The 57,671-nt window shown below is 44.7% G+C and carries 48 protein-coding genes (2 of these 48 only partly in view); 18 read left to right on the plus strand and 30 right to left on the minus strand.

The genetic code is table 11. The annotated features are described in order from the left end of the window. The 4 genes from H1230_RS19175 to H1230_RS19190 all read right to left on the minus strand — a co-directional run. Positions 1–2,181, minus strand: partial view of an S-layer homology domain-containing protein gene (locus H1230_RS19175; RefSeq protein WP_239711517.1) — the 5' portion only. The gene continues 1,863 nt to the left of window position 1, outside the view; the window shows 2,181 of its 4,044 coding nt (coding positions 1–2,181); the start codon lies at positions 2,179–2,181; the stop codon falls past the left edge of the window. A 212-nt stretch (positions 2,182–2,393) separates the two neighbouring features. Further along, positions 2,394–5,816 carry a GH36-type glycosyl hydrolase domain-containing protein gene (locus H1230_RS19180; protein ID WP_239711518.1) on the minus strand — a complete coding sequence of 1,141 codons (3,423 nt, stop codon included), beginning with the start codon at positions 5,814–5,816 and terminating at the stop codon, positions 2,394–2,396. 70 nt (positions 5,817–5,886) lie between these two features. Then, a complete protein-coding gene (locus H1230_RS19185) occupies positions 5,887–6,645 on the minus strand; it encodes an alpha/beta hydrolase (RefSeq protein WP_239717409.1) in 759 nt (252 codons plus the stop codon). Positions 6,646–6,661: 16 nt separating this feature from the next. Beyond that, positions 6,662–7,654: a LacI family DNA-binding transcriptional regulator gene (locus tag H1230_RS19190; RefSeq protein ID WP_239711519.1), complete on the minus strand. Its 993-nt coding sequence runs from the start codon at positions 7,652–7,654 to the stop codon at positions 6,662–6,664. A gap of 607 nt (positions 7,655–8,261) precedes the next feature. Between H1230_RS19190 and H1230_RS19195 the strand changes: the two genes are divergently transcribed. Then, positions 8,262–9,158, plus strand: coding sequence for an alpha/beta hydrolase (locus H1230_RS19195; RefSeq protein WP_239711520.1), 897 nt, complete (start codon positions 8,262–8,264; stop codon positions 9,156–9,158). A 93-nt stretch (positions 9,159–9,251) separates the two neighbouring features. On the opposite strand, the gene H1230_RS19200 is transcribed toward H1230_RS19195, so the two are convergent. Continuing rightward, positions 9,252–11,192, minus strand: coding sequence for a stalk domain-containing protein (locus tag H1230_RS19200; protein WP_239711521.1), 1,941 nt, complete (start codon positions 11,190–11,192; stop codon positions 9,252–9,254). 227 nt (positions 11,193–11,419) lie between these two features. Between H1230_RS19200 and H1230_RS19205 the strand changes: the two genes are divergently transcribed. Further along, positions 11,420–12,727, plus strand: coding sequence for a DUF5050 domain-containing protein (locus H1230_RS19205; RefSeq protein WP_239711522.1), 1,308 nt, complete (start codon positions 11,420–11,422; stop codon positions 12,725–12,727). A 53-nt stretch (positions 12,728–12,780) separates the two neighbouring features. Here H1230_RS19205 and H1230_RS19210 read toward each other — a convergent pair whose 3' ends face one another. The 6 genes from H1230_RS19210 to H1230_RS19235 are packed head-to-tail and all read right to left on the minus strand — an operon-like array spanning position 12,781 to position 17,735. Next, positions 12,781–14,352, minus strand: a complete 1,572-nt coding sequence (locus H1230_RS19210; RefSeq protein ID WP_239711523.1) for an ABC-F family ATP-binding cassette domain-containing protein — start codon at positions 14,350–14,352, stop codon at positions 12,781–12,783. A 42-nt stretch (positions 14,353–14,394) separates the two neighbouring features. Beyond that, on the minus strand, positions 14,395–14,838 hold the full coding sequence (locus H1230_RS19215; protein ID WP_239711524.1) for an OsmC family protein: 444 nt from the start codon (positions 14,836–14,838) through the stop codon (positions 14,395–14,397). Positions 14,839–14,855: 17 nt separating this feature from the next. Continuing rightward, a complete protein-coding gene (locus tag H1230_RS19220) occupies positions 14,856–15,602 on the minus strand; it encodes an amino acid ABC transporter ATP-binding protein (protein ID WP_239711525.1) in 747 nt (248 codons plus the stop codon). 19 nt (positions 15,603–15,621) lie between these two features. Beyond that, positions 15,622–16,266, minus strand: coding sequence for an amino acid ABC transporter permease (locus H1230_RS19225; protein ID WP_239711526.1), 645 nt, complete (start codon positions 16,264–16,266; stop codon positions 15,622–15,624). 43 nt (positions 16,267–16,309) lie between these two features. Then, positions 16,310–17,131 (minus strand): substrate-binding periplasmic protein, encoded by an 822-nt coding sequence (locus tag H1230_RS19230; protein ID WP_239711527.1) that lies wholly within the window; start codon positions 17,129–17,131, stop codon positions 16,310–16,312. A gap of 19 nt (positions 17,132–17,150) precedes the next feature. Further along, a complete protein-coding gene (locus H1230_RS19235; RefSeq protein WP_239717410.1) occupies positions 17,151–17,735 on the minus strand; it encodes a TetR/AcrR family transcriptional regulator in 585 nt (194 codons plus the stop codon). Positions 17,736–17,996: 261 nt separating this feature from the next. Between H1230_RS19235 and H1230_RS19240 the strand changes: the two genes are divergently transcribed. From H1230_RS19240 to H1230_RS19260, 5 genes are read left to right on the plus strand one after another with little or no spacing between them, the layout of a single operon-like run. Beyond that, positions 17,997–18,662 carry a Crp/Fnr family transcriptional regulator gene (locus H1230_RS19240; protein WP_195724243.1) on the plus strand — a complete coding sequence of 222 codons (666 nt, stop codon included), beginning with the start codon at positions 17,997–17,999 and terminating at the stop codon, positions 18,660–18,662. 30 nt (positions 18,663–18,692) lie between these two features. Next, positions 18,693–19,481 (plus strand): ABC transporter ATP-binding protein, encoded by a 789-nt coding sequence (locus H1230_RS19245; protein WP_239711528.1) that lies wholly within the window; start codon positions 18,693–18,695, stop codon positions 19,479–19,481. Continuing rightward, positions 19,465–20,226, plus strand: a complete 762-nt coding sequence (locus tag H1230_RS19250; protein WP_239711529.1) for an ABC transporter permease — start codon at positions 19,465–19,467, stop codon at positions 20,224–20,226. Before H1230_RS19245 ends, H1230_RS19250 begins: the two co-directional genes overlap by 17 nt. A gap of 35 nt (positions 20,227–20,261) precedes the next feature. Continuing rightward, a complete protein-coding gene (locus tag H1230_RS19255; protein WP_239711530.1) occupies positions 20,262–21,287 on the plus strand; it encodes an ABC transporter substrate-binding protein in 1,026 nt (341 codons plus the stop codon). Positions 21,288–21,301: 14 nt separating this feature from the next. Beyond that, positions 21,302–22,219, plus strand: coding sequence for an MBL fold metallo-hydrolase (locus tag H1230_RS19260; RefSeq protein ID WP_239711531.1), 918 nt, complete (start codon positions 21,302–21,304; stop codon positions 22,217–22,219). Between the two features lie 177 nt (positions 22,220–22,396). Here the strand turns inward: H1230_RS19260 and H1230_RS19265 are convergent, their stop codons facing one another. From H1230_RS19265 to H1230_RS19285, 5 genes are all read right to left on the minus strand, one after another. Then, positions 22,397–22,819: a hypothetical protein gene (locus tag H1230_RS19265; RefSeq protein WP_239711532.1), complete on the minus strand. Its 423-nt coding sequence runs from the start codon at positions 22,817–22,819 to the stop codon at positions 22,397–22,399. 428 nt (positions 22,820–23,247) lie between these two features. Next, a complete protein-coding gene (locus H1230_RS19270) occupies positions 23,248–23,730 on the minus strand; it encodes a hypothetical protein (RefSeq protein ID WP_239711533.1) in 483 nt (160 codons plus the stop codon). A gap of 457 nt (positions 23,731–24,187) precedes the next feature. Next, positions 24,188–24,664 carry a WapI family immunity protein gene (locus H1230_RS19275; RefSeq protein ID WP_239711534.1) on the minus strand — a complete coding sequence of 159 codons (477 nt, stop codon included), beginning with the start codon at positions 24,662–24,664 and terminating at the stop codon, positions 24,188–24,190. Between the two features lie 1,214 nt (positions 24,665–25,878). After that, complete coding sequence (locus H1230_RS19280) at positions 25,879–26,307, minus strand: hypothetical protein (RefSeq protein ID WP_239711535.1); 429 nt, start codon at positions 26,305–26,307, stop codon at positions 25,879–25,881. Positions 26,308–26,318: 11 nt separating this feature from the next. Continuing rightward, positions 26,319–27,233, minus strand: coding sequence for an RHS repeat-associated core domain-containing protein (locus H1230_RS19285; protein WP_239711536.1), 915 nt, complete (start codon positions 27,231–27,233; stop codon positions 26,319–26,321). A gap of 192 nt (positions 27,234–27,425) precedes the next feature. On the opposite strand from H1230_RS19285, the gene H1230_RS19290 reads away from it, so the two are divergent. Next, positions 27,426–28,793 carry a cryptochrome/photolyase family protein gene (locus H1230_RS19290; protein WP_239711537.1) on the plus strand — a complete coding sequence of 456 codons (1,368 nt, stop codon included), beginning with the start codon at positions 27,426–27,428 and terminating at the stop codon, positions 28,791–28,793. Between the two features lie 93 nt (positions 28,794–28,886). On the opposite strand, the gene H1230_RS19295 is transcribed toward H1230_RS19290, so the two are convergent. From H1230_RS19295 to H1230_RS19340, 10 genes are all read right to left on the minus strand, one after another. Beyond that, positions 28,887–29,051 carry a hypothetical protein gene (locus H1230_RS19295; protein WP_239711538.1) on the minus strand — a complete coding sequence of 55 codons (165 nt, stop codon included), beginning with the start codon at positions 29,049–29,051 and terminating at the stop codon, positions 28,887–28,889. A gap of 166 nt (positions 29,052–29,217) precedes the next feature. After that, positions 29,218–30,450 carry an aminopeptidase gene (locus H1230_RS19300; protein WP_239711539.1) on the minus strand — a complete coding sequence of 411 codons (1,233 nt, stop codon included), beginning with the start codon at positions 30,448–30,450 and terminating at the stop codon, positions 29,218–29,220. Between the two features lie 433 nt (positions 30,451–30,883). Beyond that, positions 30,884–31,696 (minus strand): carbohydrate ABC transporter permease, encoded by an 813-nt coding sequence (locus tag H1230_RS19305; protein ID WP_239711540.1) that lies wholly within the window; start codon positions 31,694–31,696, stop codon positions 30,884–30,886. Further along, entirely contained in the window at positions 31,693–32,622 is a 930-nt protein-coding gene (locus H1230_RS19310; protein WP_239711541.1) for a carbohydrate ABC transporter permease, read from the minus strand. Before H1230_RS19310 ends, H1230_RS19305 begins: the two co-directional genes overlap by 4 nt. 75 nt (positions 32,623–32,697) lie before the next feature. Then, positions 32,698–33,765 carry an extracellular solute-binding protein gene (locus tag H1230_RS19315; protein ID WP_239711542.1) on the minus strand — a complete coding sequence of 356 codons (1,068 nt, stop codon included), beginning with the start codon at positions 33,763–33,765 and terminating at the stop codon, positions 32,698–32,700. Beyond that, complete coding sequence (locus H1230_RS19320) at positions 33,762–34,043, minus strand: hypothetical protein (RefSeq protein ID WP_239711543.1); 282 nt, start codon at positions 34,041–34,043, stop codon at positions 33,762–33,764. Before H1230_RS19320 ends, H1230_RS19315 begins: the two co-directional genes overlap by 4 nt. A 144-nt stretch (positions 34,044–34,187) precedes the next feature. After that, positions 34,188–35,921, minus strand: coding sequence for a cache domain-containing sensor histidine kinase (locus H1230_RS19325; protein WP_239711544.1), 1,734 nt, complete (start codon positions 35,919–35,921; stop codon positions 34,188–34,190). 2 nt (positions 35,922–35,923) lie between these two features. Further along, positions 35,924–37,468, minus strand: coding sequence for a response regulator transcription factor (locus tag H1230_RS19330; protein ID WP_239711545.1), 1,545 nt, complete (start codon positions 37,466–37,468; stop codon positions 35,924–35,926). Positions 37,469–37,699: 231 nt separating this feature from the next. Then, positions 37,700–39,139 (minus strand): alpha-L-fucosidase, encoded by a 1,440-nt coding sequence (locus tag H1230_RS19335; protein WP_239711546.1) that lies wholly within the window; start codon positions 39,137–39,139, stop codon positions 37,700–37,702. 25 nt (positions 39,140–39,164) lie between these two features. Next, positions 39,165–41,177 (minus strand): beta-galactosidase, encoded by a 2,013-nt coding sequence (locus H1230_RS19340; protein ID WP_239711547.1) that lies wholly within the window; start codon positions 41,175–41,177, stop codon positions 39,165–39,167. 216 nt (positions 41,178–41,393) lie between these two features. On the opposite strand from H1230_RS19340, the gene H1230_RS19345 reads away from it, so the two are divergent. The 6 genes from H1230_RS19345 to H1230_RS19370 all read left to right on the plus strand — a co-directional run bounded on the left by H1230_RS19345 (position 41,394) and on the right by H1230_RS19370 (position 48,286). Continuing rightward, positions 41,394–43,040, plus strand: coding sequence for an extracellular solute-binding protein (locus H1230_RS19345; protein ID WP_239711548.1), 1,647 nt, complete (start codon positions 41,394–41,396; stop codon positions 43,038–43,040). An 88-nt stretch (positions 43,041–43,128) separates the two neighbouring features. Continuing rightward, positions 43,129–44,040: an ABC transporter permease gene (locus H1230_RS19350; protein ID WP_239711549.1), complete on the plus strand. Its 912-nt coding sequence runs from the start codon at positions 43,129–43,131 to the stop codon at positions 44,038–44,040. Between the two features lie 19 nt (positions 44,041–44,059). After that, positions 44,060–44,929 carry a carbohydrate ABC transporter permease gene (locus H1230_RS19355; RefSeq protein ID WP_239711550.1) on the plus strand — a complete coding sequence of 290 codons (870 nt, stop codon included), beginning with the start codon at positions 44,060–44,062 and terminating at the stop codon, positions 44,927–44,929. 29 nt (positions 44,930–44,958) lie between these two features. Further along, positions 44,959–45,597 carry a hypothetical protein gene (locus H1230_RS19360; RefSeq protein WP_239711551.1) on the plus strand — a complete coding sequence of 213 codons (639 nt, stop codon included), beginning with the start codon at positions 44,959–44,961 and terminating at the stop codon, positions 45,595–45,597. A gap of 105 nt (positions 45,598–45,702) precedes the next feature. Beyond that, on the plus strand, positions 45,703–46,719 hold the full coding sequence (locus H1230_RS19365; RefSeq protein WP_239711552.1) for a sensor histidine kinase: 1,017 nt from the start codon (positions 45,703–45,705) through the stop codon (positions 46,717–46,719). Beyond that, positions 46,694–48,286 (plus strand): response regulator, encoded by a 1,593-nt coding sequence (locus H1230_RS19370; RefSeq protein ID WP_239711553.1) that lies wholly within the window; start codon positions 46,694–46,696, stop codon positions 48,284–48,286. Before H1230_RS19365 ends, H1230_RS19370 begins: the two co-directional genes overlap by 26 nt. On the opposite strand, the gene H1230_RS19375 is transcribed toward H1230_RS19370, so the two are convergent. After that, complete coding sequence (locus H1230_RS19375) at positions 48,283–49,098, minus strand: AraC family transcriptional regulator (protein WP_239711554.1); 816 nt, start codon at positions 49,096–49,098, stop codon at positions 48,283–48,285. The genes H1230_RS19370 and H1230_RS19375 overlap by 4 nt on opposite strands. Positions 49,099–49,401: 303 nt before the next feature. Between H1230_RS19375 and H1230_RS19380 the strand changes: the two genes are divergently transcribed. Then, a complete protein-coding gene (locus H1230_RS19380; RefSeq protein ID WP_239711555.1) occupies positions 49,402–50,247 on the plus strand; it encodes a helix-turn-helix transcriptional regulator in 846 nt (281 codons plus the stop codon). A 305-nt stretch (positions 50,248–50,552) separates the two neighbouring features. On the opposite strand, the gene H1230_RS19385 is transcribed toward H1230_RS19380, so the two are convergent. Further along, positions 50,553–51,713 (minus strand): glycoside hydrolase family 27 protein, encoded by a 1,161-nt coding sequence (locus tag H1230_RS19385; protein ID WP_239711556.1) that lies wholly within the window; start codon positions 51,711–51,713, stop codon positions 50,553–50,555. Positions 51,714–52,234: 521 nt separating this feature from the next. On the opposite strand from H1230_RS19385, the gene H1230_RS19390 reads away from it, so the two are divergent. Genes H1230_RS19390 through H1230_RS19400 form a run of 3 tightly spaced genes read left to right on the plus strand, consistent with a single transcriptional unit; the run spans position 52,235 to position 55,946 of the window. Beyond that, the gene (locus H1230_RS19390; protein ID WP_239711557.1) at positions 52,235–53,149 is read left to right on the plus strand and encodes an ABC transporter permease subunit; all 915 of its coding nucleotides are present in this window, start codon (positions 52,235–52,237) and stop codon (positions 53,147–53,149) included. Next, the gene (locus H1230_RS19395) at positions 53,146–54,114 is read left to right on the plus strand and encodes a carbohydrate ABC transporter permease (protein ID WP_239711558.1); all 969 of its coding nucleotides are present in this window, start codon (positions 53,146–53,148) and stop codon (positions 54,112–54,114) included. Before H1230_RS19390 ends, H1230_RS19395 begins: the two co-directional genes overlap by 4 nt. Before the next feature lie 41 nt (positions 54,115–54,155). After that, complete coding sequence (locus tag H1230_RS19400; RefSeq protein ID WP_239711559.1) at positions 54,156–55,946, plus strand: type 2 periplasmic-binding domain-containing protein; 1,791 nt, start codon at positions 54,156–54,158, stop codon at positions 55,944–55,946. A gap of 507 nt (positions 55,947–56,453) precedes the next feature. On the opposite strand, the gene H1230_RS19405 is transcribed toward H1230_RS19400, so the two are convergent. Both H1230_RS19405 and H1230_RS19410 read right to left on the minus strand, forming a co-directional pair. Continuing rightward, positions 56,454–57,239, minus strand: a complete 786-nt coding sequence (locus tag H1230_RS19405; protein WP_239711560.1) for an alpha/beta hydrolase — start codon at positions 57,237–57,239, stop codon at positions 56,454–56,456. After that, positions 57,239–57,671 carry the end of a carboxylesterase/lipase family protein gene (locus H1230_RS19410; RefSeq protein WP_239711561.1) on the minus strand. Its footprint extends 1,118 nt past the window's final position, so only the last 433 of its 1,551 coding nucleotides appear in the window; its start codon lies beyond the right edge, outside the window — the gene reads right to left on this strand; its stop codon occupies positions 57,239–57,241. The genes H1230_RS19405 and H1230_RS19410 overlap by 1 nt, the downstream gene beginning before the upstream one ends.

Below are 57,671 nucleotides of genomic sequence, written 5' to 3' on the forward strand. Positions count from 1 at the left end.
ATCAAGCAGCTGAGGATTTTCAACATAATACGTATCGTAGTCCCAAAGTCGAATAATACGTTGTGAGTCTAGTTGCAGTACACTATTTTCAAAATCCTTTGATATAACTGGAATGATTCCAATCCTTTTGACCGATTTAGGTAGGGATTTACTCAATTTATGCACAAATGAACCGTCTGATTGTTTTTCGTAACTATGAATATAATCATCAAAGACACCAGTTACTGGATTATTGGAAGCATCATAATAACGAATACAGTAGCTGTTAACGGTCACGGCTGCTGGACCCGGAATTATCGTCAAATCCCCGTCGATCATAAGCGGGTCCCAGTCCTCATCTATAAAGAAGGCGTCAACAGGACGCATTCCGTCTACCAATTCACCCTTCAAGCTATCAAAACTGTCGAACCTGCTAAGCACAAACTGAGAACCATTTCCTGTAAACAGAATAAGCTTGCCATCTTTCTTAATATACCCATAGCCTGCCGTGAAGGGAAGTTTAAAGATAGGATTAAAAGTGTCCCTATCATAGATGGCATCCGTGCCCAGCACTAAATTTCCTTTAGCGAATAACAAGTGTGCGGAATAATAACCGTACTTATATTGTCCGTAGACCGTGCTCAGATCATTTGCGGCTAATCTTCGCGCACCATAATAAACGTATCCACTATCTTCAATGATTTCCTTAGTACCACTATTGTCCCCATCTGTAGTCTGCTGTAGAATCGCTCCAGTAGTAGTATCCATCTTATAAAGCTGACTTCTTGATGTGCCTGACTCACCAATATATAGAATGGACGAATCCGCATTCATCGTTAGATGTGGCGTACTATAGCTCACTGGATAATTCTTATAAACCGAATCAAATACGCCGATATTACCCCAAGAGCTAGAATTGACATAATAGACTTTGCCTATCCCTGCTGCAACATCCTTGGTTGGTTCCCCGACTTCAAGTTCTGTGATAGGAGCCATAAAGTTGCTTTCGTTCACTGTATCTATCTTGGCAATATGTGAACTGCCACTTAGCGCAACGTATATTATCCCATTTCGAATGTCAACGTCAACTGGATAGGAGCCGATGTAACGATCAGCAATGACCTTGAATGACTCACTGTCAATTTGCAGCAGTCGATTCGTATCCTTCGACACAGCGTATAGGTACTTTTCATTTTGTCCCATAACCAATGCATTTAGGCCGTGGTCTAATGAAATCACATCTTGACCATTCTGATATTCTATCGCCTTAGGAGTAACCGTAGGCAAATTTAAAGATCGCTTGCGTATGACCGTGGTCCCACTATCATTATTGAAAACGTTGCGGCTGTGGTCGACCACCATTAATAAGGTATAATCATTGCTGTTATCGCTGTAGGTGACCACGTTTATGCCTTCATCTTTGGTGTACACACCTAGCCTTGTATAGACATAAAGATCATCGATGGCCAAGATTCCTTCCATATTGCTGGAAATCATCCGTCCAGTCCGCTGATCGCGCTTCGAACCGGCATAAATATTCCCATCGTTTACTAGCAGAGGCGTACCACCTTGTTTAGACCAAATCTTTTCTCCATATGTCGCAAGATATGCACTAACTCTTGGATTGGTAATCCCCTCTTCCCCAGCAAACAGAAGATGTGTTTCCCGGTCAACAACCAGCTTCGGCTCATAAATTAAGTTCTCAATAATCGTATCTTTTCCAGTAAGTAAATCAATACGATGAATGTTGCACCACTGGTCACCAGTGGCATAATACAAGCTGTTGCCATCCACGGCAACCTGGTAAGGTTTCTCTTTCGTAGGAATAGGTGCCTCCAGAGTCTGGGTATCCAAATTAACAACAGCGATAAAAGTTGCACCGCTTAACGCTACATACAGCTTGTTATTCATCATATCCATGCCTCTAGGCTGACTTCCGACAGCAAGTCTTTTCTCGATTTGGAGGTTATCTTTGTTAATTAACAGCAATTGACTGGTTTCATAGGCCGTCGCATACAAATAACCTCTCTGATCATCCATTTTTATAGCTTCTAACTTCGAACCGGTATCGATAGATGTTTCCAACACAACTGAACCTAAGGCAGCAGCATTGGAAACGGCGGACCTGCCCGAATAAATACTGGAAAAACATAACGCAATAATACCTAACACGGCAATTTTTCTTTTGAAATTACGAATCATGCAAATGCTCCTCTTCCCATATCTTCTCACTCATTTCCCAGTATATTGTAAATCACAACTCTATGTATACATAAAAATATTCTATGATTTAGAGAATCGTTACCCAAGAAAAATAGCCCGTAATCTCCTTCTTTCCGATTAACGGAAAGAAGCGATCACAAGCCATTGTCCCCCATGTCAACCTGTCTGTTCCTACTACAGTTGAACTTTGCTTACATATAAATCTCCACAACCGTACCTTCTGCGGTACGAAGACTTTCAAAGTCGGCCCGTTTGATCCGCAAACCGCCTAAACGGTAAGGATTATCCAAGCGCTCAGCCTGCACCTCTCGGCCATTTACCGTTACTGAACGGAGGTGTCCCTCCGAGCAATGATAGATGAAGGCAGTCGGAGCACCCGCAAATTCAAAGTCAAAACGAGTTCCGTTCAGCTCATCCGGCAGGATAGGATCGATGATCAGGTCACCGCCGTCCTCACGTATGCCCAGCACATTGGAGATCAGCTGGTTCATGTAGATTCCGGGACCACTGGAATAAATTCTCCAGCCGCCCTTCACTGCAACCTTGCCACTGCGCAGTTCCTCAAAACGCTGCTGCGCTTCGTAACGGGTAGCGAATTTGCCATCCGAGCTGCTGAAATAGGCATTGCTCTGGCGCAGCTCTGCATTAGGCACAGCATCCCGGATACCAATCGGGTTAATGACAGCCAACCCTTTCCATACCTGATCGCGTTTGCCGATCTTAGCCATGGCCTCCACGAAGCGGATATGGGCATGTACATATTGCAATCCAATCTCACGGCCGAAATTGGCCGCTTGCTCTGCACGTTTGAAGTGCAGGCTGACACCGCCGGCATATTGCGCCGGACGATTCATTAGACGCACGCCATCAGGACACAGGAACTGCTCCTGGATCAGCTGGTAATGCGACTCCATCTGTTCAGGTGTAAGCAGCTCGCCAATCATACTGCGGGTCATTGGCAGCAAGCGGTACTGAATACCGGTCTCCTTGTCATCAGGATGAACCATCAGTTTGGCATCCTGCGGATCTTCAAAGAACAGAAAACCTGGAATCACATCCGTTCCCAGCATGTACTGGTTGAAATCGCTTTTGATCCCTTCTGCTAGCTGTTTCAGTTCATCCGACCAGCCAGTATCTACACCTTGCAGCACTCCAGACAACCCCAGTACCGTTTGATAAGTCAAAGCGACCGTCCAACTACTGACCATATACTGCTTCAATTGGGCGTTTGCAGGCTGGAGCGTATCGTCCCAATCCCCATCGCCGTAAGAGGACAGGTACGTGTCATGCAGGAAATGCGATTTGATATAATCCAGTTCCTTGATCGCATGCTCGCGAACCGAAACCGTCGTCTCCGTGAAGTCGAAGCTGTGCTTGCGTGTATATGGAACTTGCTCATCCAATAGTGCATAATCGCGGGTCACCCGTAAATAATCGCCCAATACTTTAAGTGGCCAGACAATAATGTCGCCATGACTTTCTTCCTGCTGAATGCCAGCATACTTGTCGAACATAAACCATTGCGGCCAAGAGCCATCGTCCTCATATTGATGGGCAAATACCTGCAATAGGATCTCCCGCACTTGTTCGTAGTTGTGAGTAGCCAAGAAATATTCCACTGGGCCTTGGCAAACATCGCGAGTACCCCAGGCTGCACCGCCGTACTGCTCTAGTCCATGCGGCATCGAGTAGTGAACGAGCATATTGTGAGTATACCACCAAGCCAAAGCGTTAACCTTGAACAGTTCCCCTTCAGCTCCGCCCTGCTTGGTCAGCTTGAAGCCATTCATGACGTCGGCAAAAAATTCGCGGTAACGCAGAATCTCATCATCTACCGTATGAGTAGTGAATGGAAGTTCTCTGCCATCCAGCACTCCTTGCACCGTTAAAGTCCAATCGGAGCTTGAATCTAGTTCAAGGACAACAAGGGAAGAGCTACCTTGCAACATTCCATCTACCGCTCCTTGGATCTCTCCTTGCAGCGATCTTTCTACGAGCAGGGACTCATCGCCCAGATGGTAAGACGCACCATCCAAGATCATACGGTAGGCCAGATCCGGATATACGGATGCGCTGGAACCCGACTTCTCAGCGCGGAATGTCAGCATTCGACCATTCGCGTCCTGAGACATTTGATAAGGTACTTCGTACTCGGAGATATTCATCGTAATCTGATTGCTAACCAGGAAGCGGTAGGCTGTCCCGCTTACAGAAGTAACATGCAGCTTTATTTCCGGTGAATCCATGGTTGTATGATTCGTTATGACCAAAGTTTCGGATGCCGTTTTATAATACCAACGAACATAATTGAAGCCGATTTCGAATAACGAAGGCATTGTTAACAAATGGTATTGCCCATCCATCTCCACATAAATGCGCTGACCCGACGTTTTGTACACATTCAATGCGCTGCGGGCATTAGACATCATTTTATTGAAATTTGTATTGCCAACTACGACCTGAGAATTAAAAATACCGTACATGTACGAGGTAGTTGAAATCACTTCCGGGTTCTGCCGCGCATTGTCCCCGCTCATCAGAATATGCCCATGCGGACGTTCGACGAGAAGTTCCTTGCTCTTGAGTACGACATGTTCGTAGGTGTCTGTAAAGAAGGCTAATAACTGATCGCCTGCCCATTCCTCCTCAAATCTCTGTGGGAACAGGGCAGTCAGTTCCTCTTCCAGCATCGTCTCGGTTTGTAGGGGGCTACCCAGTTGCGGAGACACTGCCACACGATTCAACCAAACGCTACTCTCGGATACATTGTCCAGAGTCTGCATCTTCTCCCAAGCTTGGTGCAGAGAGGATTGATACTCAAGCTCCGAGATCGCGGCGGGATGATCTTCACGGAAGAGTCCGTAAAAGGTGAAGCGGGCTTGACCATTCAAATCTATTAGACCAGATTGAAGCGCCGTATAGGCAAATTCGTATTGGTAGACTTCATTTGCTAGTCTCTCCTGAAATAATGCCTCCGGTCTGTCTGTTTCCTTATAAGATAATCCGAAGAACTGAAAACCATCGGTGGAATATCCGGCTGCTCCTGTGAGTAATCCCTGCTGAAGGTACGGGAACTTGCCGTCTTGCGGCTGATTCTGGCGCGAGCAGACCACATATCCTTTTTCCTTATCTTCAAATACAGTATGATCGATATATTGGGATAAATAGGCTTCATTGCTCAAGACTGCACCGGGAGAGGCAATGCCTACGTCCTGCGTATATATAATATCCAACAGCACATCTGTGCCTTCAACCGTTACATCCCAGAACCAGATTCCATTCTCCGCCAGCGTAAATATTACCTGATAGCGGATGATTTCTTTAAGTTCTTGACCTGCCTGCTCAGGAAGAATCTCCCCCTGCCATACCAGGCGGTCGCCATCCTGGCGGAAACGGCTGCCCGATTTGACACCTAGCAGTGGAAACGCTTGAATACCTTCCTGTAGATGCAACCTAATGTACAGATTCCCTGGCGCTCCGTCAACCACATTGGACAGCAGCTGATTGATCATCATCTTGCCACCGAATGCCTGATAGAGGTCCCCGCTTTCCAGAAACGTAAAGGTTAATCCGGCTTGTTGAAGAGACCGTTTGGAACTTGTGATCGTTGTCATTTCTTCGCACTCCCTTATCTCTTGGCGGCTTAACGCCGCTAATATTCTGTCATTATTGTTGCCTTCTCACTTACAGCGGAAGCCAGTCCAGCACCCGTCGCAACTGTCGATCCCAATAGCCCCATTCATGCTCACCAGGACCTTCTTCATAGGTGACTTGAAGGCCTATTTGTCTGGCATGCTCCAGAAATGAACGATTGCCGTCATATAAGAAATCTTCCGTACCGCAACACTGGAATAACAAGGGCTGATTTCCCATAAGGGCAACCTTGTCAGATAGAGCGAACAGATCATCATCGCTATCCTGAAGTTCGCCTACAGATCCAAAGATCCGTTCCACTTCTCCTATATGAAAACCATTCGGACCGCTTACGCGCCCAACAATGTCTACACCGCCAGACAGACTCGCTGCTGCCGCATAAATCTCCGGATGGCGGAGTGCCAGCTTGAAGGCCCCGTATCCCCCCATCGAGATACCGGCTACGAAAGTATCCTCTCTCCTGCTGGATATTGGAAAAAGCTTCTGCACCAATTTCGGCAATTCTTGGCTTAAGTAAGTGAAATAGGACCCGCCCTGCTTCATATCCGTATAATAGCTGCGGTCCACGCGTGGCAGTATAAGTGCCAACCCTTTGTCTTCAGCATAACGCTCAATAGCGGATTGACGTGTCCATTCCGTATGGTCGCCTCCCAGTCCGTGCAGCAGATACATAACGGGCAGCTTTCCACCACGTTCGGCACGGAGCGGAGCATTCAGTGGAATCATTGCATTAACTTCCGTTGACATGCCCAGTGTTTCCGAGAATAGTGATACTTGAACAAAAGCCAACATGAATCATCTCCGATTAACTGTGAGTTGTGACCGACTTGCGTTCAATCAGCTCAATCTTGAGCTTGTAGAAATCATTTACAGTTTCGCCATTCAATTTCTGAAACAACAGGTGACCCGCCAAAGAACCGGACTCATACATCGGTTGTCGGATCGTTGTCAGCGGAGGCTGAATATACTCAGCCAATTGAATATCATCGAATCCAATCACTGAAATCTCATCGGGTACGGAAATTCCGCCTTCTTCGAACGCCTTCATGCCGCCGACCGCCATTTCATCATTAGCATAAAAGATAGCTGAGGGAAGCTCACCCTGCATCAGCATCATCTGGGTCGCCTTATAGCCGCCATCACGGATAAAGCTGCCGCTTAACTTCCATTTTGCTTTTTCTTCAAGTCCAGCTTCGTGCATCGCCCGTAAATATCCTTGATAACGCAGCGTATTGTTGTATGAATTGGCAGGGCCGCTAATGTAGGCGATGGTGTTATGGCCTTTTTCAATCAGATAACGGGTTGCGCTGTAACCCCCCTGCTCGCCATCGACCACTACGTTGATAAGCCCCTCCCCGGAAATTAAACGATCCATCACGATAATTGGAAAGCGACTGCCCGCCGCAGCCTGTAAAATTTCATCCGTTATATTGTGGGCCAGCACGATGGCGCCATCCACTCTTTTTTCCAGCAAAAATCGAACTGCCGTTGAATCCTTTCCGCCCATCGAACTACAAGCGATAAGATCATACGAGTGGGACAACGTTACATCCTGTATACTGCGGATCAGTTCCGAATAATACGGACCGGACAAATCCGTCAAGATCAACGCAATCGTATTGGTTCGGCTTCTTTTTAGATCCATGGCAAAACCATTCTTCTGATAGTTCAGCTGTCTTGCCGCTTCTAGTACCTTTTCTTTAGTCACGGCACTAACCTTGCTGTCACCACTAAGCGCATACGAAGCCGTCGACAGCGCCACGCCTGCCAGCTTGGCCACATCCTTAATCGTTGCCATTCACATCAACCTTTCCCCACAATAAAACTATGACGCTCATTAATAGAACCCTTTCATCGAAACGTTTCGATTATCTCCAAAAAAAATATTGTTTAAAATATCAAATAACATTGACTAAGAATATAGATCTATCTCAAAATCAGGGGTTGATACAGTGCACCGGACTGAGAAGCCCCTATTTGTTCGAAATCAGGCGATTTGAGGATTTGACGGACACCAGTGACGTTATTGACCCAATTCCATCCCTAAAGAACCTGTTTTTGCTTCAATAGTGTCTTCTGAGTCCGCTTCCTGTTTCCAACCTCCCCCATATGCGTTATAGGGGCTCTACAGTCCGCCAGATTTGATCCATAACTATTCAGGCTTAGTAAGTTTGTCTCGTTGTTCTTTTACTCGAATCGTTTCGATGTCACTATTATAATTCTAGTTGTTAGCGATTTCAAGCGTAATTTATACAAAGCTAGATTTTTGTATACGAATACCTAGTAGCATTTCACCTGATTCCCGTATACACCAACCTTGTTTAAGTACCTTTCCTATGAGAAGATGAAGGAAATAGTAATATTTGGGTAATGTCTGTACACATACGAAGACAAGGGGGATTGTTATGAAGATGGGTTATATGGCTATTACATGTATTCTACTTTTGGGATCATTAGTCTCTGGCTGCTCCAATAAAGAACAGGCAGAAACAACTACTGCAACTGCAGCAGTTATCAATGAACCGACTAATGCGTCGACAGAGTCAACCTTACCCAATGTTCAGAAGATTACCTTTTACAGCGAAGCTTTAAGCAAGGATATGAGATTTAATATTTATCTGCCCATAGGTTATCAATCAGAGAATAAATATCCTGTCCTTTATTTAATTCATGGATATGGCAGCAATGAAACGATGTGGTTGTCAGGCCTTGGGTTGGATAAAACCGCGGATAAGCTGCAGATTGAAGGCAAAATCAAACCGCTGATCATTGTAACTCCCCAAATCGACAATAGCTATGGATTTAATTCTACATCTGCGGGCAATTATAGCGATTACCTGGTTAAAGACCTTATTCAATATGTGGACAGTCACTTTAGTACTGATGCGATCAGAGGAAGCCGATATATCGGTGGATTGTCGATGGGTGGATGGGCAGCCCTGTATAATGCCTTTACACACCCTGAATTATTCAGCAAAGTAGGGGGTCATAGTCCTGGACTTTGGGTAGACGATTGGACAAATACTGGTGACCTCCAATATTGGCTCTATCCAACTGACGAGATTCGAGCGCAAAGAGATCCTATCCTGCTTGCGGAAACTCAAGATTTGCAGGGATTATCTGTCTATCTCGATTGCGGGGATGAGGACAGCTATAAATTTTATTTGGGTACCGAGGCTCTCTACAAAAAACTGCAAAGCCAAAACGTCAAATCGGAATATCACCGATCACCCGGCGGACATGAAGATAACTACTGGAGAACACACGAGAGCGAATATTTGCTATTCTACGCCGGTAAATAATGCGGGTAACTGGTTAACAGAATGCAAAAAGGACGCCCGGCGTTATGCCAAAAGGGCGTCCTTTTTGCTGCAGTGGTAGCGTGCTACATGGCCTCAGCTTGTGTAAATCATCGAGACAACACCGTTTGTAAAGGTTACGTAATTATAATAAGCGTACTGCCAGGTTTCCACTTGAATTCCGCTGCCTTGCATCGCAGATTTATTTACTGGCATTCCCCAGCTTAGTTCGACTTGTTGCTTGGTCATGCCCGTAGAAATTTTACCTGCTTTTATCTTGGCCCAAATGGCATCAGAATACTTATAGGTCTTGTAAGGATCGACTGTGAAGAAATATTGCTTATTGCCAAGAGTCTGAAGTAATTCTTCTCCTGACATCTCGTAGGAATTCAGAATTTTACCTGAAGGGAATTTCAAGGCGATGGCATACCGACCTTTATAATCTGGCAGGACATCGACAATGGTCACTTTTTGAAAGCGATAATTGGAGTCGAAATTGTTGATCCAGTAGGTTTTTCCGATCAGCTTGGCGAGATTCCCCTGCGCTTTTTTCTTAACGATTTGGTCCGTTTGCTTCGTCTGCACGGACAGCTCAGCTTTGCCGAAATTGACTATCATCGTCTGGTACGTTCCATCCCAATTTAATTGGGCACCAAGTGCCGTCTTCAACAGCGATGCCGGAAATACAGCTGTGCCGTCAACAGTCTGTACCTTGCCCGTCATTTTAACCTTTGTTCCGTTCACTACGGCAACATCGCTGCCTAACTGAAGCTGGATGGGCAGCGCACCTAACTTGATACTGAATATTTTGGTAGCGGCATTAGCTTGAACAGTGGCTCCCATTGTCTGAAACACTGCCTGCACCGGCAAATACATAGTGCCTTTAATAAAGGCTCCATGGTCAATTGTATATTCCGCACTGATGGAGACGTTTATTGTTTTGGAGGCTGAACCTGCACGAACAGTCACTTTCGTCTCCCCTACCCCTGTTGCTTTTAGCGTGCCGTCCGCTTGTTTTTGCAATAAGTATGGTTTCTCAATGACAAGGTCTGCTTCAGCCAGCGGTATGCGCTTGGACGAACCATTGGACCAATTTTCATATATTTGCACCGGAACCTTATCACCAATAGTTAAATCCGTTGCATCCATTTGAAAGGTCAAATCGGTAATGCCGGGAAGTACTAGCATCTCTAACTGATCCGTTTTGGTATCGTATGCTGCCAAGCTGCCATCTTGCTGACGGATGATAATCGAATCACCCGAGTTTGCAACCAGTCCCGTAACCCCACTAAGCTTGGAATACGTCTTAATCAGTTTGTACGCGTCACTACTGGAAGAACTGGTAGTCGAGACAGTGCCATCTTTTAATAGAACTACTAGCTTGCCATTTCCGTCAAACATGGCATCTGCTGCGTTATCCGTCACCGTTGTCGGTATATATTTGGTGAGATCGTCTTTATCAAAAAGATAACGGGAATACAGAACTACTTTACCAGACTTAAGTACAACCGCAACTTTGTCTACTAGTCCAGCGGCAATGGATGAAACTTCAGAGGCACTATTAAATTGATCTACTTTTTTGCCAAACATGTTGCTAGCCTTCAGTTCCCCCGACCGGGACAAGGTTACAAGCCCACCATCTCGCGTACTGATCATTACAATATCGGAATAGTCCGTTAAATGCTCACCGTCAAGGGTCCATACCGTGCCATCAGCTTTCAGCGCGTAGTTTCCATTAATCTGAATAAAGCCACTTTGATCCGGTAGTAATTTAGGCGCGTCACTTCCCCACAGCAACATCAGCTTACCGTCCTTGGTCAGGCCGTAACCGCCCTGAAGTTCAGCAATATTATAGTTCTTCTGCTGATAGCCTTCACTGTCTACTTCTTGAATCCAGACTGAGCCATCACTCAGCAAATAGTTTCCCCGATCATAGTCAACAATAGCCGACTCTGCTGCCTGCGCGGTGTTGACAGGTCCCGGAATCGCTATTGCAACTGCAATTGCTGCAGCTAGGCTCCACTTGAAATATTTCATTTACCAATTTCCCCCTCTACATATAATCCTTCATAACTTTATCATATTCTCAATGTTTTTCTAGTAGATAAATAGAAAATATTTCACATTATGAGAGTGAATATTAGTTCTTAGGGCTCATCTACCAGGAATATTATGGGTCTTCCGATTTATTACATTTTGTCTCCAATGACCGATATCTTAATAGGGTATTATACATAATTTTATTTTTGAAAAGGAGCTTGTGAATGGAACGGTCTCGTCTGTATTTGAAAAGAACATTTTTTGCATTACTGATCATTGCGTTAGCAATGATTGGAACAACAGGAGGAGGTTTGAAACCAAAAGTCGCCTCAGCAGCGGCTTCATTAGAAGGTTATGTTTATTACGTAACGGACAGTGATTTATACCGGGTACGAACCGGCGGAGGTGCCGCCCAGAAAATCAGTGAAGATTTTACAGGAACAGGACTTGAATCGTCAGGCAATTATCTCTACTTTACATATGATGAGAACTCAACGGACCTGCAGCGTTTGTCCCTAACCGACCCTGAAGCCCTGATCACCAGCGTTGGTGGCGACAACAAAATTATTAATTACAAACTAGATGGTGGTTTTTTATATTTCATGGATGATCAGGGCGGCATTTACCGTTCACTGGCTAACGTCGAAAATGATGATGAGGCTACATTGATTGCGGATTCAGCGAATACAGAGTATCCTGACTTTACTATCGTTGGGGGCAGAATCTATTACAATGCATTGAAAGAGGGCAGTACGAGCTGGGTGGCCTCCAAAGCTAAAGACGGCAGTGGAGTTGTTCAATGGATTGCCAAGGGAGTCATTCCTAATACTAACTACGCCCATATTAATACCACAAACTTATACCTTTTGGTAAATACACAGCCAGAAGAAACACAATATTCACGCAACTGTATGGTCCTTTACACACTACCCCTTAATGGTGGAAGCCCCAAAGCAATAAATGCGAAAGCTCCACTGGATCTAAACGCCGCCTATTCGGGCATGTGGGCTAGCGACTATTACCTAATCAATAAAGGAATGGTTCTCGGAGCCAATGATGATTATGATTATTCCAAAGCCAAAGGATTCCTGATGGACAAGAACGGCAAAACCTTTCAATTAAGTCAAACCGGAGTTAAGGATATTGCCGATTTAGGTGGTAATAAGTTTGCTTATGTAGATTCCAAGAACAAAACCTATGTAAGCACTATAGCTAACGGTAAAGTGACCACTACAAAGGCACTACCCTTAAGTAATGCCAACTCAGTCCTTACCCTAAAAAATGGTGATAAAATAGGAAGTACGGTCTTTTTTACAAACACCGGAGCCTATGTCCTGAATGCCAACTTGACATTAACCAAAATGATCGGTGTAACTTGGGATAATGTCGCTTTCACTGATAATATCGCAAGTATATACTATATAAATGCGGGCGATAATGAACATTTGTACCGAATGAACGCTGATGGTAAGTCTACGCTAAAGCTCTCTAATGTGCCTACCGAAAGTATTCCATTGGTTTCCAGTCACTAAATAACGAAGGGCGGAGTTCCGATTACTGGAACCCCGCCCTTTGTCTGTTCACTCTATACGTTCTGCTCGCTGATCCCCAACACCGGATCGAAGGTAAGCATCTTGGTCGCTATTTTGTCGATAAAGAACCGATCATGACTTACTGTAATAACGGCACCAGGGAAATGAAGCAGTGCCTGTTCCATGACCTGAATGCTTGTGAGATCCAGGTGATTGGTAGGCTCATCCAATATAATGACAGCAGCGCCAGAGAGAAGACATTTGGCAAGCGCTACACGGGCCTGCTGACCACCGGACAGATTGCCAATGAACTTGCTGAGATCCATTTCCGAAAATTGCAGCATGGAGAGGAATTTGTTTACTTTTTTGCGCGTAGCATTTAAGCCAAGACCGGAAATGTTTACAGCATGGCTAACTGTATCCTTGAGATCAAGCTCGTCCCACATCCGATTAAAATAAGCATAGCTAACTCCACGCTCCCAAGTAACCGCACCGGATTCAGGTTGCTCTTGCCCCGTAAGTACCTTAATCAACGTGGATTTCCCACTGCCATTCGGTCCGACAATCACCAAACGATCCTCTTTCTGAATATCGAAGCTGATGTTCTGGAAGATCGAGCGTCCATCATAGGTCTGGCTGATTCCTTTGACTTCGCATAATCGGTCAGGGAATCGCAGATTCTCATAGATATCCGTAATAAGCACATTTACAGGATGCGGTTCGACCTGTTTTTTCATATCCGCTAGCTTGCGGGAAAGCCGATCTTTGGAGGTTTTTTTCTGCGCACGGGTATCAATCGCTTCGTTCTCCATGATTAGCAACTCTTCTTCCCATTCGAACTGGCGGTCCAGCACCTTCTTGCGCATCTTCTTCTTCCGCACGTAATCGGTATAATTGCCTTCGTACTCCTGAAAATGATAATTCTCAATTTCAATCGTGCGCGTCACGACTCTGTCGATAAATTGCCGGTCATGTGAGACTAGAATCATCGCTCCATTAAAGCGGTTCAACCACTGTTCCAACCACACTAAACCTTCCATATCCAAAAAGTTAGTCGGCTCATCGAGCAATACCACATCTGGCATCTCTATGAGAATTTTGGCCAAGGCTGCACGGTTTCTCCAACCTCCGGACAACTCGTCAACCGGCTGATGGCGCGACCGTTCATCAAAACCCAGCTTGGTCAGCACCGTGTTAATCTCGACGGAGACATTCCAGCCATCCAAATGCTCCATTTGATCAAATAGCTCTGCTTGCCGCTCCAAGAGTTTATCCATGTCATCATTCTCTGTAACCTGGCCCATTTGCTCGCCAATCTCCTGCAGCTCTTTCTCAATAAGCGCAACCTGCTCGAAGCACAGCTCCAACTCCTGCTGCACAGACAAGCCGCCGCTTAGCTCCGAGAATTGGGAGAAATAACTGATCTTCACTAGAGGGTCCAGCTCCACTTTCCCTGCTGTTGGTTCCTCTTTCCCCATAATTAGCTTAAACACAGTTGATTTGCCAGCACCATTGCGCCCGATCAGACCAATCCGTTCCCCTTTACTTACCCGAAAATAAATATCGCGAAAAATCAGGGTATCTTCATATTTCTTAGTGACATTCTCCATGCGGATAACGCTCAAGTCTCTTCACTCCTCTTGTTCACTCAAGAGTTGATTATAACATTAGATTGCTTTCTCTGGCTTCTCAGGTTTCTCTACCTCTACTCCATTGAGAATTAGATGCAAGGTGATGTCTGCTTTGAGTGAATCGGAGACGGCACAGTACTTCTCTTCTGCCATCAGGATGGCTTTCCAGAGTCGATAATCGGGCACGTCCCCATCGATATGAAAGTTCAGGTCAATCGCCGTAAATCCGGAAGGACTTACTTCTTTGCGCGTTCCATCCGCTTCAATTTCGAGTCGGGTGATTCCGGGCAGGAACCGATCCAGAATCATCGTGATATCGATGCCCATACAGCCTCCCAAACCAGCCAGCAGCAATTCCATTGGGGTCATGCCTTCACCGTTTCCGCCGTATTTAGGAGTTGCATCCATCCCTACAGAGTAACCGGAAGGACCCATAGAAGTGAACATCCGTTTGCCATTCCAAGTTGTCGATACTTTCACTTATATAACCTTCTTCCTTAAATTTCACTGATCTGACGCAAGAATTTCCGCGTCCGTTCCTCTTGTGGATCTTCAAAAAACCGCTGCGGAGCGGCTTCTTCAATAATACTTCCATCAGCCATAAAAATGATTGAGGTAGCCACTTCACGGGCAAACTTCATCTCATGCGACACGACCAGCATCGTCATGCCCTCCTGGGCCAGCTCACGCATTACGCTCAGCACCTCTCCTACAAGCTCGGGATCAAGCGCAGAAGTAGGTTCATCAAACAACATTACTGCGGGTTCCATAGCCAGCGAACGGGCAATCGCCACTCTTTGTTGTTGCCCACCGGAGAGTCGGGAAGGGTAGGAATCCTCACGATCTGCCAGTCCTACACGGTAGAGTAGCTTCCGGCCCATAGCTACGGCTTGGTCCTTCGGCAGCTTCTTCACGGTGATCAAACCTTCGATCACGTTGCCGAGCGCTGTTTTATGTGGATATAGATTAAATTGCTGGAAGACCATCCCGCTCTGCTTGCGGATATTTCGAGTGGCCAGCTGTCGCGAACGTCTAGATGCTGTGGCATCCACCACGATTCCATTCACTTCAAAGCTGCCCCCCGAGATGTCCTCCAGACCATTCAGACAGCGAAGCAGCGTACTTTTGCCTGAGCCGCTCGGTCCTAGGACGACGACAATATCTTTTGCAGCTACTTGTATATTAATGCTCTTCAGCACTTCAAGATCTTGAAAATGCTTGGATAAGCCTGTAGTCGTTATCATGTTAACGTCATCTCCATGTTCAGTAAGCTTTGGCTAATCTCCGTTCAAACCGCTCCAGAATGAAGGCCAGCCCTGTACTCATGATCCAATACATAATCCCGATTCCCAGATAAAAAGGCATATATTGATAGTATTGGGCAATGAGTAGCTGTGCTTGACGCAGCAGTTCGCTGACCGTGATGACCGAAACGAGTGAGGTTTCCTTCAGCATCCCAATAAACGTATTCCCCATAGGTGGAATGGCAATCCGCATGGCCTGAGGCAACACAATCCTGCGCATCGCCTGCCATGGTGTCATTCCCGTTGAATAAGCAGCCTCGAGCTGTCCCTTCGGGACAGACAGGATGGCGCCGCGAAACGTCTCAGACAAGTAGGCACCAGCATTCACACTAAGCGCAATATAGGCTGCTGTCAGGGAGCCAAGCGTAATTCCATAATCCACAAGCCCATAATAAATGATCACTATCTGCACCAAGAGCGGAGTTCCGCGGATAATGGATACATAGAAACGGGCAATCCACCGAATCGGCAGATTCCCTTTCAGCCGGGCGACAGCCACCACTAGTCCGATGATCAGACCGAAGAACATAGAGACAATCGTCAATAATAAGGTATAGCCTGCGCCCTTCAGCAAGAAGGGCAGATTGTCGAACACGAGTTGCATAGGTTATTATCCCCTTCCCGCCTTAGGGCGCACGCTCCAATATTTATTTTGCGGGTGCCTCACCGAACCATTTCTGGAAAAGAGTGTCGTATGTGCCGTCAGCCTTCATATCCGCTAATGCTTTATTCATGGCATCACGCAGCTCCGTATTATCCTTGCGAAGAGCTACACCCGCCATATCCGATTTGATCGCTTCGCCAACCGCTTTAATCTCAAAGCCATTCTCATCGACAATCGGCTTCAGGGCATAGAGATTATTAATGGTAGCATCAATACGGCCTGCATCCAGATCCTTCAGTGAGGTAATAACATCATCATATGTCTTGATCTCAAATTTACCGACTTTCGGCAGCACTTCAGTACGTAGGTAAGTTTCATCGTTTGTTCCCAGTCCAACCCCAATCGTCTTGCCCTTAAAGTCTTCCAGCTTCGTGATATCCGTATTGTTGGTGTTGACGATGATCTTGACATTGTTCGTGATGTAAGAATCCGTGAAATCGATTTGCGCCTTGCGTTCATCCGTTATCGTAACTTGGCTAATAACGATATCGAATTTCTTCGCTTGCAGACTTGGGATCAGCCCGGAGAAATCCTGAGTCGTGAACTCTGCTTTCACTCCAAGACGTTTGGCAATTTCCTTAGCGATATCAGGATCAAAGCCATCTACTTCTTTCTGTTCATTCAAAAAGGTATACGGCGGATAGGTGCCCATTGTACCTACCTTGATCACACCTGCTGCTTTGATTTGTTCCAGTTCATTTGTGGCTTTCGTTCCCGCGTCGGAGTTCCCTCCGCAAGCGCTTAGAACCAGACCGAACACTGCTAGAGCTGTAATTGTAACCACGGCAAATTTACGTTTTATCATATTGTTTCTCTCCCTTTATCTATATTCTTCCCAACAGTCCGTAAAATTCAAAACTAGCCAATTCACTAGCTAATTGCTGGGCAGACGCCTTCGCAACCTTAGTATGAATTTCTTCGGAGCCAAATAACCAACGCGAGATCAAACCGTCAAACATACTCATCAACAAAGCCGCGCGAAGCTCTATCTCTATTCCCTCCGGCAGCATTTTCAGTTCTATCGCTCTTTCGATATTACGGCGAAAAGCTTGCTCCATCGCATTGCGAGTGTTGGAAATACTGTTCCTTATCGTTTGATCAGCTCCATTCCCCATCAAGAGGATCTCCATAAGATGGCGATTCTCGGCGGCGAAATCGAACAACCGGTGGAACAGCGCTTCTGAAGCTTGAACCATGTCCGCTATATCTCCGGGATCTTGACGGTAGCCTTGAGCGATAGCTTGCAGCAGTTGTTCCTTGCCCGTTTCTATAATCTCCAATGCAATGGATTCCTTACTCTTAAAATGCCAGTAAAAGGTCCCTTGGGCTACGCCCGCTTCCTGAACGATGTCAGATATTTTCGTCTGATGGTATCCGTTCCGGGCAAATTTCTTTAGGGCAATCTGCATCAACTGCGATTTGCGATCTATGTTTCCGTTGGTTTCATCTATAGGCAATCCATATCACTCCCCCGATTGATCGATCAGTCAGTTGTGTTTTTTTAAATCCTATAGGATAACTGTGTAATTGTCAATGGATTCTTGAATAATTCGTACTTTTGTCAGCTACACGACATTTTTTGCCTCTATCTTGTGCTAATATACATATATCACATAAGTTTACTATGATTAAACGCAGCAGAGACTCTACCTATAAGAGGTGACCTACGGATGGATTCAATCCATGATTCAAGCGATTTTTTAGATAAGAATGGGACTAAAGAGGTCATTCTCCGTGCCTTTCACGAATATGGAACTCCAAAAGCCTATAAAAAGAATGAATTCATCTTTTTAGAGAATGATCCAGCTAATGCCGTCTTTTATGTAGACACAGGCTTAGTAAAGATTTCACAATCCTCACAGGAAGGTCAAGGCATCACCCTCTTTCTTCGTTATGCTGGTGAGATCTTTGGAAATGCAGAACTGTTGGCGAATCTCCAACGCAAACGTTATGCCAAGTGTTTGGTCGATTGTCAGATCATCACTTTAGAAGGGCGTATATTCCTGGAATTAGCCAAAAGCAACGCTGAGTTCGCTTATTCCTTAGCTGTTATCGGAGCGCATCGACTGCTGCAGACGCAAAATGTGGTTGAGACATTGATCAGTCGGCCTGTAGCCTGGAGACTAGCTTGGTTCCTGTTCCAAATGGGCACACAGAAGGACGAGCAAATCGAACTGCAATTGCAGCTAAGTCATGAGGAGATCTCTTATGTGATTGGCTGCAGCAGACAGACGGTCACTGAAACTTTGAATAAATGGCGTGAGAAAGCACTCATTGACTACAACAATAAGAAAATTATCATTTATCATCCAAGTCGCTTTTTCACAGATATTTAAAGAGGCGCTCTTAGGCAGGAAGGTGAGCATATGATCGAAATCAACAAGGTCAGCAAAGCATTCAAGCAGCGAAAAGGAGAAAACTACACCGTACTGGATCAGGTATCCTTCAAAGTGGAACGTGGGGAATTTGTGTCATTGGTTGGCCCCTCCGGCTGTGGCAAATCAACTTTATTAAACCTGATCGCCGGGTTTGAGACGCAGTACGAGGGTTCGATTACTGTGAACGGGCAGAGCATTACATCTCCGGGTCCTGACCGGGTTGTCGTCTTTCAAGAGCATGGATTATTCCCTTGGTTAACTGTACTGGACAATGTTGCCTTTGGATTAAAGCAGCGAGGTTTATCCAAAAAAGACCGTTACGAGCTGGCCTATGAGCAGATTAAAGCCGTGCATTTAAGCAAGTTTGTGGAACGGTATCCACATGAACTGTCCGGTGGGATGAAGCAAAGGGTAGCCATCGCCAGAGCGCTGGTCATGGACCCGGAGATTTTATTAATGGATGAGCCCTTTGCAGCACTGGATGAGCAGACCCGTTATATTTTGCAAAAAGATCTGGAGGAAATCTGGCAGAAAACGCGAAAAACCATTTTGTTTATCACCCACAATATTCGCGAGGCTATTCTACTGTCTGAACGTGTGCTGGTCATGTCCACTCAGCCGGGTCGGATTAAACAGGAGTTCGCCGTTCAGGCCGCCCGCCCGCATGCGCTTGATGATCCCTTGATCCATTCTCTCGAAACTAAAATCTTGGCAGTTCTGACAGATGAACTGGATAAAGTCGTCCAGGGGGAGATCGATCATGAATACAGCATTTAGAAGGATACTATTTCTAGTTATTCTAGTGATCGCTTGGGAGCTGGGCTATCGAGTTTTTCAATGGGGCTGGAAGTTCCCCTCTCCCATACAGACCTATCAAGCCTTTTACGATGGATTTTCGCAGGGGAATTTGCTGGAAGCCACTCTTTCCAGTCTGCGCCGCTTGTTGATCTCGTTTGTGCTGGCGATTGGCATTGGTACACTGTTGGGTTTCTTGTTTGCCCGTTATCGTTATTTCGATGAAACCTTTGGCTTCTTGGTAGTTGCGCTGCAGACGGTTCCTAGCATTGCCTGGCTGCCCTTCGCCATCATCTGGTTCGGACTGAACGATACCTCCGTCATTTTCATCACCACCATCGGCGCTACCTGGACCATGTCCATGGCCAGTCGAACTGGCATTATGAATATCTCCACCATCCATTTACGAGCGGCACAGATGATGGGCACGGGCAGTGGCTTTAAGATGTTTTTTCAGGTAATGCTTCCAGCGGCTTTCCCACATCTCATCACCGGAGTTCGTGTAGCTTGGGCGTTTGCTTGGCGCGCACTTACTGCTGGTGAGTTGATTGCCAAAGGTCTCGGCTTGGGTCAGACCCTACAGGACAGCCGCAGCATAGGCGATACCGCAACGATTCTCTGTGTTGTCATTATCATCGCTGTTATCGGCACCCTGTCAGATCATTTGTGCTTCAAAAGATTGGAAGATCGCATTATGCTCAAGTATGGCTTTAAATCAGCCAAATGATAATTTTGAATTCATCCACTCAAAGGGGAACTATTATGAAAAAAATATCGCTCGTCATCGTTTTACTATTCACACTGGTCCTTTCAGCTTGCGGAAATAACGGGGGGAACGCTTCAACAACAGAAAGTCTAACGGTTAACATTGGACTGTTGAAAAATGTGACCCATGCTCCGGGCTTTATCGCCTTGCAGAAAGGCTATTTCCAAGATGCCTTCGGGGCTAATGTGAAGATTGAAGTCACGGCCTTTGACAACGGCTCAGACTTCTCCACCGCCATCGCAACCAATCAGATTGATCTAGGTTTTGTGGGTCCAGGACCTGCAATCAACCAATTTCTAAAGAGCGAGAACTTTCGCATCATTTCCGGTTCAAATAACGGGGGTGCGGTCTTAATTGCCCGTAAAGATGCAGGCATCCATTCGGTGCAGGACTTGGTTGGCAAAACAGTAGCTATTCCCACCAAAGGCAGCACGAACGAAATCTCGCTGCGTTTGCTTTTACAGCAGGAAGGCTTGAAGGTATCAACAGATACATCCGGCGTACAGATTATCACTCGTGCTCCCGCAGATACATTGGTCGCCATGCGTCAAAAAGAAGTCGATGCCACCTTAATTCCAGAGCCTTGGGGAATGCAGATGGTTGAGGAAGGCACTGGCGAGGTCTTGGTCGATTGGGATAAAATCCCGCCGAATGACGGCAATTATCCATTAACCCTGCTGGTAGCCAGCGATAAATTCCTGAAAGCACATCGTGATCTAGCCAAACAAGCGATTCAGGCCAATCTGGACGGAATTGACTTTATTAAGACACACCCCACAGAAGCCTATGAATTAATCAGTGCAGAGCTCAAAGAGCTTAGTGGTAAAGGGATGGATGTCAAATTGATTAAAGGGGCCATAGAGCATTTGAATCTAACGGATGAGGTTGATCTGGAGGTCATCAAGACCATGGCTAAGGTGTCTTTTGACGCTGGATATATCAAGGATATTAAAGAAAATGAGCTGGATTTAAGCAAGTTTATCGATTTGTCACTATTAGATGAAGTGAAACAGAACAAATAAAGGGGTCTTCATACATGCAAATACAAGATCAGCACAAACAACTACCTGACTTCCATGAGCATTTAAAGGTTATTCTATTAGGTACGGGTACTCCACGGGCTTTCCAGGGTCGAGCCAAAGCGGGCGTTGTCGTTCTAGCGGGAGACAAAACCTTCTTGGTAGACTGCGGTGGCGCTACCGTAGATCAGTTAATTAAGGCAGGCGTCATGCCGCAGCGAATCTCAGATGTCCTGTTCACCCACCATCACAGCGATCATAACTCAGGATTCTTCGACGTATTCATCTCCAGCTGGCGCACTCATGTCAATGCCAATCAGGTATTTCAGGGGCGTTCAAAGCCAATGAATGTTTATGGACCTACCACTACCCAAGAAATTATCGGTAAAATGCGGTTGGCCTTCGATTTCGATGTTAATCTGCGAATCAACTATAACCTCTCTGCTGACGAAGGAGCTAATATCAACTATATTGAAAGCAATGAAGGCGTTATTTATGAGCACGAAGGTATCAAGATCACAGCCTTTGAAGTCGATCACAAACCCGTCTACCCTGCGATCGCTTATAAGTTTGAGTACAACGGGAAAGCGGTGGTCATTTCTGGTGATACCATTCCCGTAGATAACATGGTTAAATACAGCGAGGGAATCGATCTTCTAGTCCATGAATCCTACAACAAAATATGGCTGGATGCCTTGATTGAGAAATTCCCGGATCAAGCCACTTCCCTCGCCAACCCTGCCAAATATCACTCTACTACACTAGAAGTAGCTGAAATGGCCCAACAAGCTGGGGTAAAACATCTGGTGCTCACCCATCACATCCCCGCACCAGCAGAAACGGTAGAAGCGGAAGCTGAGTATAGTCAAGGCATGCAGGAAATTTATAAAGGTCCCATCACTATGGGCCGTGATTTGATGGAGTTTGAGTTGTGAGGACACAGTAATAAATGTGAGCACTTTTTAAAAAAGCGACCGCGGGTGTGTTTTCTGACACTTTCACGGTCCGCTTTTCCTTTATGTCTTAGAATCCCAATATCTAATTTCATCAGTCTTTGACTTATGTCTTCTAATACTTCCTTACCTAGTGTTGTAACTACAATAAAGTGAAGCTCATATCTGTTTAATAATACTTATAAATTTAATAGGTGTATCATCATCCCACTTCTGAGTATGCACAATTATTCCTTTGAAATCAGGAAACTCAATCCCACAATCGTTATCGCCATTAATAAATTCATAAGATATAGGGTCCTTGATCTCAGAAAGTATAGTTCCTATTCTTATTGAGTTTAAAAATGAACCCTTGTATTGATCAAAGACAGTTATTTGAACAATTTCTTTTGTTTTATAGTCGAAAAAAAACTTAATTGAATCCGCCTCAATAGAATGGGATTTACTTTCCCAATCACTTATATTAACAAAGTACTTAAACGTAGCCTCATGTATTACCTGATCCATAGTCCATCCCAGCTTAAATTTCCCAACGCTTGTGCCAGGTATGATTTTTCCACTTAAATAAGAATCATCAGACATAAATGTTCCTCCTTCAAATGAATGTCATATTGTGCACGCTTCATAACGTTCCCCTCCAGGAAGTCATCCTCAATATCGAAGATGCCTATTATACTTTTCAATCATTACTGTATGTACAAACGAAATGACTAAATCTTTATACGGCTATTATATGAGTAATATGTGTTATTGATTGAATAAAGCTTTCATTCGTTATGAAACAACCGCAATCCATTAGGCTAATAAATATACAAGTCAATATAAAACTCCGATTTAATTTCATTAGCAAATTCAATAAATTTGCGGTCAAAGTACATTGAAGGCTTTTCATTGTTTTTTACATTAATAATTATTGTAAATAAAAAATCTGAATTATCTATATTTCTAATTTCTTTTGAATTGGTTTATGCCTTTTCTTAATTTGTATAATTTCGTAATCTTTGAATATATTAATTTTTTTTAAATACCCATTGATTTCTGGAAAACTGTTCTTCAATCATATTATTGTATTTTTCCTCTGTTAAAACTTCAACTCCCTTTTCCAGGAAATTTTTCAATCTGTTATCAAGTAATTCTTGAAAATCTCCTTGTCTGATTTCTGTAGCCATTAATTCAATGGATTCTGGAGCTTCAACAATACTGAGTTTGAATTTACAAGAATCCATCTCTTTGTCTTTTGTCAATACAACACAATTTATAACAAAGCTTTCGTGAATTGCTCTTGCTTCCATTTTACTTTTTGGTCGAAACCATAAGCGATTAGTATTATCTTTAAATGTTTCAATCCCCTCAACAAATGGTTCTGGATAATTATATCCATATTCAAAAAATAAGAACTCGCCAACTTCTGGAAAACTAAAAACTAGATCCAACAAAAAATCTAAATCATCCTCATTGTCTTGAAAAATATTTCCCAAATAATAAACTGACATTTTCAATCCCCCATCCAATCAATGCTTCATCATTACCATACAAGTGCAATTTATTGTTTGTATAAGCTTGGTGGTGTTCCCGATAATAATAGTTTCCTTTTATATTTTTAAATGGTTGGCCTATATGGAGTTCCCCAACTATAGTTCTCTTTTGGTACGAATGTCACCGATCTGACGATAGGCACCAACAATTTCAGCAAACTTTAGTATTACCAAAACTTGACCATCCATATCTTATAAGGCATTCACTTGATCCCAGGTTAGTCTTTTTAGCATTGAATTATAGGTGTAAGAAAACGAAGGTTATTTAGCATATTAAAAGATTCATTCAACATCAGGTATCTCTTCCAAATAGAAACCTTGAAATGGCATAAACGCATTCCAAGGAGGGAAATATCATTTCCTCGATAACAAATCCTAATGAGGCGCCCTTCACTATCCTGAAGTTCTGTTTCTTTTAAAATTGTCCTAATAGTTGTTTTAATTCTTGTTCTAGATTTTCTGTGAATATAATTAGTGACTCTAGCGTTGTACTGAATCTAAACCCTCTATCGACATGATGGATTTTCCCACAAGTTCGTGAAGCCTCAAACATCCATACTGTGCATTGTATTTCATTCTCTTCAACCAAATCATAGAACTCTAGTTCATAAAAAAATTCAAATGTTGAGATTTCTTTTTTTTCAAATTTATTCGTTATTTCCTTTTCGTCAATTAAAGCTCTTAATTTAGAAATCATTAGATTCACTTCAAATAAATTTAGCTTAGGGTCAACTGTAGGATGCATTTTATAAAATTCATTAAATACATTCACTTCAAAATCAATCGGAATCCAATTGTTAATATCATCCTTATATTGCATAATTACTGAGGATCTTTGATGGAAGGATATTTTCAAATAGATATCTCCAGTAATATTTGTAAGTTGAGCCAAGTTTATTCCTCCTTAGTTTCTAAATGGAGAGTCAGAAAAACCACCTTGATTTTTCATCATCCTCTTAATAGTATCCCAATTCGGTAAACTATTACTGCCGTTGCACCACCAATTACTGAAATTATATTATTATCCTTATCAAGTACGAATACATGATAAACGTCCTTTTTCCGTTGACCATATACTATTATTCCTTCTGGTTGATATGCTTTGTTTGTCCAATTATCAACAATACTATCAACCATATTTGCGGTATACCCACGATCATTAGCCTGATCAGCTCCTTACTTAGTAAATGTTCTTCCTCCCTCAGTTGTTACGCCTTGAGATATTGCCCCATCTCCCATGGCTCCTATCATTAAAGCAGCTGTAATAGTCTTGTCATCTTTCCCGTAATAAATGAACTCATCGAGTTGAGATATTGATCATTTAGCAGTGCTAAAATTACTCGATGCACTTGGACCTAATCCCCCATTAGCAGCGGCTGTGTGTCCAGTTGGGTCAGAAAAATTAACGGATTATTCTCTACGTACGTATACAAATATTGAAAGTACGGACGTTTTCCTTACTTATCGCCTCTTGCAGCGCCATAAAGAGGTATCGTGTCCATCTAAACGCAAATGGGGAGGAACGTTTAAGTATTGCTCCCCCTCGCTACGCTCGGAGACTCCGCTTCGCTTCGTCCAGAGTTCGGTTTAAGAAATTGAAATGGTTACAGGCAATTTAAATCAAGAGATTTACGATTTTAATGTTTATACAGTCGGAAGTTCACGTTTACAAGGATTTAACCATCTAGAGTGATTTCTGAAGGCGTAGTATTCATTTTATCGCTTAGGAATTGGGTGTTTCCTAAACGGCTAGCTATTCTGTTAATTAGAGTTCTTGATGTAGGTGTTTTTACGGAAGTCTGTTTATTTTAACTCATCTGGAAGTGTTCGGTGAATGAGTGAGTGAGGTGGAGGTAGTCCATTAGCCGAGAGAAGTGGTTATATATTAATTAAAATAAATAGAAGGCCTTTGAGCACTAATTATTCAAACTTGGTCAATTATACTCTTGGTCCCTCAAAGTCTCATCCAATGAATAAAAAAGAGCGAGGAATCAATTATAATGAATAAAAATATGTGAATAAATATTAAATTATCAAATAAAAAAAGCATTACATAGAATAAATAAAAGACCACATGGAGCATTCACTCACATGTGGTTACAAATTTTATTCCTTTGTAATTTTAACACCTTGTTCCAAGAAAGGTTTCAACCTTGTACTCAATCGCTTCTGAAAATCACCTTCTTCATTCTCGGTAATCATCAACTCAATCGATTCGGGACTTTCAACAACCCTCAATCTGTATTTGCATGAATTAATATCTTTATCCTTCTTTAGAACAATACAATTTATCAAAAAATCGTAATTCAATATCAATTTCGCCTCTTCTTTATCTTTAGGATGGTACCAGATACGATTGACAGTATCCTCAAAATTCACAACCTCTTTGTCATACGGAAACTCATTGATATAAGAATAACCATATTCAAAATAAAGGATAGCGGTATCATCTTGAAAACTAAACAATATATCCAATAAAAAATCTATTCCTTCTTTACGGCCTTGTAACACGTTATCCATATAATAAACTGACATTTCACTTCTCCTCACCATGGGTATTCTTCATCATCCCCATACAAATGCAAATCCATATTATATGCCGGATGGAAATGATCACGATAGCGCAATCCGTTTGCACCTTTGTGTGTTTGTCCTACATGTAGCTCTCCAACTTTACTCCCCCTACTATTCAGGATATCTACTTTAAACATATCAGACATAGAGACAGAGCCTAGTACATAACCATTGGTAGAAATATAAGTCTTTAAATTTCCAACATTTATCCAGAAAGAACTATTGGAAGATGATTTAATATAATTTAAAGAGGCTGTATTATTGGGATTATCATATAACACTCTAAGTAAAGCATCTTTTTCATTTAGTACTCCTCTTTTTTGGTCAAGAATAAATGTCTCTGACAAACCTTCATCAGAAGTGTAATCAATAGCTAGATATCCATCCCCACTATATACAAACTCTGCAGTGCCTCCCATACAACCACTTGGTTGGTAATTACAAGCATTATTCCGTACCTCACTTGCGCCAGCCGCCATAGAAGCTTTGGATTTTCCAGTATCCTTAACATATTTATTATACTGTTTAGAACTCATTTGGTTTAAGAGTTGCCAACCTCTTTGATAATCTTCGATATCTTTCCTTGCGACAGGATTCAAGAATTTATCATACCCATAAGATTGTTCAATCTTATGCCCGCTTGGATCAGCATACATCAACGGATTATTACTTACATACGTATAAAGATTCTGACTAAGCGGATTATCTATCTGCCCCTCATACGTATCCTCATTTAAAAACCGCCCCATACTTGGATCATAATACCGTGCCCGCAGATAGTAAAGTCCGGTTTCTTCATCATATAACTCTACCGTATATTTGAACGGGTTGGATATTTCTTCTGCTGGACGGATGAATTTGGTCAGACAATTCAAAGCATCGTTCACATAGCTCGTCGTTTGAACTGCCCCACTGTACAGAGTTACCGTTACTGTTGTGATATATCTTTTCTTGTCATAGCCATATTCGCAGAAGCTAAATAGTTTACGGCCGAAGGGAGTTGAATTATGACCAAAGAGCTTTATAATTCAGGGATAGTGTTAGTTAAACACATTCATTCCTGAAAGAAGTTGACAGCCATGATTCTTTTCATCCATCGTAAAGATTTACGCATTCATAACCTCCCTGCTCTAGACGCCATCCGCTCGGCCCAGTGTTCGAGCCTGCATGTCCTTATACTCGATCCTTTCCTGTTACGGAATGAACGAAATCTAGAGCATAGCGGGGTTAATTTTCTCCAACATGTTGCTAGGCTGCAGAAGCAATATTCGCGTCTGGGCAAACAGCTTCATGTCTTGTACGGAGAGCCAGCCGTGGTGGTTAACCAACTGCTCCTTAAGCATCCGATCAAGGAAATTCTGTATCATGCGGATTATACTCCTTATGCTCTGAAGCGTGATCTTGAACTTCAGATGCTTGCGGATTCACTCCAAGTAAAGCTAACTAGTTATGACGAAGCAACACTTGCTGATCTGCAAGATTTTATAGACTGGAGCGGACGGACAGAGCCCTACAAGGTATTCACTCCCTTTTACAGGCGTTGGCGAACCTATATTACTGAGCGATTTCAGCCCTCTTATTCCGCAACTCTCGAAGAACTAGAAACGTTGGATTTGGCTCCGGCCATTCTGAATAGCTTCCTCCCCCCGGAAGAAATAAATAAGCAGCTTGAGGATATGCGTAATTCACTGAAAGCAGAAGATGAGTATGTGGTGTTAATGCGTACGCTAGAGCAATTTCTTAGCGAGGGATTAAACGGATATTCGATCAGTCGTGACCAGTACGCTCTTGAAGGTACCAGCCGAATTAGCCATCATCTGAATGCGGGTGCCTTATCTGTAAGAACAATATATGAACAGTTGATGAGCATGGAAGGCGATACCGAGACTTGGCTGCGACAGCTAGCTTGGCGTGATTTCTATATTTACCAAGCCCGGTTAGATCCAAACTTTTTCCGTTATGAGCATATATTCGATCAATCCGAGCTTAGTACAGAGCACTTTCAGGTATGGGCTGAAGGACGAACTGGGGTACCGATCATCGATGCGGCCATGCGGCAGCTGAACGAAACTGGCTGGATGCCCAATCGGCTGCGGATGATTACGGCTATGTTTTTAACTAAAAATCTGGGTTGTCCGTTTATTTATGGTGAACGCTATTTCCGCTTGAAGCTAAGCGATTACGATAATGTGCTGAACCGCGGCGGCTGGCTCTGGAGCTCTTCACTTGGCTTTGACGCCTCCCCATACTTCCGGGTAATGAATCCTGTAACCCAATCCCAGACTCATGATCCAGATGGCAGCTATCTCCGGCGCTGGATGCCAGAGCTTGCACATCTGTCCAACAAAGAAATCCATCTCGCCCGGCCAGAGGCCATTGTAGATCTGAAGAGCTCACGCGCCCTTGCTATTGAGACTTATGGGCGGATTTTGAAAACAAAAAAATAAGGTATGAGCGTATCGGTTACATATATACCCCAAAATAGACAATAGGCATCTTTTGTCTATTGTCTATTTTTGGGGTCTGGATAGTAGCTATATTCATTTCAAGTGTTTTTGATCGTCTAAAATCTTGCAAAGATACCCAACTATGTAGTTTCTCGCTGTTTTTTCTACAATATCTTCATTTCTAACTAAGTCTTCAATACCCGCAGAGAGGATTTTCCACAACTGACTATTCTCAAATTGTTTATAGGGATGTTCCAATTAGGATGACAACTCCTTTCTTTCTGCAATCGTAAGTTATGGAGGCAGCGATTGCCGAGGATGAAACAGCACCCATCTTCTTGGCAGGCGAAATAATGATTCTCATGTTGCTCCCTTTTCTCACCCCCCGAGGGGAATTTATATATAAGCTTATCCTATCAACCTCTTATAGTACCCAATTCCCCTTGCGGAAGACCGGTTCAATCGTTCCATCTGCCAGTTCACCGTCAATATCCAGCTCGGTGGAGCCAATCATGAAATCAACATGTGTCAAGCTGACATTAGCGCCTCGTTCCAATAGTTCTTCGCTGGTTAGCTTCGTCCCACCGTCGATATTGACCGGATAAGCGCTTCCCAGTGCAAAATGGCAGGAGGCATTCTCATCAATCCCGGTATTATAAAATACGCGATTTAGGCGCGAGATCGGTGAATCATGCGGCACCAATGCCATTTCCCCTAGATAAGATGCACCATCGTCAGTTTCAAGTAGGGACGTCAAATGCTCACGACCAGATTCAGCTGCATAGGCAACAACTTTTCCATCTTTAAATGTAAAAGAAATACCGTCAACCAAGCGGCCATTCAAATTAAGCGGAAGCGTACTGGTAACTGTACCATTAACCCCGGTGCGATGTGGCATAGTATAGATCTCTTCTGTCGGCATATTTGCTACAAAATACACACCACTCGCATTTTCACCTCCGCCTCCACGCCATAAATGGCCTTCTGGCATCTCCACATGCAGATCTGTCCCTGGCGCACGATAATGCAGGCTCTTATAACGTTTGGCGTTCATACGGTCCTGACTATCTTTCAAATGGCTGATATGCTCACGCCAGGCCGCTACTGGATCTTCACTGCCTACCCGGTTCATCTGGAATACAGCTTCCCACATCGCATCTACCCGTTCTTCTTCCGGGAGATCACTAAATACCTTGTTGGCCCAAGCACGTGTTGGAGCCTTAATGAGCGACCAGCTGATCTTATTGTTTCTTGTATAACCTTGGTAGTCCTTGCGCGCTACGGCGGCAGCTTTAACTGCTGTTGATACTTTGGAGGAATCTATCCCTTGGAACAACTCAGGGTCCGGTACTTTTATATGTAAAATGGCTCCATGTTCTTCGGCGAACTGCACCAGCATATCTGCTTGCCACTGTGGATAATAACCGAAAGAGTCCTCTGGGGCTTTCTCGTAACGAATACGTGTAACAACCTCGTCCTCCCACTCTACTATTACATATTTTGCGCCTGCTTCATAAGCCTTGCCGACAATCAGGCGGGTAAGCTCCACCGTTTCCAACGGAGCATGTATCATCAGCACTTGACCAGGCTGGATATTCACTCCAACTTTAACAACCAAATTCGCATATTTCTCCAGCATAACATCAAACTCTTTCATAACTTCTCTTCCTCCATCTCATTCGTTTTCGATTCTCGTTGAGCTACTCTTACTATTTTAGCGCAAAACACGAGCAGTTGCGATTCGAGGCTGATAATTCCCCATCTAATTTCCCTCCAGCAACTTCCCCGTGTAAACACCTGCTTCATCTGAACCTAGGAACTGTACATTCGGCTTCACCACAATTGGATTTGCTATATTCCGAATTAAAAAAAGGATGATTTATAGCGTAAACATATAAATTATATTTCAAATAACCTTTTTCAGTATAAATGGCGATCGCTTCTGGGTGCTCAATCCGGGAAGGGTCGCTATTTTTTGGAGAGAATGAAGTGTTGAATCAACGCCGAACAGCAAAAAGCAACTTTCCCGCAGAAAAGTTGCTCTTACGATTTATCGCTATGAAAAGAAAACGATTGTAGCGTTCGTAAAATTAACCTTTGACAGCCCCACCTGTGAGTCCTCTGACCAATGTTTTGGAGCCAAACAGGAAGAGAATAATCAGCGGCAGTGTGCCGAGGGTAAGGCCAAGAATACTTGCTGAATAGTCCGTGCGGAAGACAGTAGACAGATTCGCAATCCCGAGCGGCAGCGTGTAAAGCTCCGGCTTGTTGATCGTTACGAGCGGTAGCAAGTAGCCGTTCCAGGAGCCGAGGAAGGAGATCAGCCCCAGCGTGCTGATGGCCGGCATCAGAAATGGAACAACGATTCTTGTGAGAATTGCCGGCTCCGAGCAGCCGTCGATCCGCGCACTTTCAATAACCTCTGTCGGAACGGAAGAGCGGATGAACTGGGTCATGAAAAATACTCCGAAGGCATTGTTCAGTCCAGCCAGAATCAGCGGCGCATGGGTGTTGTTAAGGTGGAACCACTTCATTTCCATGACGTAGGCGATCAGGCCCAGATGTCCAGGAATCATCATCGTCAGTAGAATGAAGCCATAGAGGGCAGTCTTTCCTTTGAATTCATATTTGGCAAAAGCAAATCCGGTAATTGAGGCGATACTAACCGTTACCATAGTAAACAGAACGGCAACATAGAAGCTGTTCCAATAATTGCGGAGGAAACTGGCCGACATAATTGTCTTCAGGTTCTCCAGCAAATAGTTGCTTGGCAGAATCGGAAGCTGCTTGAACAGGTCTTCGGAATAATAGGTTCCCATCACAATCATCATATAGAAAGGGAATAAGAAGGCGATGGCGATCAGGCTGAGCAGCAGAACGGTAAAGAATTTTTTTGCTCTCATTTGTCGTCACCGTCCCTGTTGATCCATTTCATGCCAACAACCGAGAACAAAGCGATGAATAGGAAGGTTCCATAGGCAATTGCTGCCCCTTTGCCATATTTGAACGCACTGCCGTTGAAGGAAGCGTCGAACATATACCAGATCGGCGTAAAGGTAGATCCGTCCGGTCCACCGACCATACTGGAGCCAGAAGCCCAGCCGCTGAACAGCAGCATCGGTTCTTCCACAAGCTGCAGGCCGCTGATGATTGAGGTGATAATTAGGAATAGATTGATCGGCTTCAGCAGTGGAATGGTGATACGCAGGAACACATTTTTGGACGAAGCTCCGTCGATCACCGCAGCCTCGTAGATAGAGGTGTCAATGCTGGCCATCCCTGCGGTATAGAACATCACGAAGTAGCCGAGATTCTTCCAGAATACCATCAGAATCACTACCCAGCGGGAGGAGCTGGCGGTGCCCAGCCAATTTATCTTATCATGAATAATGCCCAGTTCCATCAGCAGATTGTTGAAGAAACCGCCTTGCCAGTCGAACAGCAGCGAGAAGATTATTCCGACCGCGACCGGAGTTGTCATGTAGGCACTGAATACGCTAAGACGGAAGAATGTTTTCCTGCGAATCAACTTGCTCTCGATCAGACTGGCCATAAGCATGCCTATAAGAACAAGAGCAGGAAGGTATACCGCCATAAAAATGATGACATTAAGCAGAGATTTCCAGAAGAATGCATCATGGAAAAATAACTGTGTGTAATTGCTGAGTCCGATGAAATTCCGGTTCCCGTACAAATCCCAGTCCGTAAGGCTGATGTAAAGGGTGAAGAGGATCGGGAACAAGCTCAGTACTGCGTAGGATAAGAAATAAGGGGTGATGAACAGATACGGCCATTTATTTTTAGTGCTGATTCCTTTCGCTTTCTGCATGATCTTTCACTTCCTGTCCGTTAAAACGGCGGCCTGTTCTTTCGAGCGGGCCGCCGCTTTTTATATAGTATTTTTTTATTCGAAGGTCAGTTCAGGGTGGTTTTTCTTCAGCTGTTCTTCCCATTTCTCCAGTGCCTGCTTGGCATCAAAGCTTTTGTCCTGCGCCATGACCTGCAACACCAGCTCAGAAGAGCTGTAAATATCCTGATCGTATTTAGTCACAGCTTTGGACTTCATGTTTGGGAATACCTTCTCTACCCAGAACTTTCCGAGGTCCTGTCCGCCAAAATATTCATCCGCTCCGGAAGAAAGCTTGGAGGTATCCTTAAAGAAGGATTTCAGCGGTAAAATGTAGTCGGAAGTGGCAAAGTTAGCTTCAGCGCCTTCGTCAGTGCCTAACAGCCAGTTAAGATACGCCCAAGCTGCATCCTTGTTTTTGCTGTCTTTCCAAATGCCGATTGTCGTACCGCCGTATGGGTACCCGCCTTCCGGAGGCACCATCAGACCCCAGCGGCCAGTACTGGCCTTGTCGTTGGGCTTAATTACGAATTCTGGCGACCAGTTCGCCGCCGGGTAGAAGATAACGTTGTCTTGCGAGTAAGAGGCATTCCAGGTAGGCGACCACATCGCTAGTTTGCCCTCACCGTTATTGTCGCGGATGGACTGCAATTGAGTAAATATCCGCAGCACCTCACCGGTATTCACTTTGGTTCCGTCAACAATCGCGGTTGTACTCTGGTTGGAGAAGATGACGTAGGCATCCATCAGACTTCCCAGCATAAACGTCTTACCGCCGCTTTTGTCATATACTTCTTTGCCTTTAGCAATAAAGGTATCCCAATCGGTAAACATTGCTGTTAATTTATCGGGATCATCTGTTCCAAAGTACTGTTTAGCCAGATCACGCTTATAGGCCAGTGCGCCAGGTGAGCCGGATTGTTCCAGACCGACAAGTTCTCCCTTGCTGTTCGTCAGCAGCGGCAGCTCGAAATCGAGCAGATTGGACGTATCGAAGTTGTACGGTTCTCCCGACAAGCTTTGCAGTACGTTCAGTTCATACAGAGCGCCGCGGAAGGCTGCTTCTCCCCAGATAATATCCGGCAATTCGGTGCCGGAAGCGATGGAGGTCTGAATTTTTTTCAAATAATCCCCGCCGATACTTCAACGAACTCCAGCTTGATATTTGGGAACTTCTCGTTGAACTTCGCTGCGGTACCCTCGAACCAGGCTTTGTCCCAGCCCCATACCGTCAATTTACCGGAAGCGGTTGCAGGATCGCTTGAGCTATTTGCACTGTCTGCCCCTTCGGAAGCGCCGTTGCCGCTATTATTTCCGTTGCCGCATCCGGCAAGCACCAAGGTGAAGCATAACGTCAGAACAAGCGCGATAACCGATGCTTTTTTACTAAATAGATTGCGCAAATCAATGTCCCCCTTGCATCTGTTGTGACAGTCGGCGGTTTCTGTAATACCCTTCCGTCCGTCTGTATAGTAGTACTATAATCTTGATGGCATTGCCCAACAACGAGACAATCCGATGGTTTTGTATAAATTATGATAGTGCTTTCACTCTGCAGAATGCTGCCGTGATGGCAGGAGAACGGATATCTTCGTGCCTCCTTGCTCGCTTGAGCGGATGACCAGGCGGCCTTCCTGACCGTACAAATACTCGATTCGTTCCCTGATATTCCACAGGCCAATCTGTTTCATAGCACCCGAAGGAAGGCGTGCTGGTGGTAGAGCTCCGTTCATAATAGCTTGGGCCTTTGCCTGGCTCATACCGCAGCCGTCATCCCTGACTGAAATCAGCAGCCGTCCGCTGCGCTTGCGGATAATAATTTCAATGCGTCCGATAGACTCCTTCTCTGAAAATCCATGAAAAATAGAGTTTTCCACCAGCGGTTGGATCAGGCTTTTTGGAATATAGTCACCCAAAGCCTGCTCTTCCACATTCCAGACCAGCTCGAACCGGTCCGCATATCTGTAATTCTGAATCCGTACGAAGTGATCAATAATATTCATCTCCTGCTCCACCGTGACATACAGACCGGCATCGCCGATATTGACAGCATCATGCAGAATGCCAATGAAGGATTCAATCATTTCTTCGATGGCCGTATAATTCTTTTTTCGGGCCAGATAAACAACGGTGTTCAGTGTATTGTAGATAAAATGGGGATTAATCTGTGCAAACAGCAGCTCAGCAGACATTTTTCGTTTCCAGCGCTCCTGCTCTACCTTTTCACTCATCTGCCGCTCAATATCACCAAGCATCATTTCAAAGCCGTTCTTCAGCACGGAGAGCTCGTCGTTACTGCGGAACGACAGGTGAACATTATAATTGCCCATGGATACCTGCTTCATGGCTTTGGTCATCTGCAGTATTGGCCGGATAATATTTGAAATAATAGGAAGAAACAACAGGAAGCAGAGCATGAGACATAATGCGAGGAAAATGGCCCAGTAGCGCACAATATAACCAACCCACTCGTAGAACCGGTCATTGGAGGTAAAAGTGTAGACGGACCACTGTGATTTATCAAAGACACTAGTCAGATAATAGCCCTTGTCACGCTTGATCACCTGAATGTCCGGTCCACTTATCGTCAGCATTTGTGCTGCTGGAGGATCTGCCGCGATGCCCTGCTGATACAGTAACGAATGGTCCGCCCCGATCCAGGCCACTTGGTCAAAGGACTGGCCTAAATACTGAAATAGGCTCTCGAACGCTGCATAATCGATGTTCAGCAGCAGTACACCCCCATACCGGGAATCGAAACGGATAAAGAAGCTCACGACCTTTTTGCTGCCGCCATCCAGAATGGTGTGGGGGGCTGAAAACCCGCTTTTGGTGTTGCTGTTCAGCGCATTCTGGTACCACTCCTCCTGAAGCAACTGCTCAAAGTATGGATCGAGATACAGCGAAGACCAGAAAACCTTGCCATCTGAACGGACAATGGCCGAGCTTTCAAGATAGTCGCGCAGCACATTGAATTTGGTTAGTTGGGTAACCACATCCCGGTAAGCGCTGAGCTCGTCATAGGTCGAAGGATATTGCAGTCGTTCTGCGAACTGCTGAAGCAGCTCATCGTTGACCATATTGGCCGCATATTTCTGCACATCATCAATCAGATGGTTCATCTGATTCGTAGTCTGCTCCAAATGAATAGTATCTTCACGCAGCGCCTGGGTTTCAAGAATTGAAGAGAACTGCTCATATGCCAATGCACTGATGGCCGTGACAGATAGAGTGACAATAAGGATGACGCTGCCGAGAATTTTGTTTTTTATTTTGCGCATAGCTATTCGCCTCCCTTCTGCTGCAGGAAGTCCTTGGGCTGTATGCCGGTGGTTTTTTTAAATACCTGACTGAAATATTGGCTAGTTTTGTATCCTACTTTCTCGGACACCTCATATATCTTGAATTCACCAGTCTGCAGGAGCTGTTTAGCCAGCGCGACTCGGTATTCCGTCGTGTAGTCCAGCAGGGACTGGCCAGTCTCCCGCTTGAAGGTGGTGCGCAGATGAATGCTGCTGATCTGCAGGTGGCCCGCGACAGTCTCCAGGGACAGGTCGGGATCGGCATAATTGCCCACAACATAATCCATTGCTTTATTCACCCAGCGTGAATAATTATTCTTGAGCTGCCGCCGCTGCAATCGCTCTTCCAGAATCCGGTATATACTGCTTATAATTTGCCGTGCGTCTGTGCCAAGATCTAGGTCGGTGCTGCAGCTTCCGTCCTTGCGGCATTCGTCGCCGATCTCACCAATGACTGCACGCATATCTCCCAAACGTGCCTGGGCGGCTACTTTCTCCAAACTGACTTTCAGACTGTCCAGTTTGCTCTTCTCGGGAGACAATAAATACTGTCTGACTTCATTGGCAATAATGGAATCGTCTCCAGCAGAAAGAGCCTGTTCCAGCAGAAATACAGCGCCTGGCGGCAGAAACATTGAATAATCATACGCCTGTCTGATCGCCGCATATCTCCGGTCCGGCAATTCTGCGCCGCTGCCTGCAGAAATAATCATTCGAGGAAGTACACCCTCACAATACGCCTTCAGACTAACCAGCACTTGAGCCGCAATCTGCCGTAAGTTATAATGCTGCAGCAATAGACTGCTTGAAGAAGACAGCTTCAACAGGATAATGTAGCCTCCTTCATCCATCTCCAAAACATGAATTTCCTCTATATCCGTTGACTGGATGCGAATTTCTTCTTCGATGTTCTTCCACATGATGGATGCCGGCCAGCGTTTGTTCCGGCGGCTTCCATCTAGCAGAATTGCAGCTCCCAACTCAAAATACAGCAGTGCAGGTTGCCCCCGCTGATGTTCTGTAACGAGACGATGCAGGCGCGATTCTTGATTCCCCGTGGGAGCCTGGTACTTGCCCGCCAGCATATCTTTAAGCAAAATATGGAGCGCGTGTCCATGTCCATCTTCCTCGGCTGCATCTGCTGCCAAGCCTTCCTTAAGCAGCTTCAGCTGTTCAAGCAGACGGTTGCGGCTGATTTCGTGCTTAAGCAGATAATGAGCCGCACGCATTTCCAGCGCCTGACGGGCATAATCGAAATCCCGGTAAGCAGTCAGAAAGATCAGCCGGGTTTTGGGGGCAAGCTGGACCACAAGGCGGCCCAGCTCCAGTCCGTCCATAGGCGACATAGAAATGTCGGTGATGACAATCTGCGGCTGTAATTCTTCAAACATCCGCAGCGCCATGCGCCCACTGGTTGCCTTTGCGACTACTTGAAATCCGTTCTCTGCCCATGGAACCATCTGGTAAACATTATCAAGTGCAAGCGGTTCATCATCCACAAGCATGACCGAAATTAATGAATTCATTGTAGATTCCTCTCCGTTCCAGTCGTATTCCTAGTATATATGCAGGTATAACGAAACTTGAAGACGCTGTCAATGGAAATCCTACCCTAAAGGAAAAGAGTCCTGCTGTTATCTAAAAGAGGCTGCATCCAGTACATAGCTGTTTACTAATACAAATAGCCGGGCTCCATTAGGAGTCCGGCGGGCTGCGGCCTATTTATGTTTGCAATAATTAATTTTCAACTAATTTTGTTACCAATTCCCCATACTCCGCGAACTTAGGTACACTTCAAGAGCGGAAAGGGATGGGCACCATCGTGATTTTTCAATGGTCAGGCGTATATATCTTGCTTTAATTTCCGGGAAATTAAGGATGCGCTTATGCCCGACAACCGTACATTCACAGAACCGTTTCCACGAACCCTCATGCAGGTATTCCAGGTGAAGTTTTTCTATTCGCTGACCGGACTGTATATGCTCCTTGAGCACGATAGTATCAAATGTCTGCTCAACATTCAGATCAATTTCAACCCCAGCCTGCTCCGTACCTTCTTTGGGACACCAGTACGTATCTTTATTCCCGTCCAATATCCGATGGGCAGCGTGGTTCTCATCCAGCGTTTCCGTGGCGTCGGCATGCGCTTTCGAGGCAAGATTATGCTTGAAAGTAGACCTGAGCGTTCTTCCGAGCTCGGACATTCGCTTGGAATCATTTTCATGTATGAGTCCGCGCTTATCCGGGGGAAGATTCAATAGAAACGTCGAATTCCCGCCAACCGATTTATAGTAGATATCCAAGAGCACTTCAAGACTTCTAACCTTGTCATCCTCTGCAGTGTGGTAGAACCAGCCAGGTCGAATCGAGGTATTCACTTCAGCCGGGTACCATACGAGTTTATCCTTACCCGTAATGGCTTCTCTGCTGCCCAAATTCTCATCGTGGGAGCGGATTTGCTTGGAGAACTCACCGTCGTCGGCTTGCTGTGACTCTTCTTGAATTTTTTCGCGATCCTGAAGCTCTGCAGGAACGACACTCCATTCGGAATCCCGAGTGTGGCCCGCCTCATTGCCGCACCAACGAACATCTGGACCACATACGGATATCACTGCGCCCGGCTGTAATTCTCGTATCACCTCGTAATACCCTTCCCAATCATAGACCTGTTTTAATCCATTGGGACCCTCACCGCACGCACCATCGAACCAAACACAAAAGATGTCGCCGTAATGGGTCAACAACTCACGCAATTGATCTTTGAAATAGTCGTTGTATACCGAGGATCCGTAACGCTCATCATGACGGTCCCATGGAGACAAATAAACCCCGAATGAAATCCCCCCTTCGCGGCACGCATCGGCTACTTCCTTCACAAGGTCGCCATTTCCGCCGCGCCATGGACTGTTCTTAACTGAATGTTCCGTGTAGCTACTAGGCCAGAGGCAGAATCCATCATGATGCTTGCAAGTCAAGATCAAGCCTTTCATTCCTGCCGATTTGCAAACATCCACCCATTGCTTTGCACTAAATGCTTCGGGATTAAATATAGTTGGGTCTTCGTCTCCAAGCCCCCATTCTTTATCCGTAAAGGTGTTAATGCCGAAATGAATAAAGGAATAGAATTCTAACTCTTGCCATGCCAGTTGTCGTGCTGACGGTATAATTTGTGCTGCGTTTTTGATAAATTCATCCATCTATATGCTCCCCTTTGTTTATCAATTAGTACATTAGAAGTTCTACCTCATAAGCGCCTAAAGTAAGCGAATTCTCAAAATGATTGCCGGACAACAGCCCGGATGCTTCTCGGTCAAGCTTTATGGTTTGCTCTGTGCCGGTGGTGTTCACACAGATTAAAGAGCCGTCATCCAGTTTGCGTGCGACAACGCCTGCAGGGGTTGCGGGACCTTTCTGAATGCCAAGCGTCGGGTACAACATGTCCAGAAGCAAACTTAGAAAATCCGCATCCGCAGGTATGGCGACATAAATCGCCTCTCCCTTGCCGTAACGGTTACGTGTTACAGCGGGCGACTTATCCAATGTATTCGTAAATGCCGCTACCGTCTCGGCCGTGCGGGCTTCCAGTATTTCATAATAGTCAATACCAGGCTGATATTCCCGCTCTCCAATTGAAATAGCCGGCTTTTCACGTTCCAGATGAAGCTCCGTCTTCTCAAGACCACCAGCATTCTCGGCAGGCGTATGGCTTCTGGTTCTCATGAATGCTCCGCTACGGATACCGAATACATCGCTGAGCTCTCCGGGCAGCGGTGTATCAAAGACGCGATTATGTTCATTGACTTTCGCAGAATATGCCGTCATCAGGGCGGTGCCCCCGTCTTCAACGTAGGAGCGAATAGCTGCCGCCGATGCTTTATCCATAACGGCATGTCCCGGCACGATCAGGATTTTGTAATCCTTTTGCATGTTGCGCAAATTCACGATATTACAGTCAATATTTGCACGCATAAGGGCCTCGTAAGCTTGCAATACTTGCTGGGTATACTCTGTTTTGTAAAAACTCCGGTTGCCGTCCATCACCTTCATGCTTTCGTACGAGTAGGCAATGGCGATCTGTGGACTGGTCCTTCTGGGAAGCCCACGTTCCTTCAAAAGATTGAATTCCTCGGCGATTTGTTTGAACTCTTCATACTTCCATCCCGGACTGCCATCATGATCAACCAGACCGAATACATATTGCTCCTCACCACCCAGCATAGTACGCCAGGTCCACGCACAGACTGCTTGCGCTCTATGAACAAGCGAGAGATAGGCATACATTCTCATGGCTTTACGCGGTGAGCCGTAGCCTCCGAAGTCGCCGGTCTGGAATTCAAGGCACCAAATGGGTTGGTCAAGCTCCCCTATGCGATGATCCATAAAGAAGCAGGCGGCGGTCAAAGCTTTTCTGTCTTCTGGATTGGTGCCGGGATAGAATCCGATTCCGGGTAAATCAATGATATCTTGATATTGCTTTAAATAGTCGAACCCGTATCCGGGATTCTCCGACCAATGGTTGGTAGATTCCCTGACACCTGGGGCTAACTGTTTCACTATCCGGCTTAGACCCTTCATGTACACCAAGATTTCATCAGAATAGAACCGCCACATGTCCAGCACTCGTTCCGGTGCGCCTTGAATTTGACCAGAAATCGGAAGTACGACATCGTGAAAACTATTCAATTTACGGGACCAGCGCTGAGTGGTCCATGCTTGGTTCAGGTTGTCTACCGTTTCATACTTTTCCGTTAGCCAAGCTTCAAAGCGGTCTCTAGCGTGACTGGAATAGGAAGGCGCACCTGAACCAAGCTCGTTGCACAATCCAAAAGCATAAAGTGCCGGATGGTTTCGATATTGGCATACCAGTTTCTCGGCGAACTTGTAAGCATAGTCCTGAAAGGCTGGATGACCAACGTCCTCCATATAACGCGTTTGCGCTTCTAATCGAATGCCGTTGGTATCTGAACGATCAATCTCGGGATGTTTTTTGTGCAGCCAAGTTGGAGCAGGGCGAGTTGCGATATCGAGAACGACCTGTATTCCTGCCTCATGAAAAAGATCCATCACCTCATCGAACCACTCAAAAGTAAATTCACCTTCAGATGGTTCAAAGCTATCCCAACACAGATGCCCCAGTCGGACAATATTGAAGGATGCTTTCCGCATCAAATCAATATCGTGTTTCCATCTCTCTCGGGGCCAATCGTGCGGATGGTAATTCGTTCCTGCAAACAACAAATTGATCACCTCATATAAAAATATTATAATACGTAATACATCATAAACGTTATAATTTAAATAAAGAATATAAGATATTAACGACTGTATATAAAAAAATGAAAGTTATTTGTAATGACCAATATATTTATATAAATCTCTTATTATTGTTATTTAAGCGTTACCATTGCTGGGGATATACTAAGCATGAAATAAATAAAGGGAGGTCATTGAATGAGGAAGAGGTTCACGAAGCAAGCGTGTGTAGCGCTTGCGATCGGAGTAACAATGTTGTCTGCTATCGGCTGTAGTACGAAAACCGATCCAGAACAAAATGCCCAAGGGGAAAAAGGAAATGCAGCTCAAAAAGAGGTTACTATTTCATTAGGGAGGGTTGTGGGGTCTGATAACAAATTCAAGAATGGCGAAACCATTGAAAATAATGTTCATACCAAGTGGGCCAAGGAGAAGTTTGGCATTAACTTTAAGGTAGATTGGACAGTAGGAACAGGCGATGCCTACACAACGAAGCTCCGTCTTCTGTTGAATTCAAACGAAAAACTGCCGGATGTCTTCACTTTAAGCGATCCGACGCTTGAGAACCAGGTTGTTGATTCCGGCAAAGTCATGGATATTTCTGAGGCATTCGATAAGTACGCTTCGCCGCGGCTTAAAGAACTGTACGCAAAATATCCTGAAATTTGGAATACGGTTACTTACGATGGCAAGCATTACGGCCTTCCTACCTTCAATGCCAATAGTTCCTTTAGTGTGATGTGGATACGTCAGGATTGGCTTGATAAATTAGGGCTGCAGGTGCCGAAGACCCTCGATGAAATGGAAACTGTCATGGATGCATTCGTCAATCGTGATCCAGACGGGAATGGAGTAAAGGATACCATCGGATTGTCACTTTCTCTTAAAAAAGGTGTTACAGCCGTAAAGGATACTTTCATGGCATCAAGCGATTTCTTGTTCGGACAAACAGCCATACCAACTTACTGGACAGAGGGGGCAGATGGAAAGCTTCAGTACGGATCTGTTCAGCCTACCGTCAAGGAGGGGCTAACCAAACTTAGCGAATGGATGGAAAAAGGTTATCTAGATAAAGACACAGGGATTATGGATGAAGCCAAAGCAGCAGAAAGCTTTGTTCAGGGCAAATCCGGCATGGTCTTCGGACCGACTTGGATGGCTTCTTATCCGTTCAACCAAGATATGAAGTTTGATTATAAACCAGTACCAATACCTGCAGGAATTGACGGAAAGATGGGATTCGGCAGTGAACCGCAATCTTCAGTCCGTTTTTATTTCAATAATGATTTCAAAAATATGGAAGCCTTCTTCAACTATTTGGACGCTATTATGGGACCTGGCTTCTACGATCCATCTTCCGAACTCGCCAACGGATGGGCAGAAGGATACGATTATGTAATGGTTGATGGTAAGCCCGTTTACGATCAGGATAAAATTCCAGGCGGATGGATTGACGTGAAGAAATACACGATTTACGGAAATGATATTCAAACGCCAAAAAAAGAGCTTGAGGTCATGGCCAAGCTAGGCCAGGGAAAAACCCCTGAAACCCCTTACGAAATGTATTTCTCTGCAAGACCGAAGAAATGGGCGGAAGCTGCTGCAGTACTTCAAACGTATATCGACGACGCATCGGTCTTCGATTTGTATACGGGTCCTCCAACAGCAACCATGGCTCAAAAAGGCGAATTGCTTCGCAAAATGGAAAACGAAGCCTTTCTGAAAATTATTTATGGGCAGGAGTCTCCGGATTCTTTCGATAGCTTTGTGGCAAAATGGAAGTCGTCCGGTGGCGACGATATAACTAAAGAAGTAAACGAATGGTATCAATCGTTCAAAAAATAGAGGGTTTGGTCTTGGATAGGCCTTGCGGAGCGATATCGACGCAATGCCTATCTCATATTTCCAAATTATTAAAAGAGGAGTTGTCTGGATGATGGAATGGAAGAAGAGCAAGACGAGGTTTTTTCGTCAACTACCTCTACATTTGCTCATAATGCCATCTGTAATCTGTTTGCTCGTATTTAATTATGCACCAATGACAGGACTACTAATGGCTTTTCAGGATTTCAAGCCTCGTCTAGGCTTTCTACATTCGCCATGGGTTGGCTTTGAACATTTTAAATATATGTTTACCTATCCCGACAGCAGACAAGTAATTTTCAACACTTTACTTATCGCTTCACTTAAAATCATAGCCAATATCATAGTCCCAATCACTTTCGCCTTACTTCTTAATGAAATTCGCGCAATTCTATTCAAAAGATTTGTGCAGACGTTAGTTTATCTTCCGCATTTTTTGTCTTGGGTTATTCTAGGTGGTATTCTAACTGACATATTAGGGAATAAAGGGATTTTTAATCATTTATTGACTTTATTCGGAGCCAATACAATCTTTTTTCTCGGAGACGGCACCTGGTTTCGGATAACAGTCGTGATCAGTGATGTGTGGAAAGAATTCGGGTTTTCCGCGATTATCTATCTCGCAGCAATGAGTGGTATTAACATGTCGTTGTACGAAGCAGCCGAAATTGACGGTGCAAGCCGCCTTAAGCAAACCTTCCATATCACCTTGCCGTCGCTAGTACCTGTTATTCTGGTTGTTGGAACGTTGGCGCTTGGCAACATCCTTAACGCCGGCTTTGACCAGATATTCAATCTATACAATCCGCTCGTTTACCGTGAAGGAGATATAATCGATACCTTTGTTTACAGGGTGGGTCTCATGGACGGTTCATTCAGTTTCGCAACAGCAGTCGGTTTATTCAAATCAGTAATTAGTTTCATCCTGATTGTTACGGCATATCGACTTGCTCACCGGTTTGGAAATTATCGCATTTTCTAAGTAAAGGCAGGTTGATCCTATGTATCACAAGACAAGCGGTTATCGATGGTTTACAGTAACCAATACATTACTTCTAACAGTAATATCCATTTTGTGCATTCTTCCGCTTGTTCACGTTGCTGCCGTATCTTTCAGTTCGAGTTCGGCTGCTACGGCCAATCAAGTTTTTTTCTGGCCGGTTGGATTTACGGCTGAGGCTTACTCAAGAACGCTTACGAATCCTTTATTTCTGCGTTCGCTGGTCTTATCCATGGAAAGAACACTCTCCGGAACCTTGCTGTCTATGGCATTGACAGTTACAGCCGCGTATACTCTATCACGTTCGTTTTACGGAAGAGGATTTTATTCTTGGTTTTTTGTATTTACAATGCTGTTTAACGGTGGCCTGATTCCTACTTATTTGCTGGTAACGCAGCTTCATTTAACCAATACGCTATGGGTACTTATACTTCCTTCTGCCGTTAACGTGTTTAACACGATCCTCATGATGCAATTTTTTCGCGCAATTCCGAAAGAACTTGAAGAAGCGGCCAGTATTGATGGAGCAGGTTATCTGAGATCATTGATCACAATCTATCTTCCTTTATCTCTTCCTTCCTTAGCCACATTATCCTTGTTTTCAATGGTGTGGCACTGGAATTCATGGTTTGACGGATTGATTTATATGACGGATTATCGGAAATATCCTCTTGCGACGTTTCTACAGACGATCATTCAAGGCGGCGACATGAGGAATACGAACATTGATCCCGGACAATTGCAGATTCTGTCGGAAAGAACAGTTCGCTCTGCCCAAATATTGATAGGAGCGCTTCCGATCCTGTTGGTTTATCCGTTCCTGCAAAGGTTCTTCGTGCAAGGGTTGACGATGGGAGCAGTTAAAGAATAAGATAGGCAAAAACTTAGGAGTCCAAGCGGATGAGTAAAAAGGAACGTAGTCTCTTCTCCAAACTAGTCGGTTCGCTTATTTTATTGTTACTGCCTGTATTGATTTTGTCTATTTATTCCAATCGAGTCAATGAAAATGTGATTACTGGACAAATCAAACAATCGAGTATTAGCCGGCTATCTACCTTGGCCACACAAATGGACAATATTATTATGCAGTTGGAGACATTCACCTACATCTTGATTCGTGATCCGAACGTCATTGAATTTCAAGATTTATCTTTGCTGAATTCCAGTTACTACGATCAAATTAGCAAAAAAAAAATTATTCAGGACAAGCTTTATTTGCAAAGTGCCTCGACCGAATGGATCAACGAAGTAACCGTCTATTCTCCGCGTTCCGGACAAACCATTTCCACAATACACGGAACTTCGTTTGATCCGGAACGTCTTCAGAGGCTGAGCAAGGAAAATTGGAATTTTATTCTACACGATGATAAGACAGACAAACAGGGAAAGGTGATTCACCTGACCGTCGAACCATACGAAACGGGCGGTGGCATCGCCAAAGCCAATTCCATCATCGAAATCAGCTTTGACATGAGCAACGTGATCCGTATGCTGGATAAGTTTAAATCGCAAGGAATCGGTGAAGCGTTATTTTATTAGCCCAATGACACCTTTTTATCAACAAGCTCTTTCCCTCCGGTTCTTCTTAGAGAAGCTGTAACCGCTTTAAAGAAGACACAGCTGGCAGATGAGGGCGACATTACTTTGAATGTAAACGGAATTTCATATCTTCTTTCGTATTCCGATGTACAGGTACTGGATGGGTATGTGGTCAACATTGTGCCTTTATCTGAGATTCTAACTCCTTTACGAGTGACCAATCGGTTCGCCTATCTTGTCCTTGGACTGTTACTCATCGTAGGCATTGTAGTATCCTGGTTATTGTACCGCAATGTTCAGGTGCCCTTGCGCGCTCTTGTGAAAGGAGTGCAGCAAATCAAGATGGGACAATACAAAACAAGAATTCCACTTCAGGTGAAAAACGAATTCCGGCTCATTATATCCAGATTCAATGAAATGTCCGATCAAATCCAGCAACTCATCGAGAATGTGTTGGAGCAGCAGCTTCTTACGCACGAAGCCGAGCTCAAGCAGCTGCAATCACAAATCAATCCGCATTTTTTGTATAACAGTCTGTCCTATGTGATCAGCATGACCAAGTTGAACAGGAAAGACGCAGTTCTTCAAATGGCTTACCACCTGTCCGATTATTATCGCTATACGACCCGGGTTGAGAAACAATTGGTTAAGCTGGCGGATGAGTTAAAGAACGCTGCCGATTATCTGAGTATTCATCAGATGCGGATGAAACGCATTAGCTACGGGATCGATGTGGGGAGCGACATGATGGACATCGAGGTGCCCCGATTAATTCTGCAACCCATAGTCGAGAATGCATTGATCCATGGAGTTGAGAATTTGGAGGATGTTGGGATTGTAACGATTACTGGCAAATGTATAGGCAATGAATATTCACTGATTGTAGACGACAATGGCGGTTCCATGACATTCGAACGGCTTCATGACCTTCAGAAACAATTGGTAAGCCGGACTGGTGAAAGGTCGGAAGCCTGCGGTCTTCTAAATGTGCACCGTCGCCTCCAGCTCCGTTATGGAGCGAATTCCGGTGTAGAACTTTCGATAAATGCGGTTTCGGGACTGCGAGTAGAGTTGCATTGGACAGAGAAGGCGGTGGATGATGAAGCTGTTAATCGTGGATGATGAAGAGCACTTGGTTGAAAGCATGACCGCAAGCATATCCTGGGAAAAAGCTGGCATTACCAGCGTATTCTCCGCGTATTCCGGCAAACAGGCTCTGGACGTCATGGATAAGAATGCCGCTGACATTGTAGTAACCGATGTTCGCATGCCTGGTATGAATGGTATCGAACTAATAAAAGCGATCAAGTACAAATGGCCTCAGACGGAGTGTATCCTGCTTACCGGCCATGCGGAATTTGAATATGTGCAGCAAGGGCTGAAACACAAGGCTTCTCATTATTTTCTCAAACCAGTAAAGGATGAAGAACTACTCGCTGCCGTTAAAGAGGCTGCTGATACTTTGCTTGTGGAACGAGAGCAGTTAATGGCATATGTGCAATCGCAAGCTATGGTTTATCGCAACTTGCCAATTCTGCGTTCCAATTTATTGAACAATCTGATTCAGGGACGAATATGGCAAGAGGGGAAATTGATCGAACAATTGGTCCTATACGGTATTCCGATCGGGCTCGGCGATACCATATCGCTGATTCTTATTCGTATAGAGGATCATCATAAGCGGTATGGACCGTCGGAAATGTCGCTTACCGGCTTTGCTGTTACAAATATCGTAGAGGAGTTGCTGTCCCACCAATTCAAGACCTGGAGCTGCGAAGACTTATATGGCCATATCTTGTTTATTGTAAATTGCGGTGCAGAGAACATGAATGATCATCCATTGGAACAGATTGCGGATCATATGAGGCAAACGGTTAATCAATTGCTTCATCTCACCATTTCCGTTATTCTGTCACCTACGGGATCCTTTCCTGCCTCTATGGAGGATCTATACCAACGCTGTATTGCCACAATTCGTTCCCAAATCGGCTACGACAACGACTTCATTGTTCGTCTTGGCGGAGATAACGTGAAACCAGCGTCCCATGTTGTCGCCTCGCTATATTCACCTCCTCTGTTCCCCCATTTGCTTGAGGCGGGAAACTGGGAGGCTGCAAAAGAGAAGCTGGAAGAAGTATTCCGTGAATGGAGAACAAAATATAGTGGTTCGAATGAACATCTATCGGAAATTAATTACTCACTTAAGTCTGCTTTCTCATACTTTGTGCATAAGAACGGCGGGCTGCTGGCAGATTACCGCTTGCATGCATCGACAGATATCAAGAATGTTGGTGAGCTGGAGTATTGGGCTACGAGCATGCTTGACAGGCTGCAGAATGAGATGAACACGGAACTGTCTGCATCCCGCCATTCAGCAGTGGCTCAAATTCATCAATTCGTGCAAGAGCATTTATCAGAAGATGTCTCACTCCAGGCCATCGCCGATTACGTCTATATGCATCCAACCCATGTATCCAAAGTATTCAAGAGAGAAACTGGGGAGAACATTTCAGACTACCTATTGCGGTTGCGGATGGAAAAAGCTGTGTTTTTATTGAATGACAGCAGATATAAAATTTATGAAATAGCGAATCGTTTGGGATATAAAAACCCGACCTATTTTATCAAGGTTTTCAAAGAACATTTTGGGGCTACACCACAAGAATTCAGAGAGAATACGCCATATTAATTGAGATCGCGAAAACTCTGGGGAGTCTTTGATTCAATTTTCCTGAAAGTATACACAAAATGACTACTATCCAAAAAGCCCACCAAAGAGGCAATCGCCTTGACGGTGAGCTTTTTTTCGTTTATCAAATACTCTTTGGATTTCTGAATGCGCAAGTGGATGAGGTATTGGTAAGGACTCATCCCTGTTGTCATTCTGAATAGGTAGTTCAATCGTTGCGAGCTAATGCCAGCGTATTCTGCCAATTGGGTTAATCCAAAAGCCGGGTTAGAATAGTTCTCTTCAAGAAAACGAATCAATGGCATTAATCTTTCGGTATGCTGGGAAAAGGAACGTTGGTTATCAACTTGTCCATATCTTTTCAGGTCCATAAGAAAACGATATACAAAAGCGGAACCATCCATTCCGTTAAAATCAAAGCTCGGCCTTGCCAAATTTTCACTGCTTTTATGCAGAGTAGATAGCCTGGAACTGGGTTCCCAGCTAATCACTGTGGAAGTTGCCAAACCGAGAGAAGAAACAATGAATGGAGCAAGGTTGCCATTAAATGTGATATACCAGGTCGACCAAGGATTAGACTGAGCTACATAGCTATGTGAAGCATTAGGTTGCAGCAAAATCCCTTGGTTTGGCGCCAAGGTGACTATTTTATCCGAAATTTCAAATTGACCTTCCCCCTCAGTTGTTTGCAGCCAATGATAACAGTGATATCCTTGCGGCCGATTAAACTCATCCTGCCTTTCATTCCATCCCATCGTCTCGATGAAAATGGGTAGCGAACGGTCCAAAGCTGTGACAAACATTTGTTTCATATAGTGTTCCATCAAATCACTACTTTCATTTTCTTATATTGTATATGAATTATACCTAACTTCACTTCTGTTAGTCATCATAAATGTTCGATATTAATTTCCAGTCGTATTATGCGTAATTTGAGTAAATTTACATTTATAGTTGAAGTATCCACCTATGTCCTCCTGTTCACTTTTTGCAGTTTACGGGGTGACTATCATATAAATGTGGATTCTTTCTATTCTTTTGATAACTGAAAATAGTATAATTTAGATGTACCGTGGAGCGAAGAAAGAGTAGCGTAATATCGGGATATTAAATATATGAATTTGATGCAAAGGATACTGGTACAGCTTATGAATTCATTTAATTACGTTTTTAGCGAGGGTTCGATTTGTAAAGGCAATGGTCATAAACCTCCAAATTTGCATAAATGGGGCCCGGGTGTCCGCGATGTGTATGCCCTGCATTATATTGTAAGCGGAAAGGGCTATTTGGAGACACAACATACAACTTTTCTTTTGGAAACAGGCGAGAGCTTTATTATTTTTCCGCATATGGAAGTGTACTATTATCCAGATCCGCTGGATCCATGGGAGTATTTTTGGATTGAACTTTACGGGGGAGAGGCCTCACGCCTCTTATCGATGGTTAATTTCACACCTGATTCTCCAGTGGTGGCGCCTTCTCCGCAAGACCTGGGGCCATTATTTCATGTGAGCAAGACCGCCGAATTGGAGCCATTCGAAAGAGAACGTTCCGATGCTAAACTCCATCTATTATTGTCATACTATATGGAGTACTACCCTAGTGATAAAGCTTTTCTAACAAAGGACTACGCATTATCAGCGCGGGAATATATCGAAAGCAACTTCTGGAAGCCTTCGCTGTCTGTTCTGGATGTAGTAGACTACGTGAAAATTGAGCGAAGCTACTTGTTTCGGTTGTTTAAGGAAGAAAATGGAGTTTCCCTATCTGGCTACCTAACCGCATTCAGGATTCGGCGTGCCTGTGAATTATTAAGAACTTCTCACTTATCTGTGAAGTCGGTAGCCTACTCGGTTGGCTACCAGGACCCGTTGTATTTCTCAAAAGTATTCAAAAAAGCAACTTCGTATACTCCTTCGGAATATAAAAAGGTATATAGCACCGGAAATACTGTCTCTTAGTTCATGTAGGTGTCCCTGCGGCAGGCAGTCATGTGGTTCAGTACCTCTCCGCTGCTTTCTTTCACTACCTGCCAATAGGGTCAACAATTCACCTTAGCGAAACAGTACACAATTCCCGGATTCCCGGAAATATGTTATTAATTTCATAATGGGGTCACGTCCGCATTTCAGTTGTTCACCAAGACAGTCAATACACAGGAAATCTTGAGCGTTGCGCGTCACAAGCTTCAGGTATATCGCCACATCATCAGTCGTTAAAGGGACTTTGCATGTTCGGCATGTTCTATTCATGTTCATGCCATTCCTTACACCAATTTAGCCCGTACAATCAGACAATCATGAGCTGGAACTACTGGAGCGTATCTTTCTCTGAATACGCCTATTTCTTGATGCTCCCAGCAGTCATACAGCGACAGCGACTTTCCGGAAGCATAAGGAAGTCCGAAATCCCAGAATTGCAGCGACATTTCCCTTTGACCATCGCTCAGATTGAAGAAGCCTATGGCAAGGTCTCCGTCCGTTAACACTTTTACCAGCATAAACACATCATCCGCATGAAACCACTGCGGTTCCGGCTTGATGCGATAAGCACCGCGGCCTTCCACATCCTGATTAATGGCAATCAAATCCCGGTTCATCAGGATATCCCTGGTGGCCTGGTTGGCTTTACGGATGTCGCTGCCAATCATCAGCGGAGACCCCATCATGCTCCATAAAGAAAAATGGGTCTTGTACTCCACATCACTACATCCGCCGACTTGGCTTCCGATAAAGTCGCTGTTGCTGCCTCCGTACATGCCGACAACCAGCATATCCAGATCATTATGGCAATAGGCTCCGGTATAGCGGGCTTTATCAAGCTGTGATAAAGCTAAGCTCTTGATCGAATCCCAGCTATCCTGAATATCTCCTGTGGATCGGTACATATGCGCACCTGATTCACGGATCCAATGATACACATTGTCCTCGCCCCAATTGCATGCTGAGAACAGTATGTCTCTTCCGCAGTTTTTAAGCGCGAGGCTCATTCGTTTGTACAGCAGTTCCCCCGACATATGTCTGGGCTTAAAGCAGTAATCATACTTTAAAAAATCGACGCCCCACTCTGCCAGTGATTCCGCATCCTGAAATTCATGTTCAAAGCTCCCTGGATACCCTGCGCAGGTATGTGTTCCTACACAAGAGTACATCCCGAATTTTAGTCCCTTGGAATGAATATATTCTGAAAGCGCCTTCATTCCGTTCGGAAATTTAAGCGGATCAACAACTAGTTTCCCATCCCCGTCTCTTTCTTTCAGACTCCAGCAGTCATCAATAACAATGTACTCATATCCCGCATCCTTGTACCCCTCTGCAACAAGTGTATCTGCAGCTTCACGAATAAGTTGCTCATTAATGTCCCATGTAAAGGTATTCCATGAATTCCACCCCATAGGTGGTGTCAGACCGAACTCTTTTTTGTCCATAAAAAATATTCATCCTTTCGCTTAAATCAGAGATTAGGTGTGAGGTCAGTTGCAATATTCTTTATGTATTTAATCATAGGCTACGCTTAGGGTCTATAGCTTGGCGTTGCTTTCATATGGACATTTGTTGCTTTTCTCCAGAAGTACAGCAAATTCCAAAATCTCGCTCCGACCCATGCAGGATATGCCCTTGGGATACGTCAGACCTTCAAGCTGCTTATTTCTAAATGTTCATATAGCTACTTGGATTTAAGTTAATATTTTCTATTTTATTTAAAATATTGATAATTTAATATTTTTCTGTAATTATATCGTGGTTTTATCTAATAATAGATCAATAAGTCGTGAGGATAGGTCATTGTTTGAAAGAAACCAATAATTTATTATTGTTCCATAGATATGAAAGCGCTATCAATACAGAAGGGGGTTAGCGAGCCGGACAATATATTTAAGGGATAGCAGCCCAGCTGAAAGCTTCCATTAAGCAAATTTACAAAGAGAATACGAAGAGGAGTGAACCGATGCGTAGTCCCAGCATGAGAAGCAATTCGATACGAAAATTCCTTTATATTTCGCCCTTCATGGTTTTGCTTGCTGTCTTTGCCTACTACCCGCTCTATGGATGGGTTTATGCCTTCTTTGACTATATGCCACCGATTCCGCTGTCACAATCGCCTTTTGTCGGTTTCAAATGGTTTCATTCCTTGGTAGAAAACCAGGTGAAGGTCGATCAACTACTTCAGGTCATCAAGAACACGTTCGGCATTAGTGGGTTGAGTATACTTTTTTCTTGGCTCCCGATGATCTTTGCAATCTTCCTAACAGAGATTAAAGCTGTGCGTTTCCGAAAATTGATCCAGACCGTAACCACTCTTCCAAACTTTATCAGTTGGGTACTGGTCTATTCACTGGCATTTTCCATGTTCTCCAGTGAAGGTGTCGTCAATGGTTTTTTGAGACAGATCGGGCTGATCGACTCTCCTATACTCTTTCTTCAGAACTCAGAGCATGTCTGGATTACGATGTGGATATGGATTACCTGGAAATCACTAGGTTGGTCAGCCATATTGTATATAGCGGCAATTATGGGGATTGATGAATCTCTGTATGAAGCGGCTTATGTAGACGGTGCTACAAGAATGCAGGTCATCCGGCATGTGGTTTTGCCAAGTATGATTCCGACCTATTTTGTGTTATTGATGCTCCAAATTGCCAGCTTCCTGAACAATGGATTGGAGCAATATTTCGTTTTCCAGAATGCCTTCAACAAAGATACCATCCAGGTATTGGATTTATATGTATACAACCTGGCCATGGGAGGCGGCAGCTATTCCGTTTCCGTCGCGATCAGTATGCTGAAAAGCATAATTAGTGTTGCGCTTCTCTTTTCTGTAAACGGACTGTCCAAATTGTTAAGAGGAGAGGGCATCGTATGAGTGACCACCAGACAGAACTGGCGCCGATTGCCAAAGAAAATAACAGCCCCTTCTCCAAAAAAATAAAAATGCAGGTCAGTACAACTGACAAAATGATTTCTGCTGTGGTCTATGTCCTCTTTTCTCTCTTTGCATTTATATGTGTATATCCCTTCTACTCCATCATTATCAATACTATAAGCGCCAACGATCTCAGCGCCAAAGGTGAAATTGCGTTTTGGCCAAGGGGGATCCATTTCCAGAACTATGTTGACGTATTTAAAATACCGGGGCTATGGAATGCATTTGTCATTTCTTTGGGGAGAACCGTAATAGGCACACTTTTGACGGTCGGGGCCTCTGCCTTTTTGGGCTTCATGTTTTCCCAGGAGGATATGTGGGGGAAAAAATTCTGGTACCGGTTTACCATTATTACGATGTTTTTTAATGCCGGTATTATCCCCTGGTATTTGACCATGAGATCCCTGCACCTCACCAACAATTTTCTGGCATACGTCCTGCCGTCCATCGTAGCTCCATTTTTCATCATTCTAGTGAAGACATTTGTGGAATCCACGCCGAAGGAATTGCAGCAGGCAGCCAGCATTGACGGTGCCGGAATTATAACGATCTTTTACAAAATTATCTTGCCCATCAGCAAACCGATACTCGCGACAGTCGCCATATTCTCGGCAGTCAACCAGTGGAATTCCTTTCAGGATACGCTGCTGCTGGTGACGGACAGCAAATTGTACAGTCTGCAGTTCATTCTGTATAACTACATCAATCAGGCCAGCTCCCTATCCACCATGGTCAATCTGCAGAACGCCGGATCAACGGCCATGGCCAGCCTGTCCACCAAGCAGACCACCACGTCCATTCGCATGACCGTTACCATCATCGTTGTCGCACCTATTCTGCTGGTTTATCCGATTTTCCAAAGATTTTTTGTAAAAGGAATTATCATTGGTGCAGTCAAAGGTTAAATTGCACTATTATGATAAATTAATCAACTGGGGGGCTGTACATGAATAAAAACAATAAGCTGGCAAGAAAATATTCAATGTTGCTTGGTACCTCTCTGCTTCTGTTAACAACGGTATTAAGCGGATGTAGCGGCAACTCCAACAATGCGGCTACAGCAACAGGATCGCCCGATCCGGGAACAGCAACCGAGTCATCCAGTCCAGCTACAGGGATCGATCACAGCAAACCGCTGACTATTACCGTGTTTGACAATGCAGCAAATTACCAGGGAGAGCAAACCGGATGGTACGGAAAACTGATTAAGGATAAGTTCAATATCACATTAAATATTCTGTCTCCGCAAGTTGCAGGGGATCAGCTATACAAGACAAGGTCGGCATCTGGAGATCTGGGAGACCTCCTGATTATTGATAACAGTCAGCTGGAGGAATTGCTTCCGGCGGGTATGATTATGGATCTCACGGATAAGATCAAGAATACAGAGTACCTGTCCAAATATGTGGACAATCACTTCAAGCCTTTCAATGCTGCATTCGAGAGCATCAATCCGGATGGCAAGATTTATGCACTGCCGACCTTTACATCGGACACTTCCCCGACAACATTCTCGGAAGAACTCCCTTACTCCAGTCCGCTTATGCCTTGGGATTATTACAAGGGAATAGGGGCTCCCAAGCTGAACAATCTGGCTGACCTTCTGAATGCACTGAAGCAGATGCAGGAGAAGTATCCCAAGACACCTGATGGTAAACCGATCGTTCCGATAACCCTATGGAAGGACTGGGACAACGGAAGTATGGAAAATGTACGCTGGCTCAGTAACTGGTACGGTTATGAACAGCCAGAGGGAACTACGACCATTCAGTTAAATGCAAAAGGCGATATTGTTCCTCTCGTTGACGACAACAGTATGTACAAAAAAATCCTCCAATTCTATTATGACGCCAATCAGATGGGTCTGGTTGACCCTGACTCCCCATCCCAGGATTGGAATAAAGTCAATGAAAAGCTGACCAGTAAACAGGTGCTGCTCTTATGGTATTCATGGGAAAGAGGTTTCTACAATACCATTGAAAGAGGCAATAAAGGTGACGGCAATGTTGCCATTCCGATCGCCGATACCCATATTATTCAGAATAGTGATGCCTACTTCGGAAGCGGAAGAGTATTTGCAATTGGTGCAAAAGCAAAAAATCCGGAAAGAATCATTGAATTCATGGATTGGCTGGCCTCTCCTGAAGGTCTGCGCTACTATACTAATGGATTCGAAGGCTTCAATTATGAAAAGACAGCAGACGGCAAATTCAAGCTGACTGAAGTAGGCCAAACGGCCTTCCAGGATAATACTCCCGTTCCAGAAGAGTACGGCGGCGGCGGATATCAAGATGGCCAGAGCAAGCTCAATACTATGATCATGAGCGATTTTGTAGTAGATCCGGATACGAAGGAATTCTACAACAACACCTATTGGAGCTCAACCATAGAGGCGAATAAGACAGTTCTGACTACAGAGTGGCAGAAAGCTTATAATGCAACCACTCCGACAGAATACTACCAGAAGAACAATATGATCGATATCGTACCCAATATTAATACAAGTCTTGGGTCGGATTCCTCGGACATTAAGAATAAACGCAGCCAGATCTCAGATTATGTGAAGAACACATCCTGGAAAATGATATTCGCCAAGGACCAATCAGAATTCGATAAACTCTGGACCAAGCTGCAGTCCGATGTAGTGGGTCTTGGCTGGAATGATGTCCTTGCCGTGGATACGGAAAGAGCACAAAAAATCGTTAAGATGCGTGCCGATGCAATCGCCAATAAATAAACACTAATCCACCAGATGTATGCGTGTATCCGGTTCTAATCAATGAAGCAGGGGCTGAACCAAAAGCCATGAAATGGCTGCTGTGGTCAGCCCTTGTTTTTTTGCATAGGATATAGGCGAGCACTTTGGGAGGACGCCCCGCAAACGGAACGTTGTTCTCATCGCTATGCTCTCCTTCACAGCTCACCCGCAAGTGAGGGGGACTGAGATTCCGCTATTTGGGCAGACCGGGAGAAATTGCGGGTCAACCGGACTGAGATTCCGCTATGTGTCCGGAAGCCCCTCATTTTGAGCTCAAAGCAACACGTTAACGGAAGCTCAGTCCGCTTCAGGCTCTACACTAGGTTTTTTCGGGAAATAGGGGCTTATCAGTCCGCCGTCTCTACCGAAGATCCCTATATGGCTCACGTCCGGTACAATCAAAGGGATTTCATAATCTCATAAAGCCAAAAACGCAAAGCAGCGATCCTCCAATAAAGGGAGAGTCGCTGCTTTGACCCTATTTTGTCAGCTGAAAACCAGCTTCGAGAACTGATACAAGCCGTTCTTCCAGACCGGCCAATCATGATCGCCGTGTTCCTCCACCCAGAGATGCGGCACGGAATGCTGTGATAAATAGGCATGCGTCCGGTCGCTGACATTCTTGAGACTGTCCAGATCTCCGCACGATAACCAGAGCAAACTGAGCAGCTCTGCGGCCTTCTGCGGTTCCGGGAGCAACTGCTCAGGTGGCCTCATATTGGGAGCAGGAGAGAAGGCCCCGATCCAGGCGAAACGGTCCAGATTATTCAGACCGATATTCAAGGATTGCCCTCCGCCCATAGATAATCCAGCAATGGCACGGTGCATTCGGTCTGTCAGGACAGGATAATTCGCTTCGATATAGGGAATAAGATCATCGAGCAAATCCGATTCGAAGGTTTCGAACGCCTGTACCTTGTCGGGTGCAAAAATCTCGCCTTCCGCCCGGTCATTCGGCATCGCCCGGCCGTTCGGCAGCACAACGATCATAGGCTTCAGCAATTGATTAGCATACAGATTGTCCAGAATAACCTGGGGCTTGCCGTGATTGTACCATTCGCTCTCATCTCCGCCAATCCCGTGCAGCAGATACAAGACACTGTATTCCCCGGCGGCCGGATATCCGGGTGGCGTATATACCATTGCCTTCCGGGGGTTGCCTACTGTTCTCGAAGGATATTCTATAGTACAAATCTCTCCCCGGGCGATGCCTTCCCTCTCTGTATCATATCCGGCAGTTTGTATCGTATAATCCGACTTATTCTCGTTCATTACCGCTCATTCCTCTCGTAGATATGAATGGATTGACGCTTGAAATATTGCCCGACCAGAAATTGCATTACCTCACCCGGAGGCTTCTCTACAAACTCAGCCTTGTCCGCAAAAACCATGCCGTAAGGCGCTTCCGGCGTACACGGTTTCCATAGTGGCAACTCCTCACCGGTAGAATCCTTGCCGTTCGGATCGCCCGTACCAATGAAATAGGCAAGATAATTGCACATCTGGCGGGCGAGATCATAATGCCTGCCCACAAATGGCCGCCAGCATTTGGCCAGCGTTTCGAAGTGGAACCACAGATCCACCGAATGGAAGGTTCCCGGATCATCCCAGCCCGGAATGTCGGCCTCAAAGGTATAATAATACATCGGGACGCCGCTTCCGGAATCGCTATTGGCCTTCATGGCAACACGTGCCGCATATTCA

This window comes from Paenibacillus sp. 19GGS1-52, assembly GCF_022369515.1.
Classification (GTDB): Bacteria; Bacillota; Bacilli; order Paenibacillales; family Paenibacillaceae; genus Paenibacillus_AQ.

Bases quoted from the DNA above. Each gene is read 5' to 3' on its own strand.
- H1230_RS19330 (WP_239711545.1), bottom strand. From the start codon at position 37,468: ATGAATTCATTAATTTCGGTCATGCTTGTGGATGATGAACCGCTTGCA.
- H1230_RS19240 (WP_195724243.1), top strand. From the start codon at position 17,997: ATGGATTCAATCCATGATTCAAGCGATTTTTTAGATAAGAATGGGACT.
- H1230_RS19325 (WP_239711544.1), bottom strand. From the start codon at position 35,921: ATGCGCAAAATAAAAAACAAAATTCTCGGCAGCGTCATCCTTATTGTC.
- H1230_RS19355 (WP_239711550.1), top strand. From the start codon at position 44,060: ATGTATCACAAGACAAGCGGTTATCGATGGTTTACAGTAACCAATACA.
- H1230_RS19385 (WP_239711556.1), bottom strand. From the start codon at position 51,713: ATGGACAAAAAAGAGTTCGGTCTGACACCACCTATGGGGTGGAATTCA.
- H1230_RS19200 (WP_239711521.1), bottom strand. From the start codon at position 11,192: ATGAAATATTTCAAGTGGAGCCTAGCTGCAGCAATTGCAGTTGCAATA.
- H1230_RS19405 (WP_239711560.1), bottom strand. From the start codon at position 57,239: ATGAACGAGAATAAGTCGGATTATACGATACAAACTGCCGGATATGAT.
- H1230_RS19380 (WP_239711555.1), top strand. From the start codon at position 49,402: ATGAATTTGATGCAAAGGATACTGGTACAGCTTATGAATTCATTTAAT.
- H1230_RS19375 (WP_239711554.1), bottom strand. From the start codon at position 49,098: ATGAAACAAATGTTTGTCACAGCTTTGGACCGTTCGCTACCCATTTTC.
- H1230_RS19345 (WP_239711548.1), top strand. From the start codon at position 41,394: ATGAGGAAGAGGTTCACGAAGCAAGCGTGTGTAGCGCTTGCGATCGGA.
- H1230_RS19190 (WP_239711519.1), bottom strand. From the start codon at position 7,654: ATGGCAACGATTAAGGATGTGGCCAAGCTGGCAGGCGTGGCGCTGTCG.
- H1230_RS19310 (WP_239711541.1), bottom strand. From the start codon at position 32,622: ATGCAGAAAGCGAAAGGAATCAGCACTAAAAATAAATGGCCGTATCTG.
- H1230_RS19265 (WP_239711532.1), bottom strand. From the start codon at position 22,819: ATGTCTGATGATTCTTATTTAAGTGGAAAAATCATACCTGGCACAAGC.
- H1230_RS19270 (WP_239711533.1), bottom strand. From the start codon at position 23,730: ATGTCAGTTTATTATTTGGGAAATATTTTTCAAGACAATGAGGATGAT.
- H1230_RS19305 (WP_239711540.1), bottom strand. From the start codon at position 31,696: ATGAGAGCAAAAAAATTCTTTACCGTTCTGCTGCTCAGCCTGATCGCC.
- H1230_RS19370 (WP_239711553.1), top strand. From the start codon at position 46,694: ATGATGAAGCTGTTAATCGTGGATGATGAAGAGCACTTGGTTGAAAGC.
- H1230_RS19290 (WP_239711537.1), top strand. From the start codon at position 27,426: ATGATTCTTTTCATCCATCGTAAAGATTTACGCATTCATAACCTCCCT.
- H1230_RS19255 (WP_239711530.1), top strand. From the start codon at position 20,262: ATGAAAAAAATATCGCTCGTCATCGTTTTACTATTCACACTGGTCCTT.
- H1230_RS19220 (WP_239711525.1), bottom strand. From the start codon at position 15,602: ATGATAACGACTACAGGCTTATCCAAGCATTTTCAAGATCTTGAAGTG.
- H1230_RS19245 (WP_239711528.1), top strand. From the start codon at position 18,693: ATGATCGAAATCAACAAGGTCAGCAAAGCATTCAAGCAGCGAAAAGGA.
- H1230_RS19395 (WP_239711558.1), top strand. From the start codon at position 53,146: ATGAGTGACCACCAGACAGAACTGGCGCCGATTGCCAAAGAAAATAAC.
- H1230_RS19235 (WP_239717410.1), bottom strand. From the start codon at position 17,735: ATGCAGATTGCCCTAAAGAAATTTGCCCGGAACGGATACCATCAGACG.
- H1230_RS19205 (WP_239711522.1), top strand. From the start codon at position 11,420: ATGGAACGGTCTCGTCTGTATTTGAAAAGAACATTTTTTGCATTACTG.
- H1230_RS19280 (WP_239711535.1), bottom strand. From the start codon at position 26,307: ATGTCAGTTTATTATATGGATAACGTGTTACAAGGCCGTAAAGAAGGA.
- H1230_RS19400 (WP_239711559.1), top strand. From the start codon at position 54,156: ATGAATAAAAACAATAAGCTGGCAAGAAAATATTCAATGTTGCTTGGT.
- H1230_RS19180 (WP_239711518.1), bottom strand. From the start codon at position 5,816: ATGACAACGATCACAAGTTCCAAACGGTCTCTTCAACAAGCCGGATTA.
- H1230_RS19260 (WP_239711531.1), top strand. From the start codon at position 21,302: ATGCAAATACAAGATCAGCACAAACAACTACCTGACTTCCATGAGCAT.
- H1230_RS19350 (WP_239711549.1), top strand. From the start codon at position 43,129: ATGATGGAATGGAAGAAGAGCAAGACGAGGTTTTTTCGTCAACTACCT.
- H1230_RS19300 (WP_239711539.1), bottom strand. From the start codon at position 30,450: ATGAAAGAGTTTGATGTTATGCTGGAGAAATATGCGAATTTGGTTGTT.
- H1230_RS19230 (WP_239711527.1), bottom strand. From the start codon at position 17,131: ATGATAAAACGTAAATTTGCCGTGGTTACAATTACAGCTCTAGCAGTG.
- H1230_RS19390 (WP_239711557.1), top strand. From the start codon at position 52,235: ATGCGTAGTCCCAGCATGAGAAGCAATTCGATACGAAAATTCCTTTAT.
- H1230_RS19225 (WP_239711526.1), bottom strand. From the start codon at position 16,266: ATGCAACTCGTGTTCGACAATCTGCCCTTCTTGCTGAAGGGCGCAGGC.
- H1230_RS19250 (WP_239711529.1), top strand. From the start codon at position 19,465: ATGAATACAGCATTTAGAAGGATACTATTTCTAGTTATTCTAGTGATC.
- H1230_RS19195 (WP_239711520.1), top strand. From the start codon at position 8,262: ATGAAGATGGGTTATATGGCTATTACATGTATTCTACTTTTGGGATCA.
- H1230_RS19335 (WP_239711546.1), bottom strand. From the start codon at position 39,139: ATGGATGAATTTATCAAAAACGCAGCACAAATTATACCGTCAGCACGA.
- H1230_RS19360 (WP_239711551.1), top strand. From the start codon at position 44,959: ATGAGTAAAAAGGAACGTAGTCTCTTCTCCAAACTAGTCGGTTCGCTT.